The 57,671-nt window shown below is 40.0% G+C and carries 52 protein-coding genes, 1 pseudogene and 1 other annotated feature (2 of these 54 running past the window's edge); of the genes and pseudogenes, 6 read left to right on the top strand and 47 right to left on the bottom strand.

The genetic code is table 11. The features are described 5' to 3' along the window. The 15 genes from ACI3ES_RS01370 to ACI3ES_RS01300 all read right to left on the bottom strand — a co-directional run. Positions 1–847: the 5' portion of a peptidoglycan bridge formation glycyltransferase FemA/FemB family protein gene (locus ACI3ES_RS01370; protein ID WP_114667186.1), read on the bottom strand. It extends 191 nt beyond the left edge of the window; only the first 847 of its 1,038 coding nucleotides appear in the window; its start codon is at positions 845–847; the stop codon falls past the left edge of the window. Positions 848–852: 5 nt separating this feature from the next. Beyond that, positions 853–1,503, bottom strand: coding sequence for a redox-sensing transcriptional repressor Rex (locus ACI3ES_RS01365; RefSeq protein WP_004914549.1), 651 nt, complete (start codon positions 1,501–1,503; stop codon positions 853–855). 98 nt (positions 1,504–1,601) lie between these two features. Next, entirely contained in the window at positions 1,602–2,618 is a 1,017-nt protein-coding gene (tsaD, locus tag ACI3ES_RS01360; protein WP_004914554.1) for a tRNA (adenosine(37)-N6)-threonylcarbamoyltransferase complex transferase subunit TsaD, read from the bottom strand. Next, the gene (gene rimI, locus ACI3ES_RS01355) at positions 2,611–3,024 is read right to left on the bottom strand and encodes a ribosomal protein S18-alanine N-acetyltransferase (protein ID WP_114667185.1); all 414 of its coding nucleotides are present in this window, start codon (positions 3,022–3,024) and stop codon (positions 2,611–2,613) included. Before rimI (ACI3ES_RS01355) ends, tsaD begins: the two co-directional genes overlap by 8 nt. Next, on the bottom strand, positions 2,999–3,556 hold the full coding sequence (gene rimI / locus ACI3ES_RS01350) for a ribosomal protein S18-alanine N-acetyltransferase (protein ID WP_114667184.1): 558 nt from the start codon (positions 3,554–3,556) through the stop codon (positions 2,999–3,001). Before rimI (ACI3ES_RS01350) ends, rimI (ACI3ES_RS01355) begins: the two co-directional genes overlap by 26 nt. Beyond that, positions 3,540–4,250 carry a tRNA (adenosine(37)-N6)-threonylcarbamoyltransferase complex dimerization subunit type 1 TsaB gene (tsaB, locus tag ACI3ES_RS01345; protein ID WP_114667183.1) on the bottom strand — a complete coding sequence of 237 codons (711 nt, stop codon included), beginning with the start codon at positions 4,248–4,250 and terminating at the stop codon, positions 3,540–3,542. Before tsaB ends, rimI (ACI3ES_RS01350) begins: the two co-directional genes overlap by 17 nt. A 50-nt stretch (positions 4,251–4,300) precedes the next feature. Next, entirely contained in the window at positions 4,301–6,016 is a 1,716-nt protein-coding gene (ptsP, locus tag ACI3ES_RS01340; protein ID WP_114667182.1) for a phosphoenolpyruvate--protein phosphotransferase, read from the bottom strand. 2 nt (positions 6,017–6,018) lie between these two features. After that, positions 6,019–6,288 carry a phosphocarrier protein HPr gene (locus ACI3ES_RS01335; RefSeq protein WP_004914567.1) on the bottom strand — a complete coding sequence of 90 codons (270 nt, stop codon included), beginning with the start codon at positions 6,286–6,288 and terminating at the stop codon, positions 6,019–6,021. Positions 6,289–6,559: 271 nt separating this feature from the next. After that, a complete protein-coding gene (locus ACI3ES_RS01330) occupies positions 6,560–7,573 on the bottom strand; it encodes an L-threonylcarbamoyladenylate synthase (protein WP_114667181.1) in 1,014 nt (337 codons plus the stop codon). Further along, the gene (gene prmC / locus ACI3ES_RS01325) at positions 7,570–8,562 is read right to left on the bottom strand and encodes a peptide chain release factor N(5)-glutamine methyltransferase (RefSeq protein WP_142511356.1); all 993 of its coding nucleotides are present in this window, start codon (positions 8,560–8,562) and stop codon (positions 7,570–7,572) included. The genes ACI3ES_RS01330 and prmC overlap by 4 nt, the downstream gene beginning before the upstream one ends. Continuing rightward, positions 8,559–9,629 (bottom strand): peptide chain release factor 1, encoded by a 1,071-nt coding sequence (gene prfA / locus ACI3ES_RS01320; protein WP_114667179.1) that lies wholly within the window; start codon positions 9,627–9,629, stop codon positions 8,559–8,561. Before prfA ends, prmC begins: the two co-directional genes overlap by 4 nt. Positions 9,630–9,674: 45 nt before the next feature. After that, positions 9,675–10,274, bottom strand: coding sequence for a thymidine kinase (locus ACI3ES_RS01315; protein ID WP_004914579.1), 600 nt, complete (start codon positions 10,272–10,274; stop codon positions 9,675–9,677). Positions 10,275–10,361: 87 nt separating this feature from the next. Continuing rightward, positions 10,362–11,723, bottom strand: coding sequence for an MFS transporter (locus ACI3ES_RS01310; protein WP_142511357.1), 1,362 nt, complete (start codon positions 11,721–11,723; stop codon positions 10,362–10,364). A 39-nt stretch (positions 11,724–11,762) separates the two neighbouring features. Then, a complete protein-coding gene (locus tag ACI3ES_RS01305) occupies positions 11,763–12,686 on the bottom strand; it encodes a WxL domain-containing protein (RefSeq protein ID WP_114667177.1) in 924 nt (307 codons plus the stop codon). 218 nt (positions 12,687–12,904) lie between these two features. After that, positions 12,905–15,895, bottom strand: coding sequence for a hypothetical protein (locus tag ACI3ES_RS01300; RefSeq protein WP_114667176.1), 2,991 nt, complete (start codon positions 15,893–15,895; stop codon positions 12,905–12,907). Between the two features lie 188 nt (positions 15,896–16,083). Here ACI3ES_RS01300 and ACI3ES_RS01295 point away from each other — a divergent pair, with 188 nt between their 5' ends. Together ACI3ES_RS01295 and ACI3ES_RS01290 are read left to right on the top strand one after the other, a co-directional pair. Continuing rightward, positions 16,084–17,439 (top strand): Mur ligase family protein, encoded by a 1,356-nt coding sequence (locus ACI3ES_RS01295; RefSeq protein ID WP_114667175.1) that lies wholly within the window; start codon positions 16,084–16,086, stop codon positions 17,437–17,439. Further along, positions 17,439–18,170 (top strand): type 1 glutamine amidotransferase, encoded by a 732-nt coding sequence (locus ACI3ES_RS01290; protein ID WP_114667174.1) that lies wholly within the window; start codon positions 17,439–17,441, stop codon positions 18,168–18,170. The genes ACI3ES_RS01295 and ACI3ES_RS01290 overlap by 1 nt, the downstream gene beginning before the upstream one ends. 54 nt (positions 18,171–18,224) lie before the next feature. Here ACI3ES_RS01290 and ACI3ES_RS01285 read toward each other — a convergent pair whose 3' ends face one another. The 16 genes from ACI3ES_RS01285 to ACI3ES_RS01210 form a co-directional block, all read right to left on the bottom strand. Further along, positions 18,225–19,205, bottom strand: a complete 981-nt coding sequence (locus tag ACI3ES_RS01285) for a phosphatase PAP2 family protein (protein ID WP_114667173.1) — start codon at positions 19,203–19,205, stop codon at positions 18,225–18,227. A 90-nt stretch (positions 19,206–19,295) separates the two neighbouring features. Further along, entirely contained in the window at positions 19,296–20,708 is a 1,413-nt protein-coding gene (locus tag ACI3ES_RS01280) for a cell wall metabolism sensor histidine kinase WalK (RefSeq protein ID WP_142511360.1), read from the bottom strand. Continuing rightward, complete coding sequence (locus ACI3ES_RS01275) at positions 20,705–21,421, bottom strand: response regulator transcription factor (protein ID WP_114667172.1); 717 nt, start codon at positions 21,419–21,421, stop codon at positions 20,705–20,707. Before ACI3ES_RS01275 ends, ACI3ES_RS01280 begins: the two co-directional genes overlap by 4 nt. A gap of 98 nt (positions 21,422–21,519) precedes the next feature. Continuing rightward, positions 21,520–21,678, bottom strand: a complete 159-nt coding sequence (locus ACI3ES_RS01270) for a hypothetical protein (RefSeq protein ID WP_004914608.1) — start codon at positions 21,676–21,678, stop codon at positions 21,520–21,522. 92 nt (positions 21,679–21,770) lie between these two features. After that, entirely contained in the window at positions 21,771–23,615 is a 1,845-nt protein-coding gene (locus ACI3ES_RS01265; protein ID WP_080519308.1) for an APC family permease, read from the bottom strand. Between the two features lie 117 nt (positions 23,616–23,732). Continuing rightward, positions 23,733–24,872, bottom strand: coding sequence for a PTS transporter subunit IIC (locus ACI3ES_RS01260; protein ID WP_114667171.1), 1,140 nt, complete (start codon positions 24,870–24,872; stop codon positions 23,733–23,735). Positions 24,873–25,240: 368 nt separating this feature from the next. Next, entirely contained in the window at positions 25,241–26,368 is a 1,128-nt protein-coding gene (locus ACI3ES_RS01255) for a 5-methyltetrahydropteroyltriglutamate--homocysteine S-methyltransferase (protein ID WP_114667170.1), read from the bottom strand. A 546-nt stretch (positions 26,369–26,914) separates the two neighbouring features. After that, positions 26,915–27,391 carry an S-ribosylhomocysteine lyase gene (locus tag ACI3ES_RS01250; RefSeq protein WP_114667169.1) on the bottom strand — a complete coding sequence of 159 codons (477 nt, stop codon included), beginning with the start codon at positions 27,389–27,391 and terminating at the stop codon, positions 26,915–26,917. Further along, positions 27,391–28,251: a MetQ/NlpA family ABC transporter substrate-binding protein gene (locus ACI3ES_RS01245; protein ID WP_114667168.1), complete on the bottom strand. Its 861-nt coding sequence runs from the start codon at positions 28,249–28,251 to the stop codon at positions 27,391–27,393. The genes ACI3ES_RS01250 and ACI3ES_RS01245 overlap by 1 nt, the downstream gene beginning before the upstream one ends. A 22-nt stretch (positions 28,252–28,273) precedes the next feature. Then, entirely contained in the window at positions 28,274–29,395 is a 1,122-nt protein-coding gene (locus tag ACI3ES_RS01240; protein ID WP_114667167.1) for a vitamin B12 independent methionine synthase, read from the bottom strand. A 20-nt stretch (positions 29,396–29,415) separates the two neighbouring features. Continuing rightward, the gene (locus ACI3ES_RS01235; RefSeq protein ID WP_114667166.1) at positions 29,416–30,555 is read right to left on the bottom strand and encodes a PLP-dependent aspartate aminotransferase family protein; all 1,140 of its coding nucleotides are present in this window, start codon (positions 30,553–30,555) and stop codon (positions 29,416–29,418) included. Next, positions 30,552–31,658: a PLP-dependent aspartate aminotransferase family protein gene (locus ACI3ES_RS01230; RefSeq protein WP_114667165.1), complete on the bottom strand. Its 1,107-nt coding sequence runs from the start codon at positions 31,656–31,658 to the stop codon at positions 30,552–30,554. The genes ACI3ES_RS01235 and ACI3ES_RS01230 overlap by 4 nt, the downstream gene beginning before the upstream one ends. 7 nt (positions 31,659–31,665) lie before the next feature. Further along, positions 31,666–32,538, bottom strand: a complete 873-nt coding sequence (locus ACI3ES_RS01225; protein ID WP_407632000.1) for a homoserine O-succinyltransferase — start codon at positions 32,536–32,538, stop codon at positions 31,666–31,668. Positions 32,539–32,604: 66 nt separating this feature from the next. Continuing rightward, positions 32,605–32,902: a binding site (T-box leader), on the bottom strand. A 91-nt stretch (positions 32,903–32,993) separates the two neighbouring features. Further along, positions 32,994–33,710, bottom strand: coding sequence for an ABC transporter permease (locus ACI3ES_RS01220; RefSeq protein WP_142511362.1), 717 nt, complete (start codon positions 33,708–33,710; stop codon positions 32,994–32,996). Further along, positions 33,710–34,453, bottom strand: a complete 744-nt coding sequence (locus ACI3ES_RS01215; RefSeq protein ID WP_114667162.1) for a multidrug ABC transporter permease — start codon at positions 34,451–34,453, stop codon at positions 33,710–33,712. The genes ACI3ES_RS01220 and ACI3ES_RS01215 overlap by 1 nt, the downstream gene beginning before the upstream one ends. A gap of 1 nt (position 34,454) precedes the next feature. Continuing rightward, positions 34,455–35,216, bottom strand: coding sequence for an ABC transporter ATP-binding protein (locus ACI3ES_RS01210; RefSeq protein ID WP_114667161.1), 762 nt, complete (start codon positions 35,214–35,216; stop codon positions 34,455–34,457). Between the two features lie 378 nt (positions 35,217–35,594). On the opposite strand from ACI3ES_RS01210, the gene ACI3ES_RS01205 reads away from it, so the two are divergent. Then, a complete protein-coding gene (locus ACI3ES_RS01205) occupies positions 35,595–35,921 on the top strand; it encodes a thioredoxin family protein (RefSeq protein WP_004909917.1) in 327 nt (108 codons plus the stop codon). A gap of 90 nt (positions 35,922–36,011) precedes the next feature. Here the strand turns inward: ACI3ES_RS01205 and ACI3ES_RS01200 are convergent, their stop codons facing one another. From ACI3ES_RS01200 to ACI3ES_RS01190, 3 genes are all read right to left on the bottom strand, one after another. Then, positions 36,012–36,872, bottom strand: coding sequence for a S1C family serine protease (locus tag ACI3ES_RS01200; RefSeq protein ID WP_004909918.1), 861 nt, complete (start codon positions 36,870–36,872; stop codon positions 36,012–36,014). A 93-nt stretch (positions 36,873–36,965) separates the two neighbouring features. After that, complete coding sequence (locus ACI3ES_RS01195) at positions 36,966–38,261, bottom strand: cell wall metabolism sensor histidine kinase WalK (RefSeq protein ID WP_080519490.1); 1,296 nt, start codon at positions 38,259–38,261, stop codon at positions 36,966–36,968. After that, a complete protein-coding gene (locus tag ACI3ES_RS01190; protein WP_004909924.1) occupies positions 38,254–38,943 on the bottom strand; it encodes a response regulator transcription factor in 690 nt (229 codons plus the stop codon). The genes ACI3ES_RS01195 and ACI3ES_RS01190 overlap by 8 nt, the downstream gene beginning before the upstream one ends. A gap of 257 nt (positions 38,944–39,200) precedes the next feature. Between ACI3ES_RS01190 and ACI3ES_RS01185 the strand changes: the two genes are divergently transcribed. Then, positions 39,201–39,788 carry a TetR/AcrR family transcriptional regulator gene (locus tag ACI3ES_RS01185; protein ID WP_114667627.1) on the top strand — a complete coding sequence of 196 codons (588 nt, stop codon included), beginning with the start codon at positions 39,201–39,203 and terminating at the stop codon, positions 39,786–39,788. A gap of 11 nt (positions 39,789–39,799) precedes the next feature. On the opposite strand, the gene ACI3ES_RS01180 is transcribed toward ACI3ES_RS01185, so the two are convergent. From ACI3ES_RS01180 to ACI3ES_RS01145, 8 genes are all read right to left on the bottom strand, one after another. Next, the gene (locus ACI3ES_RS01180; protein WP_004909928.1) at positions 39,800–40,165 is read right to left on the bottom strand and encodes a type II toxin-antitoxin system PemK/MazF family toxin; all 366 of its coding nucleotides are present in this window, start codon (positions 40,163–40,165) and stop codon (positions 39,800–39,802) included. 46 nt (positions 40,166–40,211) lie between these two features. Then, the gene (gene alr / locus ACI3ES_RS01175) at positions 40,212–41,333 is read right to left on the bottom strand and encodes an alanine racemase (protein ID WP_114667628.1); all 1,122 of its coding nucleotides are present in this window, start codon (positions 41,331–41,333) and stop codon (positions 40,212–40,214) included. Beyond that, positions 41,330–41,740 (bottom strand): holo-ACP synthase, encoded by a 411-nt coding sequence (gene acpS, locus ACI3ES_RS01170; RefSeq protein WP_114667629.1) that lies wholly within the window; start codon positions 41,738–41,740, stop codon positions 41,330–41,332. The genes alr and acpS overlap by 4 nt, the downstream gene beginning before the upstream one ends. A 71-nt stretch (positions 41,741–41,811) precedes the next feature. Next, the gene (gene dltD, locus ACI3ES_RS01165) at positions 41,812–43,098 is read right to left on the bottom strand and encodes a D-alanyl-lipoteichoic acid biosynthesis protein DltD (protein WP_004909937.1); all 1,287 of its coding nucleotides are present in this window, start codon (positions 43,096–43,098) and stop codon (positions 41,812–41,814) included. 4 nt (positions 43,099–43,102) lie between these two features. Further along, positions 43,103–43,339, bottom strand: a complete 237-nt coding sequence (gene dltC / locus ACI3ES_RS01160) for a D-alanine--poly(phosphoribitol) ligase subunit DltC (RefSeq protein ID WP_004909939.1) — start codon at positions 43,337–43,339, stop codon at positions 43,103–43,105. 37 nt (positions 43,340–43,376) lie between these two features. Continuing rightward, positions 43,377–44,591, bottom strand: coding sequence for a D-alanyl-lipoteichoic acid biosynthesis protein DltB (gene dltB, locus ACI3ES_RS01155; RefSeq protein ID WP_114667630.1), 1,215 nt, complete (start codon positions 44,589–44,591; stop codon positions 43,377–43,379). Continuing rightward, positions 44,584–46,113, bottom strand: coding sequence for a D-alanine--poly(phosphoribitol) ligase subunit DltA (gene dltA, locus ACI3ES_RS01150; RefSeq protein ID WP_114667637.1), 1,530 nt, complete (start codon positions 46,111–46,113; stop codon positions 44,584–44,586). The genes dltB and dltA overlap by 8 nt, the downstream gene beginning before the upstream one ends. Before the next feature lie 15 nt (positions 46,114–46,128). Next, the gene (locus tag ACI3ES_RS01145) at positions 46,129–46,269 is read right to left on the bottom strand and encodes a teichoic acid D-Ala incorporation-associated protein DltX (protein WP_031940993.1); all 141 of its coding nucleotides are present in this window, start codon (positions 46,267–46,269) and stop codon (positions 46,129–46,131) included. A 133-nt stretch (positions 46,270–46,402) separates the two neighbouring features. On the opposite strand from ACI3ES_RS01145, the gene ACI3ES_RS01140 reads away from it, so the two are divergent. Next, a complete protein-coding gene (locus tag ACI3ES_RS01140) occupies positions 46,403–47,611 on the top strand; it encodes a PTS transporter subunit EIIC (RefSeq protein ID WP_114667631.1) in 1,209 nt (402 codons plus the stop codon). After that, on the top strand, positions 47,601–48,434 hold the full coding sequence (locus ACI3ES_RS01135; protein WP_114667632.1) for an alpha/beta hydrolase: 834 nt from the start codon (positions 47,601–47,603) through the stop codon (positions 48,432–48,434). The genes ACI3ES_RS01140 and ACI3ES_RS01135 overlap by 11 nt, the downstream gene beginning before the upstream one ends. Before the next feature lie 64 nt (positions 48,435–48,498). Here the strand turns inward: ACI3ES_RS01135 and ACI3ES_RS01130 are convergent. The 5 genes and pseudogenes from ACI3ES_RS01130 to ACI3ES_RS01110 all read right to left on the bottom strand — a co-directional run. After that, positions 48,499–49,047, bottom strand: a pseudogene (locus ACI3ES_RS01130) (sigma-70 family RNA polymerase sigma factor). Between the two features lie 82 nt (positions 49,048–49,129). Continuing rightward, a complete protein-coding gene (gene rlmB, locus ACI3ES_RS01125; RefSeq protein WP_114667633.1) occupies positions 49,130–49,879 on the bottom strand; it encodes a 23S rRNA (guanosine(2251)-2'-O)-methyltransferase RlmB in 750 nt (249 codons plus the stop codon). After that, positions 49,876–50,283, bottom strand: coding sequence for a Mini-ribonuclease 3 (locus tag ACI3ES_RS01120; RefSeq protein WP_114667634.1), 408 nt, complete (start codon positions 50,281–50,283; stop codon positions 49,876–49,878). Before ACI3ES_RS01120 ends, rlmB begins: the two co-directional genes overlap by 4 nt. A gap of 219 nt (positions 50,284–50,502) precedes the next feature. Then, positions 50,503–54,165, bottom strand: a complete 3,663-nt coding sequence (rpoC, locus tag ACI3ES_RS01115) for a DNA-directed RNA polymerase subunit beta' (protein ID WP_142511419.1) — start codon at positions 54,163–54,165, stop codon at positions 50,503–50,505. 19 nt (positions 54,166–54,184) lie between these two features. Continuing rightward, positions 54,185–57,671 carry the 3' portion of a DNA-directed RNA polymerase subunit beta gene (locus ACI3ES_RS01110; RefSeq protein ID WP_114667636.1) on the bottom strand. Its footprint extends 128 nt past the window's final position, so the window shows 3,487 of its 3,615 coding nt (coding positions 129–3,615); its start codon lies beyond the right edge, outside the window — the gene reads right to left on this strand; the stop codon is at positions 54,185–54,187.

The following is a 57,671-nucleotide window of genomic DNA, read 5'->3' as shown; positions in this document are numbered from 1 at the left end:
GCATCTCATATTGAATGGCAGCCGGTGCGTTATGTTTACCAAATTCGCGATAAGAGCCAGCATACATATACCAAATCTCATCACCATAAGCAAATCCTAAGCCACCAGCAATCACTTGCCCTTCAAAATGAGCCAAGTAGACTCGGAACAAGCCTGTCCCTGCCCATAATTTTTGCATACGAAGGAAATAATCTAATGGTCTGTGTGTGATGCCATGATTTTTTGCCATTGCCACGTAGGTATCAAATAGTGCTCGAATATCCTCTTCACTATCACCAAATGTAATTGTCACACCATCACGAAATGCACGTCGAATATCATTACGAAGTTTAGGCTTGAAGTGCAACATCAATTCATCTTCATTGGTAATAGGCGTAGCACCTTCACCGCGACCATCATAGTATAAGACGACATTCTTACGTGGCTGAATATTACCATGCATGTGTGTAACTTGAGTATTACGTGTCTGGAAGCCTGCATCAAGATATTTTTGATTCAACTCATCCGAATACTGTACTTCAGGATCCATTCTCAACAAGAAGACATTATCTGGTAATGCTGCTAAAGCTTCCTTAATCAAATCCTTAATTAAATCAACATCTTCAATATCGGCGACAGGTCCACGGCCAGCATAAGCTAAAATTTTTCCGGGAACAGCCTCAACTGTTAATACTGACATAACCGCATCAATTTGACCATCTGTTTCATGATAAACATAAACGTGGTTCCAGTTTGCTTTCAATTCACCCCATAGTGGATCCTGTGTGACTTGTCCTCTTGGATTTTCACGCACAAACTTTTGATATGCTGAGACTTTTTCTTGATCATCTAAATTTAAAATTGTCATTTAACTTATAATCCTGTCGTAATTGAACCGTAATTTTCAATGAAATACACCAACGTTTGCAATTCATTGGTTAAGTCAACGTTTTGAACACGTACGTTGGCAGGTACCGTGACACGCAAAGGCGTAAAATTCAAAATTCCCTTAACACCGGCACTCACTAATTGATCTGTAATATCTTGAGCAACACCTTGTGGCACAGTCAAGATCGCAATGTTAATACGTTGCGCACTAATCTGTTCCTTCAATTCACTCATTTTATAAATTGGTACACCAGCTAAAATAGTGCCTGTTCGCTTTTCATCGGCATCAAAAGCAGCTGAAATACGCATATTTGACGATTGATGGAAGTTAAAGTTAAGCAAGGCTTGTCCCAAATTTCCAGCACCGATTAGTGCGACGTTAATCAAACTATCTTGGTCCAAAACATTGGCAAAGAAATCCAATAGCGCTTTAACTTCGTAGCCATAACCTCTTTTACCTAGAGCGCCAAAATAAGAAAAATCACGACGAATTGTCGCCGCATCGAACTTAATAGCATCACTTAATTCTGATGATGAAATACGATCTGTACCAGCATCATGTAAGAAAGTTAGATAACGAAAATAAATTGGTAACCGCTTAGCGGTTGCGCGTGGTATTTTTGGTTGTTGCGTCATAATATATCTCCAGTAATTTCACTTGTGAACTTTTGCATAGTAATTGTACCATATATTTAAGGGTTTTGCGAAAAGATAGTGAAACATTCACAATGATGTTACGATTGTAATAGTTCAAAATCCAATCCCGGATCCGTATTAAGGTCCAAATCCGCATAGATATTTTGTTTATAATTCCAGTAACCAGCAGCACCAATCATCGCAGCATTATCGCCAGTATACGCCACTGGAACTGGAATAAATACTGTATCATTGAAATCATTTAAAAGTGTTGTTAATGCTTCACGCAGCTGTGAATTAGCAGCAACACCACCAGCTAAAACAAAGCTCTTAACTGGATAATGACGCAATGCACGCTCCGTACGACCGATTAACGCATCCACAACAGCATTTTGAAAACTCGTTGCCAAATCATCTTGGTTAATCGTTTCTTGCTTTTGTTCGGCATGGTGAACATAATTAATGACCGCACTCTTTAATCCTGAAAAACTAAAATCATAGTTGTCTTCATGGGCCATAGCCGTTGGAAATTTAATAGTTGCTTTACCACGATGTGCCATTTCATCAATGGTTTTACCAGCTGGATAAGGGAGTTTTAATAACCGTCCGACTTTGTCAAAGCTTTCACCAGCGGCGTCATCTCTCGTTTCACCTAATACTTCAAATTTATTTTCAGTTTTCATTAGGACTAATTCAGTATGACCACCAGATACCATCAGAGCCATAGCTGGATATATGATTGGTTGATTAAAATTGGCAGCAGAAATGTGTCCCGCTAGATGATTAACAGGTATGATTGGCAGGTCATGCGCCAAGGCAAATGTCTTAGCACCCATCAATCCGACCAGTAGTGAACCAACTAATCCGGGCCCATAGGTCACCGCAACCGCATCTAATTCAGATGGGGTGACCTGAGCTTGTTTCAAGGCATCATCAAGTACTCTAGTAATCCACTCAATGTGATGTCGACTTGCTACTTCAGGTACAATACCACCAAACCGTTGATGGGAATTGATTTGCGTTGCAACACTATTGCTTAAAACAATATGTCCATCTTCCACTACTGCTACACTGGTTTCATCAGCACTCGATTCAAATGCAATTATTTTAGTCAATTTTTCGCTCCATCATAATGGCATCATCACCATTTTTGTAATATTTTTCTCGACGATAATAAGGTTGAAAACCAACTTTGCGGTACAGTGTCTGTGCTGCCGTATTGGTATTAGCTACTTCTAATAGTACACGCTTCGTGTTAGGCAACGCAAAAACCGCCATCAGTAATGCTTGTCCAATACCTTGATGCTGAAATTTCGGCGAAACACCTAAACTACCCACTTCAACCTCATCTAAAATTTGTGTTGCACCAAGAAAACCACCTGTCGTCACAAAATAAATAGAACGTGGACTACGAAGTTCATGCTCAAATACTTCTTTTGGCCAAGGTGACGGTGCAAAAGACTCATTTGCTAATTGCCAAATGTCATCAAGATCTTCAATTGTTGCCCGTCTGATTATCAAAATTTAGTGTCATTGAGACCGCATCTTCGTGGTCACCAAGATAATAACCTTTCTTAATTTCCGTTTGCTCATAACCCAATTTACGATATAATGTCTGCGCATTGGTGTTAGAGCGACGTGCTTCTAATGTCATCGTTGACATATGCATGTTGTGTGCAAATTCATGAATTGACTCGAGCAGCATCGTACCAATACCGTGTTTCTGCCAGACTGGTACAACAGCGATATTAGTAATGTGCATATCGCCAATGTCTGAACGATACGCTGCGCCCGCAAAAGCAATAATTTGCCCACGACGCTCTACGACTAAATATAAACGAACATGTGGCCGAGATAATTCACTCATAAAATCACGCAATAGCCACGGTGCAACGCCCTCATAAACCGCTTCTTCTATTTTGATTAAGATGTCAATGTCTTTTAGTGTCGCTCGGCGCAAAGCAAAAGATATACCATTAATTTCGACCTGTCTTGCCTCAAATTTTGGTAAATTAAACGGTAAATGCTGTTGTCGTTTAAACTTCAAAAACATAATTTTCTGGTTTATCCTCACCGGGATGGGCTGCGAGCCAATTCAATTCGGCTTGCGTTTTCCGTAAATAATTGGGATTGAAATCAGCAATATGAGACGTTGGTGTTGCGGCGATACCTAATTTGATAATGCTTTTACCCTCAGGTAAACTATCTTCTGGCGTCAATACTGACGCACGATCACCAAATTGTTCGTGGATTTGGTCAAGAAATGGCGTCGTATCACCCATGAATAAAATATTATCTGACTGCGTCTTCAAGAAAGCAAATAGGTTGCTGATTGGCTGATGAGACTCTGGAAAAATTGACTTTTCTTCTTGATAGACACCAGCAAAAACATTTTGATTACGTGCGTTAAAAAGAGGCACAACGAGACCATCAAACGAAATTTGTGATGCTAAAATAGCTAGACTAGAAACACCAACTAATTCGGTATTTAAGGTGTCTGCCAAAACTTTCGCCACAGTCACACCAATTCGTAATCCTGTAAATGAACCTGGTCCTTGTGCCACAACAATGCGATCAATATTTTGCAACTGCCATTTTTGACTTGCCAAAGCAGACTTAATAGCTGGCAATAACTGAATCGAATGATTTCGCGCTATATTGGTCGTAAAGACCTGTTTAATTTGTTCATCTTCTGCCAAACTCACTGTCAGTGGTTGGTTACTTGTATCAAATGCTAAAATCTTCATAAGTTTAATTTTATCACAAAAAAGCTGCCATAAGGCAGCCGTTCAAAACATTATTGTGTGACTTCTTTAACGAGTGCAATCACTTCGTCATTGGTTTCAGCATCTAACGCTTGCTTAGCCAATTCAGCCATCTTTGTTGTATCTAATTTTTTCATCAACGAACGCGTCTGCAAAACTGACGGTGCGCTCATAGAGAATTCATCCAAGCCCATACCCATCAAAATAGGAACAGCGATTGGATCGCCAGCCATCTCACCACACATCGCAACAAACTTACCTTCGTTGTGAGCAGCAGCAATAACGTTATTAATCAAACGCAAAATTGATGGATTATAAGGTTGGTAAAGGTAGGCAACCCGATCATTACCACGATCAGCAGCCATTGTATAGCCAATCAAATCATTGGTACCAATGGAGAAAAAGTCAACTTCTTTAGCAAACTTATCCGCTAACATGGCGGCTGCCGGGATTTCAATCATGATACCAAGCTTAATGTCACCAACTTTAACACCGGATTCTTCAAGCTTAGTTCGTTCTTCAATATAGATTTTCTTGGCGGCACGGAATTCACCAAGTGTCGCAATCATTGGAAACATAATCCACAAGTTACCAAAGGCTGACGCTCTTAGTAACGCACGTAATTGTGTTCTAAATATTTCAGTTTGATCCAATGAAATGCGGATGGCACGATAGCCTAAGAAAGGATTTTCTTCTTCTGGCAATTGCCAATAGCTCAAATGCTTGTCACCGCCAATATCCATTGTTCTAACAGTAACCGGCTTGTCACCCATTTTTTCAACAACAGCTTTATAGGCTTCAAACTGTTCATCTTCAGTTGGCAAATGGTCTGATTCCATATAAAGGAATTCAGTACGATAAAGCCCAATACCCTCAGAACCATTATCTAAGACCGCAGCCATATCCTTTGGTGAACCAATATTAGCACCGACGACAAACTCTTTACCATCCGCGGAAACAGATTGTTCATCTTTAAGCTTTGCCCACTCAGCGCGTTGTGCGAGATAGTCATCAGCCTTTTTTTGATACGTTGCTAATGTGTCGTCGTCTGGATTGGCAATCACATCCCCAGTCAAACCATCAACAATGACTAAGTCGCCAGCAGAAATTTCCTTTGTTGCAACATCAGAACCAACAACAGCAGGAATCTCTAATGTACGCGCCATGATTGAAGCATGCGCTGTACGACCACCTAAATCAGTTAAAATACCCTTAACAAATTGGCGATCTAACTGTGCTGTGTCAGATGGTGTCAAATCCTTTGAGACTAGCACCACTTCTTCATCAATCAGCGCAGGATTAGGTAGTGAAACATGCAATAAATGCGACATAATTCGCTTTGTCACATCACGAATATCTGCTGCACGTTCTTGCATGTACTCATTGTCTGTCATTGCTTCGAACATGCCAATATACATATCCGTCACTTCTTTAACAGCAGCTTCAGCGTTCACCTTATCATCAGCAATCTTTTGCTTGATTGCGCCAGACATTTCAGGATCAGCCAACACCATCAAATGCGCTTCAAAAACTTGCGCTTCAGAAGCACCAAGGTTTTTTTCAGCTTTTGATTTAATTAAAGTTACATCTTCACTAGAAGCCTTCAAAGCATCGTCGACACGTGCTTGTTCAGCCGTCACATCATTAATTGTTTTTTTGTCAAAAGACAAATCAGGATCAACTAACAAGTAGGCTTTGGCAATTGCCACACCATTACTTGCCGCGATTCCTTTGAAGTTCTTAGTCATTGTTATTCTGCGAGTCCTTCTGTGCCCATTGCTTCTACGATAGCTGCCATAGCAGCTTCTTCATCATCACCTTCAGTTTTGATTGTAACATCAGCACCTTGGCCAACACCCAATGACATTACACCCATGATTGACTTCAAGTTAACATCCTTACCTTGATATGACAAAGTAACATCAGAAGCAAACTTTGAAGCTGCTTGTACCAACAAAGTTGCTGGACGTGCGTGAATACCAGTTTCTGCTACGATATGAAAATCTTTTGATTGTGCCATGATTAATTTCTCCTTTTTAGCTGTTAATCAGCTTCTGAATATAGTTTATCAAAGCGCTTACAAAATATCAAGTAAAAAAAAGCACAAATCGCCGTTGTATCAAGCCATGACGCTGAAAACGCCTATCTAACAACGTTTTAAATGTAAACGTTTACATTTTGTTCACAATTTATTTTCTGTAAATTAAAAATATTGGTGTCATCTTGACACTGAACTTGACAACAATACTATCAATTATAAAAAAGAAAAACGTCTTTACGACGTTTTTCTTTTACACATTAAACTCTTGATTTCCTGCCGCTTTACCCAGCCGATTGTTAAATGCCTTACCAATGCCAATTGGTGACATTTTTTCAACATAGATAGTGGCAACTGTGGCTTCATCGTCATAATAACGTAAACCAGCAAATAGTTGTTCTGTGGCTGTTTCTAATGACTCGCCAAGTGACCACGTTTTTTCTTGGGAAATTGCCATTGCTGCAATCGTTGCATCTTGTGCCATCACAACATCATTTTTTTGCAACACTTCTTTTAAGGTCAGTGCATCTAATCGGTCAAACATCACTACATTTTTATCTGGGGCATAGTGACGATATTTCATACCTGGTGCTTTTGGTGTGACATCGCTAGCAACTGATTTTGTGCTGGTTGCGTCAACAACTCTCACACCTAAAACTGCTTCTAATTGTTGTTGTGTCACCGCACCAGGACGAAGAATTGTGGGTGTCGTTGCTGACATATCAATAACTGTCGATTCAACACCCACAGTTGTTGGACCATCATCCACAATTCCTGCGATTTTGCCCTGCATATCATGCCATACATGTTGCGCCGTTGTAGGTGATGGCTTGCCAGAAATATTAGCGCTTGGTCCGACAATTGGTACACCAGCCACGCGGATTAATTGACGCGCAGCTTCATTATCTGGTAGTCGAAAGGCGACTGTTTGCAAACCGCCGGTGACGATCATCTCAACACGTCCAGGCTTGATAGGCAAAATAATGGTCAGAGAACCCGGCCAAAATGCTGCCATCAAAGTCTTAGCAGCTTCAGAAATCACCACAAACTCATCTAATTGTGATTCATCAGCAACAGTCATAATCAAAGGGTTATCACTCGGACGTCCCTTTGCCGTAAATACCTTTTGTACTGCTGCCTCGTTTGTTGCATCAGCACCCAAACCATAGACCGTCTCTGTTGGAAATGCGACAACCTCACCTTGTTGTAATAATGCACTTGCTTCAGCTAATGACTGCTTATCTGTTTTAAAAATTGTTGTTTTCATTTCTCCACTCGAATCATGCGGTCAAGTCCCGCAAAGTCTTGCCGCAATGTTATTTTGGCGTTGGGTAACGCCGCTTTCATCAAATTAACTACCGCTGGTCCTTGTTGATAACCGATTTCGAAATACGCGCGTCCGTGTTCTGTTAAATGTTCATCTAACCCAGCAGCTATTCGTTCATAAATGTCCAAACCATCATGATCCGCAAATAACGCTGTATGTGGCTCAAATGTCAACACACTCGCATCCATCTCGTGCTTATCTTGGGTCGCAATATAAGGCGGATTACTGACAATAATGTCAAACACTAGTCCATCTAATTGACTGTACACATCACTTTTGGCAAAGTGTAAAAATGACAATTCGAAGCGCTGCGCATTAGCTTGCGCAACAGTCAGTGCACCGTCAGAAATATCTGTTGCAAAGCCACGCACACGCTGATTTTCCAACATTAATGTTTCAATAATAGCACCGCTACCAGTACCAATATCTAACACAGAGACCGGTTGAACGCCCGATCCAGCATCTTTTAGAATCCAATCGACTAACTCTTCGGTTTCCGGTCTGGGAACCAACACCCGTTCATCCACTAAAAACTCACGACCAAAGAAAGGGGCATGACCCAAAATGTATTGTGGCGGCCTATTCTTTACCAATTCAGAGACCCACTTGGGCCAAACAGTCGCTAACGCTGCCGGCATTTGTCGACTCATGTTAGCGCGCAACATGCCATAGTTAATATTAAACGCACCACTTAACAAAAAGTCCAGATTATCTTTCGCATCTTGTTCAGACATTCCAGCTTGGCGCAATTCAATTAACGCCCACTTTTTGGCCTCAATTAATGAAATTTTGACATGACTTAAGTCAGTTGGCTTTTTAATATCATCCCATTCAAACCATTTTGGTGCATTTAGCTTGTCCGATTGATTGTTGGCTTGTGGCTTGGATGAACCAAATTGTGGTGGCGTATCAAAATGCTTATCTGTCATTTGTTTAATTCCGCCAGTTTAGCCGTCTGATCAGCAATAACAAGGGCGTCAATAACTTCACCCAAATCACCGTTCATGATTCGGTCGAGTTTATTCAATGTTAACCCAATGCGGTGATCAGTAACACGATTTTGCGGGTAATTATAAGTGCGAATCCGTTCAGAGCGATCTCCCGTTCCCACTGCAGATTTACGTTTCTCAGCATATTCTGCTTCATTTTGTTGCGCATAAAAATCATAGACACGACTCGCTAACAACTTTCGCGCTTTATCTCGGTTTTTAATTTGTGTGCGTTCTTCTTGCATTTTAACCATAATACCCGTAGGTTTATGGATTAAACGCACTGCTGTTGAAACTTTATTGACGTTTTGACCACCGGCACCACCTGAACGGAAGAACTCTTCTTCCAAATCGGATTCGTTTAGCTCAAAATCAATATCTTCAAATTCGGGCATCACACCAACCGTTGCCGTTGAGGTATGGACACGTCCTTGTGTTTCTGTTGCAGGTACACGTTGCACACGATGCGCACCACTTTCAAACTTTAACTTTGAGTAGACGCTGTCGCCTGTAATCATTACCGCAACTTCCTTGTAACCACCAACTTCTGTTGTGGACTCATCAATAATACTCAACGACCAATTTTGTCGTTCAGCATAGCGACGATACATATCTAACAAATCGGCTGCAAACAAAGATGATTCGTCGCCACCAGCAGCACCACGAATTTCCATAATAATATTTTTGTCATCATTGGGATCTTTAGGCAGCATCAAAACCTTGAGTTTATCTTCTAGTTCTTCTTGTTCTGGCTTGAGACTATTCAAATCTTCTTTGGCTAGTGGCGCCATTTCAGGATCATCTAGTAAATCCTGTGCATCTTGAATATCTTGTATGACTTGCTGATAACGATGATAGACCTCAACTGTTTCACGGATACTACCCGCTTCTTTTGATAGTGCCATATAGTGCTGTCCGTCATTCATTACCTCGGGATCGGCGAGTTGTTCATTTAATTCGTCATAACGATCAACGACGGTTTGTAATTGTTGAAATATTGGATTCATATTTTCCTCCGTTATTATGTACGAGAATAATTAGTTCTCATCAAATTAATGCGATAGTAGTTGGTCAATTTTGTCTTGATCGGGGTGATACCAGTGAAAGCGGCAAGTTGGAATATACGCTTCATCACCACCGATAAACACTTGCGCCCCTTCACGTTGCGGTTTGCCATCAACAATTCGCAGTTGTGTCGTCGCTTTTTTGCCACAAAAAGAGCAAATTGTTTTCATTTCTTCTAATTTGTCAGCCATTTCGATCAAACGCTTGGAACCAGCAAACAATTGATTGAACGCGTCTTGTTTCAGTCCAAAGGCCATGACCGGTATATGTAGCGTGTCAACCGCATAAGCCAATTGGTCGACTTGTTCTGGCTGCAAAAACTGTGCTTCATCTACCAATACTGCGGCTAAATTATCATCTTTGGCCGCTTTAATCACTTCGTACAAATTTTCTGTTTCGTGTACGGCCATGGCGTCGCGCGACATCCCAATACGACTAGCAATTTTGCCAACACCGTCACGTGTATCAACACTTGGTGTCATTAATAACACCTTGCGTCCCTGCGATTCATAATTGTGCGCCACTTTCAAAATTTCAATTGACTTGCCCGAGCTCATTGCGCCATATTCAAAAAATAATTGTGCCAAACCACTACCTCTTCTCAAACCAAACTATTTCAATTATACCAAATTACACCAACAAAAAAGCACGACAATGTCGTACTTTTTCACACATTATATCAAGTGTTCATGTGCTGCTTTTTGTATAGCTTGCTTTTGCCAAATCATGATCAGAATTAATAATACAAATGCCAAACCTGCCGCCGAGTAAAGCACTGTATTACTAGCCGTCCATCCAAAATGAGCCACTAAAATACCAATTAGTGCCGTCGCCGCCACTTCACCAACTAAATATTGGAAAAATCCCATAAATCCTGTTGATGACCCAACAGCAAACTTTGGAACTGCTTCGTTAACCATTAAACCAACCAAAGTCAACGGTGCATATATCAAAGTACTCATCAAGATTAATACAACGACAATTACCGCATGGTTAGTTGCGGTGAAATAGACCGTCAAGCAACCAATTAGCGCCAAGACTGAAACGATACATACCAACGCACGTTTGCCCTTCAAGAAATCTGACACTGCACCTAAAATAATCACACCCGGTACGGCTGCTAATTCAAAGATACCAACCAACCACTTTGCCCATGAGGCATCAAAACCTTTAAATTGGTGTAAGTAACTTGGTATCCAAGACATCACACCGTACCGCACTAAGTAAAGTGACATTGACGTCAACGTAATTGCCCAGACAATTTTATTATTTAAAATATAGTGTCGGAAAACAAACCAAATTGATTGTTGCGTGGTGTCGCCTTCAACTGTCTCACCGTCTTGTAGGACAGTCACTTCACCTGTATATTCAGCAATCGAAGGCAGTCCAACGGTTGCTGGCCGATCGGCGCCTAAAATCGCAATTAAAATCGCAATCACGGCAGAAACAGCTGATGCTGTGTAAAAGATAGCAGCTATTGAGTGTGAAAACATCAAAATCGAAAACTCAACAATTGCCACACAAGCAAAGGCACCCGCATTATGGGCGGAAGACCAAACAGCATAAACCGTCCCACGCCATTTTTTACCCCACCATAATTGAATGAGTTTTTGTGCAGCAGGTGCACCCATTCCCTGTGTCACAGAAATCAAAATCATCAGAAACATCATGACATAAAGATTTCGAGTTGAACCTAGGAATAAATTCAAAATTGCTGAGCCCATTAATCCTGCTGCTAAATAATAACGTGGATTCGATTTGTCACTCAACGCACCCATAAACAACTTGGAAATACCATATCCTACACCGAAACAGGCTAATACTAAACCAATATCTGCGGTCGTAAAATGATAAGCTTTCATAATATCATTTTGCTCAGTGGTAAAAATCAAGCGAATAATATAGTAGCCTATATAACCCACCACAGCTGAAAATAGTACGCCTGCTTGGCGCCACTTATAGGTGGCTGCAATTTTTTCTTGTGGTACTTTTTGGGTGGCATCTGGTGCCGCCATTAAAAACTTAAATGGATTCATCTCTTTTCTCGCATTCGTTATTTATAAGTCACTACCGCTTCAAGTACCTGTTGGTGTGTCTCCCATTGTCCACGTATATTCAGCTTGATATGACTTCGCTTTAAGCGTGATATTCTTTGGAATTTCTAGGTAAAAACCGTTATTAACACGATCACCTTGTGAAAACAATGAACTACCAACAATATTGCCTGCCGTTGCCCAGTTACCACTATCAGGATTATCAGTCTGCCCTTTGAGTGACCCATACTCATAGGTGATCGTACCAAAAGTAGCTGCTGACATACCACTAGCCATGGTTGTAACACTATCATTTAGCGTGGTCGCGGGACCAGCCCCAAAATCACCATGCCAACTTGATTTAAATTGTGTTGCATGACCAGTATCCCCAGCAGCCACCATATTACCCGAAATCGTATAGTCAAATCCTGCATCTGCTTTAAGCAAAATACCCGGTTGAATATCAGAAGATGTCTGATCGTCATCACCTATATAAGTACCTGTAAACGGTTGTGACATTCTAATTGAAACATTCAGTTGTGAGGCGGCCACTTTCCCTGCGCGTTGATCAACCAATTGCACAAACGGACGTAAATACTTAGTTTGATATCCTGTGCCTGTCGCAATTTGATTTGCATTGACCAGTGGCTTAACATGGTATGAACTACCTGTGTCAGTAGCAATGCTTTCGTTTCGAAGATCAACCGCATTGATTTCTCCAAAATTGTAAACCGGCAAGTGAGAGATACCGAAGCCTTCCCCACCAACTAATGTCATCTCTGAATCGTTGACTGTGGCGCCCATATCACCCCGATCTGGATTGGTATTTGTTGTGGATAGCGTGTTGTTGTTTTCAACATCAAATGTAAAACCGTTTGAAATCGAACCATAGTCATCGGCATAAACACTTATCGGGGCCAACATTATGGCCGCTAAACACGTCATTAAGATTTTAGCCTTTATCATGTTTTCTCCTATTACACTACTTGTTTTCTTTCACTAGTCAGTGAGTTGTTAAAAACGCAACGCTATACACATTTATGATTTTTTTGATTGTACCCCCCGCTTACTTCAATTTTGAATCAGACGTTTTAGCCATGGCGTCGCCTGTTTTAGAATACTTTAAAATTGTGATCATTTTGCGAGGAATTATCGACGAAATTCGGAATATTCTAACCATCACATTAATCAATGTCCGGCACGTCACCAAGTTGCCATAATAGCACTGGTCCATCGTCATCATCATAATTGAACTTAGCCGGTGAATAATCAGTACGCCAACTGTTCAGCGTTAAATACCATCCGTGTCCATTTGTTGTTTGATTCCACAGCGTGTCTAAACGCACGCTAGATTGCCCATTATTGCCTTGGGGAGCCGTGGCAACTATTAGGCTGTCACCAGCACTTGACAAGATTGAAGTGTTGTCTTGTTCATCAACGTATGCTAGTTGTAGCCCAGTATCTGCAAAAACGCCTGTGGACTCTAATTGCGCAGTCATTTGCCATGGTTTATTGTGATTCACAGAGCCATCATCTACGGTTAAATAACCATAATTTCGACTCAAATCAAGTGGCGACACATTAAACATGCCATTTTTACCCCTTTTTAATGGGTCAAAGCGCATCATTTCAATCGTGTCACTGATAAATGGCATTGCGGCATCTGGAGCAATATTGCGATACGTTACTGCCTCAGCCGTATAATCATGATAAACATGAGTAATACGTGTTGATTCAATTAACTCGCCATCACGCTGCGTTTTAACCCAAAATTCAATTCCCATATTAGCCGTAATTGGGTTGTCAGGATGGTCATTATTGTACGCCGCCATATCAAAGGTCCAATTCTTACCTTCACCATTTTCAGAGTTGGCTGCTTTAGTCAATGTCACCAACGGTGCATACTGTTCCGCGCTGTCTTCGGCGTTGAGTATCACCTCGTCAGCAGCAATTGCTGTTTTAAAAGTAATGTCTGACATACCAACAATAACCATTGAAGCTAAATCATATACTGGAGGGGCATAGGTTGGCGTTTTGCGCACATTAGTTTCATAAGTCTGACCACCAGCGCTCACACTGATAGCATTATTACCTATTTGGTACTTAACGTGACTTGTGGCTACCCCCTCAGGAACAGAATCATCCATACTTTTCTTACTTTCAAAAACAAAGATACCATTATTATCAGTTACCACAGTATCATCAACTACCCCCGGTGAATTGGGTGACTGCCACGTGACAGTAATGCCGTCGTTTTCATTTTCTGTTGCGAAATTAGCCATTCCACTACACTCACTATCTGGTGTGGTAAATACAGGGACTAATTTTGATGTCGCTGATATTTGGCCACGAATGAAGTGATCAGCATCACTAACAGCGTTAGCCTGATCGGCTGCGTTGGGTATTCCCGCTCGTTTTGCTTCAGTATCGGCATCAGTTAACGGTGCATAGTCCAAAAAGTTCATTTTATGTGATGTGATTTCAAGGACATGGTGTTGTCCTCTGACCATCAAATTTTGTTCAACAGATTCGGTTGCCCCAGTTAATTGGTAATCACCATTTTTCGTTGTACCGTTATTACTCTGTGAAATTTGCTTGATATCGATGTTACCCCAATTACTAGCATCAGCAGGTGGGTTATTCGTCAAATAACTGCCACTGTTGAAACTGGAAATATTCTGATAAAAACTCAAATTAGAATCAGTAATATCGGCTTTGAAATTGGCATTAAACGCGCCACTAGAAGCACTACGGCAATATCCGGCCCAAGTACCAGTGTTCGAACTTGATCCTGCATCTGCTATCAAAACATATCTAGGAGAATCAATATTTAATTCAATCCCACGGCAATTACGCGTTTGGGCATAAGAAACAAAAGTTTGCCCATAGCCCGTAGCTGTTTTCAGATAAAAAGTTGCATTTTTTCTAATGTTGATTCGACCTAAATGCTTATCACCAAAAGCTTGAATAACACCTAATGCTGACCTTTGCCCAGAACCTGGAGCAGCTGTTTTGGTTCCCTGGATTGCTAATATGCCTCCAGAGTTTACATTAATATTAATGGTTTTTTCAGGCGCATTGGGACCACGACTCGACTTGAACACAAAGGCGGCATCTTTGGCAGACATGACGAGTTGTCCTTTTATCGTGATTGCTGTAAATTCACCAGCAATCACACCTGTTTGAGCCGCCAACAGATTGGCTTCACCACAGCTATCATTTAATCGCGACAAATATACTTTTGCGCCTTGGTCAATGTCAACATCACCAGCAGAAGCATTGGTGTTATCAAAATACTCATTACTGGGTGTTCCAATGTTGGCTAAATTTGCATAAGTACTCCAAGTTGCTGCTATAAAAGATAAATTAGCATTTTGAAGACTTCGTGAATATAAATCTAAATTGTCGTGAATACCTTTATAACGAACAGTCGATTCAGCATGAATACTTAAACCGACAAGTTGTGTACCACGAGTTGTCATTGATAAATGATTCTGAAGTGTAATCCGCATGCCTGGCACAACAAAGGCCGACATAGCATTCCCAGCAAGCTGGGTCTCATTGTTGTCTAATTCACATATCACATTGGATAGTGTTAATATTCCGACTTCATTGCTATTACTCTCCGATGTATTACGATAAAGAATGCTGTTTTTGACATCGGATAATCTCTGAGTGTTTGGCAAACTATTATCACCACTAGTTGATTTAAAATTAATATCGTGAATACTAATATTAGGACTAACATTACCTGTGCCATCAACTTGCAAGCCATAAATAGTGTCATTAACAAATGTTATCGTCTTGTTGGTCGGGTATGTTGAATTGCTCGTAATCTCGATATCGTTTTGACGTGGCTGGGTCGCCGTACTTTGTGTATAATCAAAACTTTCTGTCACAATAATTTTTTGCGTATCAGGATTGTTCCAAGCCGCTACAAAACTTTCAGAATCAGACACTTCTACAATACCCGCTGCTTTTTGCAGGGGTACTTTTTCAGAATTTGTTGACTGATGTTCTGACGCTTTTGATTTTGTTTTATTTTCCGACTCAAAAGCTACTGATGGCACCGTAGCAGCTTGTGGATTCTCGATAGTGTCTGCCCGAACAGACATCAGCGGTAGCAAACTATTCACAATCAGTACCGTCATCAAAAATAATTGCCTAATTTTCACAGCGCTCCTCCTTAGCTTCTAACCTTACTTCTATTTTACAGGGTGAATATGCCAAAAGTTCGGGGGGGTGTGAAGAAAAATCAAACAGTTTGTGAAGAAGTTGTGTCCAACGGCATCGACCCCTTTCACAAACCACGTCATCACCGCTTGGGATATGTTAAAATGATATTTATGAAAGTGGGGATATTATGACACTTAAAAATTCATTAGCCAAAGCAACAGCAAAATCAGCATATTGGCTGTTACATGATGTTTTGCATCGTGGGGGTACAAGTTTGCCCGGCAAGCTCGCCGTGGCAATCGACCCAGATATTTTAAAAAGTATTCAACAAGACTTTGATTTGGTGATTGTAACTGGTACAAACGGGAAAACCCTGACAACAGCACTTATCACTCGTGTTTTAGAAGCTGGCGGTCATCAAGTGATTACCAATCCATCTGGTTCTAACATGATTCAAGGCATCACGGGTACACTGGTAACAAGTCGTGTGACATCAAACAATGGCAAGAAACCAATCGCAGTGTTAGAAGTTGATGAAGCCAATGTCGAAAAAGTCTCAAGCGCTATTAAGCCGAGAATGTTTGTATTGACTAACATTTTCCGTGATCAAATGGACCGTTATGGTGAAATTTATACGACCTACGACAAAATTGTCGCAGGTATCAGAAATGCCCCACAAGCGGTTGTTCTGTCAAACGGAGATTCACCCATTTTCACGCGTGGTGATTTCCCAAATGAGCGTCTTTACTTCGGATTTAACCACGTGTCGCCTGAAGATTATCAACCAAGTAAAGCACCCACTAACACTGATGGCATTCTGTCACCAACTGATGATTCAGTGCTACACTACGATTTCATCACTTATGCTAATTTAGGCAAATATTTCAGCGTAACCGATCAATTTGCACGACCTAACTTGCGCTATCAAGTCACCGCCGTCACCAAATTAACACCAAAATATTCTGAATTTAGTATTGACAATACCCCTTTACGAATTGAAATTGGTGGCTTGTATAATATCTATAATGCGCTGGCTGCATTTGCCGTTGGTCGAGAATTTGAAGTGCCAGCCAATGCTATCAAAGCAGCTTTTGAATCCAATGCACAAATTTTTGGTCGCCAAGAAGCTATTAATGTTGACGGCAAGGACGTCACAATTGTCCTAATCAAAAATCCAGTTGGCACTAACTCAGTCATTGATATGATGCTGACTGAAAATGATGATTTTTCCCTATTGGCACTACTTAACGCAAACTATGCTGATGGTATTGACACAAGTTGGATTTGGGATGCTGAGTTTGAAAAATTGCATGCATCACATTTACAAGCTATCGCAACTGGTGGTGAGCGTTACCGAGGCATGCAAGTTCGTCTCAAAATGGCTGGATTTGCTGACCAAAGTGTCTACGAGGATTTGACAAAAGTTGTTGATGCTATCAAGTCACTACCGACACAAAAGGTTTACATTGCAGCAACTTATACTGCAATGTTACAATTACGCGAACAATTGCGTAGTGCTGGTTATATTAAAGGAGGATTCTAATGGCTGATTATTCGATTGCCGTAGCCCATCTTTATGGCGACTTAATGAATACCTACGGCGACTATGGCAACATTATCGCATTGACCTATTACGCCAAACAAATTGGTGTCGATGTTGATTATCAATTGGTGTCATTAGGGGATGATTTTGACGCTGATCAATATGATTTTGTTCTCTTCGGTGGTGGACAAGATTACGAAGAAACCATTGTTGCTCATGATTTACAAGACAAAGCAACTGAAGTGAAGCAATACATTGAAAATGACGGACCGTTATTGGCCGTTTGTGGTGGTTTCCAATTACTAGGTCACTATATGATGATGGCTGACGGTACAAAAGTTGACGGTATTGGTGTCATGGATCACTACACAACCAATATGCACGATCCAAAACTAACCGTACGCAATAATGAGCGTTTAACAGGTAATATTGTCATTAAAAATAACGAAACCGGCGAAGAATATCATGGCTTCGAAAACCACCAAGGCCGCACTTTCTTAGGTGAAAGTGAACGCGCTTTAGGAACAATTGTCTCTGGTAATGGTAATAATGGTATGGATCAAACAGAAGGTGTGATTTATCGTAACGTTTACGGTTCCTACTTCCACGGGCCAATTTTTACCCGTAATGGTAACTTGGCAAAACGTGTTTTAACCACTGCGTTAACGCGTAAATATCCAAGCATTGATTGGCAATCAAAACTCAATGCGATTCCAACCGAAACATTTTAAAACACACAAAAAGCGGCAATCATTGATTACCGCTTTTTGTGTGCTTTAAACTTGTTATTTTGTCGGTTCAACAAAGTGTGCAGCTAACAGGCGACTTGCCATGAAAATAATCAAGCCAACAATGATACTTGAAACTGTTACATCGCTCAACCAGTGGGCGCCAATGCGCACACGGCTCATTGCGGTCAAAATCCCCATCGCAATCCCAAATATTGTCATTTTCTTTTGGGCACTAATGTTACCACGAGGAACAAAGAAAACCAAATATAAGAACAACCACCCAGACATGGTATGACCTGAAGGAAATGAGTTATGACCGTTAATACCATTTAAATGATACCATGGGGTAAATTCACTCATCGTATTGCCAGCAACTGTCGTCATTTCATAAGGTCGAAAGCGCCCCCATAATGACTTCATTTCACCAATCGTGGTTTGCGCGATGAAAACAACAGCGATACCGACCAAAGCTGCTGTTATCAAATAGCGTATGTCTGCATCACTCTTACTTTGTAACCAGTTATAAAATAATACTGAGAGCACAGCTGTTAAGATGACTGCGAGGCCCCAGCGCAAAACTTCAGGATAATTCTTTACCGCAGCGGTGTTGTTTGCAACGCCCATTGGAATACCCTTAGACAAATTATTTAGCATTGAATAGGTATAACTCAACATATCTTGCAAAATAGCTAACATTTGATTAAACGCAAATGCTAGTGCACCAATTGTCATCACATAACGCAAAACGTCATCTTGTATGCGTCGCCAGATGGTCCACGCAATAATTTCAAATGCAGCAAACAAAACAATATTTGCCCCTTGATCGGCATAGTTTTGGAAAATATTACCAAAAATTGAATTTTGGTTCATAACTAAATTAGTGACATTTTTATCAAAAAAAGTCGCTACCAAAAGGCTTACCACCCCGAGACCCAATAAAACTGTGACTACTTTTTTCTCACTTGACGTCGTTTGAAAATCCGTATCTGTCGTGTCAAATGCCTTAATGTTGGCATCGTTGCCTGTTAATTGCATGGTTCAATCTCCTCATATCTGATAGTTTCAGTATAAAGGGTTGATGTTATATTTTCGTCAATATCGTGTAAATATCCACTTGGTGCAAGATTAATTGGCTGTTTGTTGGTCTGGAATTGTAACTGTGATTGTTGTACCAACTTTTGGCGTCGAATCGATCGCAATATCACCATCATGCAATGTAATAATTTGTTTCACAATAGCCATACCAATGCCTGACTCGCCTTTAGTTGACATACGTGATGGATCTGCTTTGTAATAACGTTCAAAAACGTTATCAACTTGTTCAGCTGTCATGCCAATGCCAGTATCTGCCACCTTAAAAATTGTCGCATTATGTTGGCGATCCACTGAAACTTTAATCTGTCCTTTTTGTGTAAATTGAATGGCATTATTAATCAAATTAAAAAGTACCTGTGTGAGTCGATCCTGATCCCCAAAAACCGTGGCTTGTTGGTCACCCAAAACTGCAATAGTTGTCTCTTCATGTGCTGCCTTACTGGCTAATTGGTTGCTTAAATCACTAATCATTTTATAAGCATCAATTTTTTGTTTCCGTAATACAATCTTATTAGCCCTTAACTTTTCATAGTCAAGATTTTCTTCCACTAAACGAATGAGACGCTGGGTTTCTTTTTGCATCAGTGCGTAAGCGCGTGACTTCTCCTCTTCTGGAAAAACATCATAAGCTAGTCCTTCTAACAGACCAGACATAGTGGTTAGCGGTGTCCGCATTTCATGTGAGGCATTAGCCATAAACTGCTTGCGTCGTTCCTCTTGCTCAATAATTTCATCACTTTGGGCACGCAATGCTAATGATAAATTATTGATATCCCTAGCTAAATGTCCGAGTTCGTCTTTACCAGTTCGTGTTAGCTTTAGTTCATAGTTACCTTCAGTCATTTGCTCTGTTGCTTGTTGCATATCAGTAATCACGTGTGACCATCGCCATGAAATAACGGCTGCTAATGACATCGCTAGCGTTCCACCTATCACCATGGCAGCAACCATTTCTTCTAACAACATGGTTGATTGCGCACTGCGTCCTACAATTTGACGTGAAACACGGACAACGCCAAGCTTTTCCCCGCCATACATCCAGCCACGATACACTGATAACTGTTCACCCGTGCGTGTTCGCTTAATCCGCGCGTCACCAGAAAAAGTTTCTTGCCAAAGTGTTTCACTAATCTTTTTGGGCCCAGTACTACCATACACACGTTTGTGGGTTTTATTATCATAAATGGATACTTCAACACCTTGGTCAGACATGACTTTTCTAGCGGTTTTAAATGCACTAGGATCAACGTTTAATTTTTTTTCATTATCCTCTTCAGTATCAACGACCAACGAAAAAAAAGTCGTCGCATAATTATTAAGATTACTGTATGTTTGCTCATAAACAGAGTGAAACATAAACTGCGCAAATAAAAAACCAACAATGACAATCATCGTCATAAGTATGGCGAGAAAAGCAAGCATTTGTTGGTGCATAATTTTCATTCTGGTTCAACTCCTGAGTCATCGAACTTATAGCCGACTCCCCAAACGGTCTGAATGACTTGAGGACCGGCCTTTTCAATTTTTTGGCGTAACTTTTTCACATGGGCATCGACGGTACGTTCATCCCCAAAGTATTCATAATCCCAAACCATTTGCAACAGTTGAGATCTCGAAAAAACTTGTCGTGGCTTAAGAGCCAATGTTTTGAGCAATTCAAATTCTTTGGGGGTCAACGCATTAACTGGCTTACCATCCAAGAATGCCTCACGTGTATTCGAATTAAGTTGGAAATGTTCTGTCGTAACATCAAATTTTTCGTGAGCTGGTTGTGTATTGATAGCAGCCTTTTCCGCACGACGGGCAATTGCTTTAATACGGGCAATTAATGTAATCGGACTAAATGGTTTGGTCACATAATCATCTGCGCCCATTTCAAGTCCCAACACCTGATCTGATTCACTATCTCTGGCAGTCAGCATGATTAATGGTACGTTGTCGTTCATTTCACGTATTTTTGAAGCCACCTGCATGCCACCCAATCCCGGCAAATTGAGGTCCAATGTAATTAAATCAAATGCGAAGGGATCTTCAGCAAATAAGGCAACCGCTTGATTACCATCATAGCTGTACGTTGCTTGCCATCCTTCCTTTTTGAAAAACATGCTCATCATCTCGGATACAGATTTATTGTCTTCAATCATTAATATTTTCATCGAAATTATCCTTAATTATTATCTTATATCTAAGATTATACGTCATGATACCATTTTATGCACGTACATTCACACATGAACACCTATTTTTGTAATAATTATGATTTTTTTTGGTCAGTTTCTTCATGCTTTTGTGTTTTTACTTTTTTAACTTCACGATGATACCATCGCATAATCATGACTAAACCAACGGTTGAGATGGTCATTGCAATGACAACCCAAATAAAAAATAGTGTCCACTTTGTTTCCATTGACATGTTTATTGCCTCCTATTAATGGTAAAAATTGTGTCTAAATTGCACATTTATGTACGTGATGTATCAGTGTATAGACACTGATACATACCACATTACTCAGTTAAATGATAATAATATGTTGAAACAGAAATATCTTCTCGCGAAGCAAATGCTGTTCGTAAACGCAGAGAATTTTGGTTATGCAAAACGTTTTGCCAAGGTTTCTTAGGCACAAATTGTGGCACCAAAACAGTGACTGAATGATTGCGCTTTTTGGCTTGCTTTGCCACTGCATCAACGAAGCTCAACGCCGGTTTGACGATGGAACGATATGACGAATGAATATCAACATATCTTACATCTGGAAAGTCCAGCTTAAATTGCGTTGAAGTTTCTAACTCTTTTTTAGGATTAACATCAAAACTGACGTGCATGGCAACAACATAATCACCAATTGACTGTGCATAATCAATCGCCTCAGTCGTCACCTTAGTGATGTTTGAAACCAATACAATTACAGTTGCGCCATCGTAATGATGACGAACGGCATTATCATTTTTGGCATACTGTAACCGAAGCTGTTTGCCAATACTCAAATAATGATGTTTTATTTTGAGAAAAGTAAACATCACCAACGGCATAATCAGCAAGTATGGCCAAACATGCTCAATTCTAGTTGCAAACAATGTTATCACCAAAACAGCCGAAATAAAAGCACCAACGAAGTTAATGACTGCTTTCAAAACCCAACTTTTAGGTTTTTTATGCCACCAGTGAATAATCATGCCTGATTGTGACAACGTAAACGGCACAAAGACACCAACAGCATATAGTGGAATCAAGGCATCTGTCGAACCATGAAAAATAAGCAATAAGATGATTGCCCCAAAAGACAACGACAAAATACCATTTGAATATCCCAAACGATCACCTTTATCCATATAAAGATGTGGCAGATATTTATCACGTGCCAAGTTCAACGCCAACATTGGGAAAGCTGAAAATCCAGTATTAGCCGCAACAGCTAAAATCATCGCTGTTGCTAACTGAACAATATAGAAGCCGATATTTTGTCCGCCAAAAGTCGTCATTGCAATCTGTGACAACACCGTTGAATGTGCATTAGGGCGAATGCCGTACCAATAACTTAGAAAAGTAATACCACCAAAGAATGCCGCCAGAATCAATGCCATTAAGGCTAATGTTGACGCAGCGTGCTTCTCTTTTGGCGCCTTAAAATTAGGCACAGCATTGGAAATTGCTTCAACTCCGGTCAAAGAAGATGAACCGCTTGAAAAAGCGCGCATGAACAAGACAAATGATAAGCCACTAAAGCTAGTCCCAATTTTAGCAGCAGCATGATAAGGCAACTGACCAGTAACTGCTTGAAAAACACCCCAAGCAATCATAATCGCCAAAACTGTTATAAAAAAATAGACTGGAATCATTAAGAAATTAGCACTCTCGCGAAGACCTCGCAGATTCATACCAGTTAAAAGTAAGACAACGATAATCGACAATGGCACCGTAAATGGTAAAATCGCTGGCACGGCAGCCGTAATTGCATCTGCTGCCGCCGAAGCTGAAACGGCCACCGTTAGCATATAGTCAACTAACAGTGAACCACCAGCTACTAAACCTGCTTTGGACCCCCAATTTTCACTCGCAACGGCATACGCACCGCCACCCGATGGGTAAGCGTGAATGATTTGACGATAACTCATCACAATAGCCGCTAACAAGACCAAAACAAGTAATGCGATTGGCACCTGAAGCCACAATGCAACTGCGCCCGCAGCCAATAAGGCTGTTGTAATTGACTCTGTTCCATAAGCAACTGATGATAAAGCATCTGATGAAAGTAATGCCAAGGCTTTGGTCTTGGACAAAGATTGTCCACCCTCGTCCAACGTTTTCAATGGCTTGCCAATCAAGATGCGTTTGATATTTTGAAACATATCATAATCTCTCAATACATTTATTTATTACTCAACATATTCTACGCTATTTTTATATATTAAAAAAGCCGTCAATATGACGACTTTGTAACAAAAGACGAACGTAATTAATTACTGTTAAACAACTTCAAGGTGCAAATCATTTTGCTTAGTGTGTCCTGTTTTACGTAAGAAATAATAAAATGCTAATGACGCAACAACTGGTACAACAATGCCAAAGACTGCCACTAAAAACAATCCACGTGGATCGCTTGACGCTAAGGCGATGGGTGCGATAAAGCCATTCAAGCCTAAACCAGCAATGGCAAATGGTACTTTCAATCCAAAGACACCAACAGCTACCATCGCAGAAACGCCAGCAATCAAAGCTGGACCAAACATCAATAACGGACTCTTAAGCAAGTTTGGAAATTGCACTTTTGGTGTGACAATTGTTTGTGCAAAATTGGCACCCAAATCATTTTGCTTCCAACCCATTGCAGTATAAACAACAAATCCTGCAGTAGTACCGATCAAAGCAGCACCACCCGACAGTGGATCAAGCATGACAGCAATTGCCAATGCCGCCGAAGAAGCGGGTGTCATCAAAAATAGGAACCAAACAACTGATACGACAAACGCACCCAAGAATGGATTGATTTTCATTGTTGAAGCAAGTGATTCTGATACCCAGTTCAAGAATGGCGTTGTCACAGATGCAGTAGCCAAGCCAAAGAATGTGCCCGCCAATACTGCACCAAATGGTACTAACATCATGTCCAAAGGTGTTTTACCTGTCAACCAGTTACCGACAAGCACTGCCATTAAAGCAGCCAACACCGCAGAAATAGGTTGTCCAGAAGTCATTACTAGTGAACCAGCGGCCTGATCGGCAGCCCATCCCGTAGCTGTATGGGTAGCAGGTGCAACTGCCGACGTAAAGTAAACTGCGTTAGATCCAACAGTGGCTGCAATTAAAGCAGCACCAGTTGTGAGCAAATTTGAACGCATCGCAATTGCGATACCTACACCCAAAGCAGGTGCCAACATTTTTTGACCCATCAATCCAGCCTGTACTAATGGTGTGAAATGGAATGCGTTACCAAGCGATGCCATTAATAATCCCATACCCAACACAGCAAGGATTGCATGTGAAATGCCTTGTGAGACGTCATAGACGACTTCTCGAGTCGTTCGTGGCGTGGCTTTGCGGTCACTTAATTTTTCAGTTTTGTCAGTCGCATTTGATGATTGCGTTTTTGATAGTGTTGCGTCCATAATAATTCCCCTTCGGGCCCGTTGCCCTTGCTCCATTTTTTACTCATAAGCTGCGCATCTTATGAAAAAACTCTAAGAAAAAAGGAGCGCTAGATATACTAGCGCTCCTTTAAGTTATACGACTCTAGTCGACAACTTCACGCCAGCCTTTTTATCAAAGGCCAGCATCACAAAGTGAACCAACCTTGAAGTCAAATAATAATGACGACAATGTTGATTTGAATGCTTTGTGTGAAGTTGTTTACACTGAGACGTTGCATGTAACATTTTTCCTTTAAGTTAATAAAATCATTATGACACCATTGTTTTAAAATGTCAATAGTCTAATTTAAAAAAAGATAAATTTAATTTTTTAGGCAATAAACTACTTATCCCCAAACTTCATCTAAAATTTCTTTTACCAATTGTAGCTTAGCCCATTGTTGTGCATCAGTCAAAATGTTGCCTTCTTCGGTTGAGGCAAAACCACACTGCGTTGATAACCAAAGGCGATCCAATGGCAAATATTTGGTTGCCTCGTGTATTCTAGCAATGATTGTCGCCTTGTCTTCAAGTTCACCTGTTTTGGTGGTGATTAGCCCCAATACGACTTGCTTATCACCAGACACTTTTGCCAACGGTTCAAAACCACCAGCACGTTCAGAATCATATTCTAAGAAATAATTAGTGACGTTTTCTTGACCAAATAATTGATCTGCTACATCATCGTAACCACCACTTGTTGCCCAGTCAGAGTGATAATTACCACGACAAACGTGTGTATTAATGGTTAAATCGTCAGGTAAATCAGCAATCGCTCCATTGTTCAAATCAAGATATAACTTTTTCAAATCATTGATATCAAAACCAGTTGCAGCATAAACATCCTTAAACTTTGGATCAACTAGTAATCCCCAAGTACAGTCGTCAAGTTGAATGGTGCGCGCCCCAGCATCGTACAAAGCTAATATTTCTTCATGATAAACACGTTTAATATCATCAAACAAAGCTTCATCACTATCATAATACTTAGCAATACGTTCCACGTTCACACCACGGCTCAACTCACCATAGAATTGTGATGATGAGGGAATCGTGATTTTAGCTGCCACACCAGCTTCATCTGCCAAAGCTTTTACAAATTTAAAATGTTGAATAAATGGATGCGTCTCTGCATTAAATCCTAACTTACCAGTCAAACGAGCTGAATCATCACGTGTTTCTTCATGTGCAAAGAAATAACCCTCACCGTAGTTAAAACGTTCGACACCTTCAAATCCCCAAAAATTATCCAAGTGCCAATACGAACGACGGAACTCACCATCTGTGACGACGTCTAAACCTGCCTCAACTTCTTTGTTCACAAGTTCTGTGATTGCTGAATTTTCGACACCTTCGAGTTCTTCAGCAGTTATATTTCCAGCGGCGAATGATTGTCGCGCCTGCTTTAATGCTTCTGGTCGTAGAAATGAACCAACATGTTGGAATCCAATTTTTTGTAATGTTTGTGTTGTCATTATTATTCTCCTGTTGTTATCATGCAATATTTTTCAACTTCAAATTGTCAATTATTTACCCACTCATTTGGGCACCACTTCCTCGTAAAAATACGGCCGTTGCAACTTTGTCTGCATATAAATACTGTATTTTTTGGTATCTAATCGTCATCGCAACTTCCTTTCTAAATACGCTAGTCATCTAACCATCAATTCTGCAACCACCAAAAAACCGCAGTCTAAAATAATAGACTGCGGGACGACTTATCGTGTTACCACCCGGTGTTTATGTGCTGCTCACGCGAGCACACCTCAACATCAATCATTAATTGCTGAAATACAATTAAGAATTGGCGCGGCTATAACGGGCGCACCCGGACACTGCTTGCGTTCATACCTAATGACCACTCACATTATCAATCACTCCAAGACCATATTCGAATTTTCTCACAATTCACTCTCACCAAACGCGAACTCTCTTTATGTGATAGAATACTACTTATCTTTTCTACGTTAGAAATAATATATCTTATTTTAATTAGTTTGTCAACTTATTTTCATTTAATTCTAAACAACTTTGCGTTCAAAAGCATCACTTGAAATGCCTTGTGCCAAAATAATTTTAGCCCATTCTTTAGCAGAATGAAGGCTATGATCTTTAAAGTTACCACAGCTTTCAATTTCAGCAGCTGGTATTTCGGTTACTTCGTCACTGGCAATTTTTTCCAAAACTTTTTTGAATACCTTAGCTAATGTTTCAGAATCATAGTTCACCCATGAAATAACATGGAAGCCGGTACGGCAACCAAATGGTGAAATATCAATAATGCCATCAATTTCATCACGTACTAGACCTGCAAAAAGATGCTCTAAAGTATGTAATCCACCGGTTTCAATGGCTGTTTCGTTAGGTTGCGTGAGGCGCAAATCATAGTTAGTAATACTGCCACCATTGGGACCGGCTTGTGTTTCAATCACACGCACATAAGGCGCTTTAACTTTTGTATGATCTAAGGTAAAACTTTCAACAACTGTTTCTGACATTATTTCACTCCTTTAAAATACGATAGTGGTTTGACCACTTCTGTTTTTGTACCGTGATACTTGTCGGTGATGTATTTTTGCGACGCCTTATCACGGTATAATGTTAACAACTTTTGATACGTTTTATTGTCTTTATTTTTAGCTGCTGTTGCCAAAATATTGACGTTAGCGCGGGTGTGATTATTGATATGTTCGTAATAAATCGCATCTTTCAAAACATTTAATCCTGCAGCTTGTGAAACCGAATTAGATATCAATACAGCATCAACGCCATTGTCATGTAGTAGCCGCCCACCAGTTGTATCATCAATTTCTTTAAATTTAAAATGGTGCGGGTTAGCCGTTACTTTTTCCAAACCATCTAGAGCCCCAAAGTCAGATGCAATCTTAATCAAACCAGCATCAGCTAATAATTTTAGACCGCGCGCCTCATCTGCTTGATCCTTGGCAATCGCAATCGTTGCCCCATCCGGAATATCTTTTACCGATTTATATTTACTAGAATAAATACCCAATGGTTCCAGATAAGTTGTCCCAATGGCTACTAATTTTCCATCTTTAGTATCCTGATTAAATGCTTGAAAGTAGCTATATGACTGAAAAGCGTTAACATCTACTTGCCCCTCAGCGGTTGCTTTGTTAAGCGTCAAGCCATCTGTAAATTCTTTGACTTTGATGTTTAATTTTAAGCGTTTGGCAGCGTCGCTTTTTGCTAAATGGCGCCAAATATCGGCGTCACTGGTGACAGAACCAATTGTAATGGTGTTAGTTGATGCTTTTTTTGAGGCGTTTGCATATGTCACACCACCCACAATAATGACCAAAACGGCCAAGATCACAAACCAAGTTTTTTTGCCCATACCATCTCCTTATTTAGTCTAATTAAGCTAATTCAGCATCCGCAATACGCTTAACCAAGTCAAGTTTGCGCCACTGATCAGGAATTGTCAAAATATTTCCTTCTTCGGTGGACGAAAAACCACATTGTGTTGACAATGCTAATTGTTTTTTGGGCACAAAGGTTGCGGCTTCATTAATTCGCGCCACCACATCATCAACATTTTCTAGATCCGCAGATTTAGACGTCAACAAACCCAGCACAATTTCCACATTGTCTCGTCCATTATAAATTGTCGTCAGTGGTTCAAAATCACCGGAACGATCGTTATCATATTCCAAGAAAAAAGCGTCATAGTTTAGTTGACCCAAATATTTAGCAACTGGTTCATAGCCGCCCTCAAACAAATAAGTTGATTTAAAGTTACCGCGACAAATGTGCGTCGACAATTTAAGGTCCTCTGGCAACCCAGCTAATGCCTTGTTGATCACATAGACATCATCTTCAGCTGTCTTCACAAATTGTGCATGTTGCTCAGGGTTTTCTGCACTCGCATTAAGTTGTGCGATTAAATACGCCCAAGTTGTATCATCGAGTTGAATATAACGTGCACCCAAATCATAAAAATGTTGCAATGTGTCATGATAGGCTTGTGCCAAATCATCTAAAAAGGCTTCCCATGTATCATAATACTTTGACCATAAATCAGAACGGTGATCACGATTGATGATTAAACTAGGTGATGGAATCGTTTGTTTAGGTTCCACACCGTCTGGCACGATTGATTTCAAATATTGAAAATCTTTAAAGAATGGATGATCCAAATTAGCATGAACCTTACCATTAATACGTACGTTAGTAGACCGCGTTTTTTCACCATGAAATTTGTAAGAATCTTCTTGATCATAAAATTCAAAACCACCCAATTGACCTAAGAAATCCAAATGCCACCATGAACGATTAAATTCACCGTCAGTCACTGCCAATAGACCAGCTTCTACTTGCTTAGCCACTAACTTTTTGATTTCTGTCTGTTGTACCTCGCGCAATGCATCAGCTGTGATTTCACCATCAGCGTACTGTTCACGTGCCTCTTTCAAGTTATTAGGACGTAAATACGAACCCACTTGGTCAAAATGATAGTTTAATTTTCCTGCAGTTGTCATGTTTTCTCTCCTTCTTATGTTCAAATTGTTGCTAATCCAGCGTCTAAATCACTAATTAAATCAGCCGTATCCTCTAATCCCACTGATAATCTCAGTAATCCAGGACTTATACCAGTCTTTATCAATTCTGTTTGATTGAGTTCAGCGTGGCTCATTTTAGGTGGATAACTGATGATACTTTCCACAGCTCCCAAGCTGACTGAGAATGCGGGTATTTTAAGTGCGGAAACGAGTCGTCTGGCATTGGCTTCACTACCAACATCAAAACTCAACACAGCGCCACCATTTTTTGCTTGTGCTAAGTGAACATCGTGCCCGGGATGTGTTGCCAGGCCGGGATATAGTACGTTCACGATTTTAGGATGTTGTGCTAAATGTTCAGCAATTTCTTGTGCTGAATGAGCAGCGTGAGACATTCGAACACCCAATGTTTTGATGCCTCGTAACAATAACCATGTATCCAAAACACCAAGGGTTGCACCAACAGCATTTTGAATAAAGTAAATTTTATCAGCTAATTGTTGGTCATTGACCACGACTGCTCCTGCCAAAATATCTGAATGTCCCGCCAAAAATTTGGTTGCTGAGTGGACGACGATATCTACGCCTAAATCTAATGGCTTTTGCAGAAATGGTGACATAAATGTATTATCAGCAATTGTGATTAACCCGTGTGCTTTAGCAATGGCTACTACTGCTTTAATATCCGTAATATGCAAAATGGGATTGGATGGCGTTTCAATATACAGCGCTTTGGTTTCTGGCGTAATAGCTGCTTCAATAGCCGATTCATCAGCAAAATCGACAAAGTCATGTGTAATCCCCCAACGCGGTAAAATCTCTTCCAACACGCGGAATGTCCCACCGTATACATGCTGACTTACAACTAAATGATCCCCAGCCGATAAGGTAAATAACACACTGCTGATTGCTGCCATCCCAGTGCTAAACAAATAACCATATTGACCATGCTCTAGTGTTGCAATAGCTTGTTCGCCTGCCTCGCGCGTTGGATTGCCGGATCGTGCGTAGTCATATTCACCAAACTGATCAAATGATGGTTGATCAAATGTAGAACTTAACTGAATAGGCGTGTTAATCGCGCCAGATATAGGATCGTGCACAGTTGCCGCTTGAATAATATCTGTCCATTCGCTCATTGCCTTGCCCCCTGTATTGCATTTACCAAATCATCTAAAATATCATGTTTTTCCTCAAGACCTGCGCTGACACGCACAAGATGATCCGTAATTCCGAGTTTTTCTCGTTGCTCTGCTGTCATATCATGATGTGTTTGAACAGATGGTATTGTAATCAACGTTTCAGGCCCACCTAGACTTTCAGCAAATGAACAAATATTTAGCCCTTTCAAAAAACGATCAACATCATACTCTTTTGACAAATAAAAGCTCACCATACCGCCTAAGCCTGCATACAAAACACGTTCTACCCCTGAAACATTAGCTAATTTTTCAGCTAGGAAATGGCCATTTTCATTATGCCTTGCCATTCTCAAATGTAAGGTCTTCAAGCTTCTTAACAATAACCAAGCACTAAACGAATCTAACACCTGCCCACGTGTGACTAATGTATCTTCAATTTTTTGGGCCAAATCATCTCGTCCAGCAACGACAACACCAGCTAAAATATCATTGTGCCCACCTAAATACTTTGTAGCAGAATGAACGACAATATCAGCGCCGAGTAGTATCGGGTTTTGGAAAATAGGCGTTAGAAATGTGTTGTCTACCGCGACTAATATATCCGGACGCACCGCTTTGACCGTTTCACATAACCAATGAATATCAATGACTTTCATAGTCGGATTGGAAGGCGTCTCAATCCAGATTAGTTTAGTCTCTGGTTTAATGAGTTTCAAAATATCTTCCCCATCTGCCCAGACGTCATAGGTCACACCACTCTGGTCAACTAAACTATCAAAGTAACGGTATGTCCCCCCATACAAATCATCTGACGTAATAAAATGATCACCATTTCTAATTAAAGCAGCAAACACTAAGTCAATTGCTGCCATGCCGGAACTTGTAGCAAATGCTTGCCGGCCATGCTCTAACTCGGCTAATTGTTCTTCCAAAATGCTTCTGGTTGGTGTATTCATTCGGGCGTAGTCAAATCCTGTTGATTCTCCTAAACCCGGATGCCGATAAGCCGTTGAAAAATACAGTGGACTAACAACTGCTCCTGTTTTAATATCGTCGGTGCCATTACCACCTTGTGCTAATAAAGTGTCTATATTTGTCATAAGTTTCTCAATTCAATGCTGATATTAGGTTAATTGCTGTTATTTTGTGCGTGTTTGCCACAATCAGTTGACCCCAATTTTTAAAAAATTGGTTTGCCGTTTGTTGCCAACTGTTGACTGGATAGCCATCTACAAAATAATTTTCCGGTGCAAGTGTCGTGTTATCAATTACTAAGTCACGTTCATACTCATCAGCCAACGTTGTTGTATCATATTCCAGATGACCGGTAATATACGTCGAGTTCACCCCTTCATCTCGGAGAATAAACGCACCCAATTCGTCATCGTCAGCTACTTTTAGACGTCGTGGTACGCCTAATGCCGGTACAGTAAAGTATCGCGATTGCGGCATTTTCAGCACTTCTAACCCAAAAGATAATTTACTTCGCGTTACATGGCGAGGTCGATAAACCCCTGACACTTTGTTTTTAATCGCTCTGACTGGAAAATTTCTTTCAGCATAACCTGCCGCATAAGTCGCCCAACAAGCAAACAAACTTTCCGTAACACTCGTTTTTCGCCACTGCAACAAATGCTGAAATTCTTCCCAATAGTCTATTTGCTCAAACTTGATTTGATCAACAGGCGCGCCAGTTACGATCAACCCATCATATTGTTGGTGCCAAATATCCTCTAATGTCAAATAATTATCAGCAACTTCAATTGCACTATGACGCAAATTATGAGTGGCTGGTACCGTAAACGTAACACGTACGTTGATCGATAGTAAGTTTAACAGCCGGACAAATTGTTTTTCTGTTTGTAAGCGATTGGGCATCAGATTAACTAATAGAATCGTTATTGTTGGTTGTAGTAATTTGTATGACCCAATCATCGTCTGCTGCTGTTTTAATAAACCATTTTCTAAAATAACACTCATAACTACCTCCTTAATTTGACAATTTAGCAAAATAACACAAAAAAACCGCAATCTATTAATAATAGATTGCGGGACGTTAAAAACGTGTTACCACCCGGTGTTCATGTAGGTTCTCGCACCCACACCTCCAAACGTACGCCGCTAATCTTTCGTCGAGAACATCTGTGAAAGTCTTTGGTAATACGTTGTCTGGTAACGGGTGACACCCGATTTCAACTTACTGCGTTGCACATATGAGTGGACGCTTGCTCGTATCCGTGAAAACTCCAAGACCATTTTCCCAGAATCAACCTTATCTGCTTTCACCAACGACAGACTCTCTTTTTAAGGCATTTTATGGTACTTATCTCTTCAACGTTTATGTTGCTTTTAACTATAACTTTATATCCACAGAATGTCAACAGTTTTGTCATAATTAAATTTAAAAATCTCACAATAACCACATAAAAATTATATCACTGAATCATGGCATACCGTTTAACGCGTTTAATTTGATAGTGATACATGATGATTCCTAACAGTAACCATATTCCTGCGACAACACTATCAAGGAATAGACTCCCTGATCCAGTTAGAAACCATTGCATTGTCTGTGAAAATGGTAAGCACTGCGTGAGAAAGGCTAACCATTTAGGATAAAGTGATACTGGTACAATAACACCACTGAGTAAAATAAGAACAGTCCCTAAAATGTTTGCCGTCAAATAAGGATCGTCGTGCTGCCACGACACTATAACCGAAACAAAAGCAATGATACTACCATAAAGCAGGAGCAGTGGTAGCACCAGAACAGCTCGACTCAGCCATGACACATCTCGTGTCACAATTGTCACTAAAAATAGGGTAATGATTACCTGCCCTAACGCAACAATCCAGACTACACTAAATTTACTAGTCCAATATTTTACTGAATAAGGTGATACTACCGCCATCTCCAAGGCAACTCCGCGAACCTGATCGTTAACAAAAAGCGATGATAAACTGCCTAGTAGTGTGCCAACAGCTGTCATTAAACTGATGGCCACCACTGACTTAATAGCCGAGATTGAACTAAATTGGGCACGCAATAATCCAACCATTAGGATTTCGAGAACAGGTGCAATCACAAAACTAACAACAAACGTTCGCCAATTTCTGAAATAAGGTAATGAAAGCAAGTCTATTTTTAACATTAGACCACCACCATATCACCAGTAACACGTAGTCGTTGTAAAGATATTTTCAACAGAAAATGTGCCAAAAATAGCCATACTAGACTGAGTATCAACATTTGTAACACATCAAAACCAGTAACCAATTGAGGTTGTAAAATCAGTTTCACAGGCGTTGCCATAGGTAAAAACAACCGTAACACTTCAACTACCATTTGATAGCGTTGTGGAACAGTGTAGATACCAGCCCCAATCAAAATCGGTACCAATAAAAGGCTTTCATACAACATGGCATTTGGTGTTAATACAAATAAGCCAGCTACCACAAAATCTAGTAATATGACACTTAACCATAGCGTTATAACACCCAACCCTAGCATCCAACTAATACCTGTGGTATTAATGCCCAATACCAAACTCACAAGCCAAGCAACAGGAAATGCTAACAAACCAAAACACGCTGCTGGGATTATCAGAGTCGCCAAACTCACCGCTTCTCCTTTGCTGGTATCAAGAACGTAAGCCAGAGTACCTTGCGCACGTTGGTATGGTATAACACCTGCTGCAGATGTACCAGCCGCCCAAGTACCAATAATACCTGCTCGCAACCAAATCGTTTGGTTGCCCAAATCATGAACAGCGTTTGCAGCGACATATTGCATCAATACGTAGCCAATCGTAGTCACAAAAACAATCGTACGAAAATAGCTGTTTTGAGCAAACAACTTCAAATGAAACCAAGTCAGCGTCATAAAGTCAATCATGTTAACGCCTCAATTCTGGCGCAAGCGCCAAGTAGGACTCTTCAAGCGTTGCTGGCCGATCAACTTTGGTAACACCTGATAAGGCAACCACACTTGCCACCGTCCCATCATGAAGAATTTTACCTCCGCCGATTAGCAAAACACGATCTGCTAAATCCTCAACCTCAGTCATTGTATGACTTGTCAGCAAAATTGTTTTACCTTGATCTGCTAATCCGCGTACCAAGCGCCGTATTTCATGAGAGATTTCCACATCCAACCCGCTGGTTGGTTCGTCAAGCAAAATAACATTCGTGGCCTTCAATAAAGCACGAGCGATGTGCATTCTCTGTCGCATGCCACGCGAAAATTGTGCTAACTTTTTGTCACTAACATTGGCGAGCTCAACATTTCGTAGTGCTTGATATATGCGACTACGTCTTTCGCGACGCGGAATGCCAAACAATGTTGCAAAAAAGTTCAAATTATCATAGGCTGTCGCCCGTGCATAAAAGCCTAATTCACCACCAAAAACCGTAGCAATATTGGTAGCCATCAATTTTTGATGGGTTAATATGTTCACACCATCCACCAATACATCACCACTTGTTGGTTTCAGATAACCAGAAATCATTTTAACAGTAGTCGTTTTGCCAGCACCATTTGGCCCTAGTAACGCCACTATTTGACCTGATTCGATCTTAAAAGAAACATCATCAACGGCCACAAATTCACTTACCTCGTTAAATGTCCTTCTTAAGTGACGTACCTCAATTGTTGTCATGACGTACCTCCACCAAGCAAGAAACATGATATTGTTTTATTCTATTCAATTTTTTATCCTTGTACTCTAAATAAGTAGGTCAACGTATCGAACAACCTACATGCAATCTAGTGCACAATTTTGAAAGTTATGCTTGCATAAATTGTGCACACTCAACATCAAAATTATTATTCATAGCAATCATTGCGCTACCTCCAAACACGGGTTAGGCGATGACAAATATCATCGCAGCCAATTTAAAAACGTTTTTATATCAAATGATATCACGTTTTTATTATACAGTTATGAGATTACATGTCAATAAAATTATAATCATCCACCTTATTCATCCCCGAAAAATGTGCTATAATGCTGACAAGTATTAGAAAGGATAACAACATGTACGAACAATTACATCACACAGATGAAGAACTCAATCAAACCATCGCACAATCCGGTCGCCACATCTTATTCTTATCGGCCGACTGGTGTGGTGATTGCAAAGCAATTAAACCCTTTGTTCAAAATATCAAAGATACGGTTACAACTACTGCAGATTGGATTGATGCAGACCGTGATGATAACATTGACTTTGCTACGAGTCATAATATGCGAGGCATCCCATCTTTTGTTTTATTTGAAAATGGAAAAGAAATTTCTCGTGTCGGTCATGGTGAACGCTTAACGCCAAAACAAGTACTGGATTGGTATCAAAGTACAATATAAAAACCACTGTCTCGTTTTGAATTGAACCTGATAACTTGGACAATTTATTGTCACCAAGTTATCAGGTTCAATTAAGTTTGACAGTGGTTTTTACTTTTCTGTTTTAGTAATAAAGGACTGAACAATATCAGCAGGAATAGCAAATCCCATTCCTTCAACACTTGTACCATCAGTCGATGAAACAATTTTTGAGGAAGTAATGCCGATAACCTGTCCTTTCAGATTAATTAACGGTCCCCCAGAGTTACCAGGGTTAATAGCCGTATCAGTTTGAATTGCCGTCGTAGCAGATGAACCTGTTTCTTCTGCTGTCAGTTCTCGACGTGGTGCTGAGACGATGCCACTAGTTAATGAAGTAGCATAATCCGATCCTAAAGGTGACCCAATCGCTAATACTTGTTGCCCTGCTAGTAGTGATTTAGAATTACCAAATGATGCGGATACTTTGATGTCAGTCGCTTTGGCCTTTAACAACGCTAAATCTTTTGTTGTATCAGTGCCGACAATAGTTGCCTCAACTTTTTTCCCACTAGCCGTAATTAACTGCAATTTATCCGAATCAGCGACAACGTGATTGTTTGTAATAATGTAAGCATACCCATCAGCAATCTTATAAACAACACCAGATCCTTCAGAAGCTGTTTCAAGCTCTGAACTACTGCTTTGTTCTTCTTGATTAAAGAATGATGACCACCCATCACTCAGCGTTGCTGCTTTTTGCAAGTTTTGCACCGTAACAACAGCATTTTTCACCTTATTGTAAGCTGTCGTTGCCGTATCACTACTTGTGTAAGCGGTAGTCGCCACCGTTGTAGTTCCGGCTGAATTCGAAGTTTTTGACTGTTTAGTTGTTTGTTGAAACCATGAGTTTGATTGCATACCTGAATATACCGTCAAACTGGCGACTAATGCTGAAACGATTGCAACGACAAAAAGAGAATATTTTTTCATATTTTTTCCTCCATTTTGGTTCCCTGTCGCTCAAAAAATTGTCAGTGAACATATTTGTTACGTTTATCATATTTAATCAACATAAATTATAGATTAAAGTGGTAAAGCAATCCTAAAAATAGTACCTTGTGGGATATTATCCAACACTGTTATTTTACCACCATGAGCCTGCACAACCCATTCGGCAATGGATAAGCCTAAACCAGTGCCACCTGTTTCACGATTACCAGTTTTATCTTCACGATAAAAGCGATCGAAAACATGCTTCTTGGCTTCATCACTGATGCCACGACCTGTATCAGCAACACTTAATATGAATTTTTTCTTTTCGATACCGGCCGTGACAGCAACCGTTGCCCCTTCATCCGAATACTTTAATGCGTTATCAAGCAGCAATACCAACAATTGATGAATTCGTTTTTGATCAATCAAAACATCTTGACCGACATCAACATCCAAAGTGACCGTTTTACCATCAAACTGCGCCATTTCTTCGTAGGGTGCAATGATATTGCTGAGAAATTCCGACACATTCGTTGGCTTTTTCTCAATTTTCGTCATATTTGAACCTGATTTTGCCAATGTTAACATATTATTGGTTAATGATGTCAATCGACGAACTTCTGACAGTGACAAAATAATGGCATTTGATTGATCTCGCACAGTTGCCTCAGGCTTCATCAGCATGTTTTCCAGCTTACCTTGTATGACCGCCATTGGTGTCCGCAACTCATGTGCCGCATTATTGACAAAATCTTGTTGTTGCTGCCAAGATTTCAATATCGGTCGCATATTGAAACGTGAAATAATATAGGAAACCAACACTGCTAGTAAGCCAAACAATCCAAAGGACCAAAACAGAACTTTTTTGAAGTGAGCCAAATTAATCATCGTATCCGTCACATTTACCATGATTAAACCATTAGCGGCGGTTGTACCATAAATTTTCACCGCATTTTTTTTGAACTTAACACCAACCACACGATAATAGTTACCAGCGATTTTACGCGTCTCAGCTTTATCCACCATCAGTGATGATTTAAATTTAACAGTTTTTTGCAGAAATTTCGGCAAAACCATTTGCTGCGGGTCAGTGGTTGTATCATCAATAATCAACTTACCCTTTTTATCAAACAGCCATATATTAGCTCGTGTATTGGAATTTTCAATAGGTTGTGATTTTTTAACATCATTTTCAGATGTAGATAACAAACCTTGACCGTCGTACATATTGATACTCTGGTTAATTGCATTATCAGCACTTTGAAAAACCGTTCGTGTATACGATAGAAAAATAACACCGGCCAAAATTGAAAAGATAACAAAAAAGCTGGCGAGGAGCCAAATAAATCCGCGGACTTGCTGCTTTTTGTTAATAATACTAGGCATCGCTTACCTCTAAAATAAATCCAATATTTCGCAGCGTTTTAATTAAGTCATTTTGACCAACTGCCTCTAGTTTACGACGTAAATTATTCAAATAAATATTAACAACATTGATTGTGGTATCAGAGTCAATACCCCAAACGCGATCAAATATTTGATCACGCGTCACGATGATGTTTTTATTTTGGGCTAAATAAGTTAGTATATCAAATTCTTTACCAACCAATTTAACTTGTTGCCCATGAACCTGAACACCCCGATTTTCCAAATTAATTAGCACGTCACCAACTGTAATTGTATTATCTTCAGAGTAAACACCTGATCGACGCAACAAAGCTTTCACTCTGACTAGTAATTCCTCACGGTGGAAAGGCTTGGTCAAATAATCGTCAGCACCAACGTTAAACCCTTCTATCTTATCATCCAACGAACTTTTGGCTGTCAAAATAAGAACTGGTGTTTCAATGTTGTGGTGCCTTAGGTTTTTAATGACCTCAAGACCATTTTCACCAGGTAACATTAAATCAGAAATAATAAGATCGTACGGCACTTCTTGTGCCTCGAATTCACCATCCAATCCATCTGTAACCGCGTGAACATCAGCAAAATCCTGCAAAAAACCGACAACATTATCAGCCAAATTGACATCATCTTCAATTAATAATATTTTGATTGCTTTAGACATTTTCATATCTCCATTGTACCTGTTTTATGTCACCATTGTACGAATTCAAAGTTAAAAGGAAGTTAAATGACATAATATGTCATTTTACCATAATTCCAATATTTTCCGTTGTGTTCAAACTCCTATATAAGTGAATATACACCAAAAATAAGGTATTTATCGTTTTAAAAGCTGGACACAATCTGATAATGTGTCCATTTTAAATGAAAAAATAACTCATATAATATGATTAATGGTGTCTCAGGAGATAGAATACAATGTCGAAAAATGCAAGTCGTGAAGCAACTCAAGACAAAATTCTTGAAACTGTTATTGACATACTTCGCGAAGTCCCATTATCAAAAATCACAGTTGCCGAAATTTCTAGACGTGCCAACATCAATCGTAAAACATTTTACAAATACTTTGATACGCCTACGCAAGTTCTCCTTGTCCGGCTAGAAGATAAGATTTTATCTGAAATTTTGTATGATTTAACTCAGCAAACTTGTGATCCGGTTGGTCATACACTTGACGTCACTAATCATAAACAAACAAAAATTGTGCTCAACGTCTTAATTCGTTATCGTGAAGCAATCACTGCTGCCTATCAAAACGCGGGTGGCCTAGATTTTGAATTATTTGATGATTTCCTTGCACGTCTCCGTCGTGATTGGCTACCATTTAAAAATTGCCACACTACCGAACAAAAATTTGTTGCCAACATTCTAAGCCAAATGTTAATTAAACTAATGGTCGACTGGCTAACAGCAGACGTTCTTTTACCAGTACCGCAGCTTTTACACCGCGCTGATATTTTATTCAAAACGTCGATATCAGATTTAAATCAACCTCAAAACCGATAAAATCGGTTTTTTTATTTCAATCCAACACTAATTCTCAGAGCGTGGGCAACCTGTTGCATTTCCTTAGAGTTAGCCTGAATATGAGCGATTTTGTCTCGTAGTCGTCGTTTGTCAATTGTCCTAACTTGTTCCGCTAGTATGACTGAATCTTTTTTCATTCCACCCAAATGTGCAGGGAGTAAAACATGCGTCGGTAACTTTGGCTTAGTAATCTGTGATGTAATCGCCGCTATAATTGTTGTTGGTGAATTTGCATTACCAACATCATTTTGAATAATCAAAACCGGTCGAACACCCGATTGTTCAGATCCAAGTCCCTGTTTGAGATCGGCGTAAAAAACATCGCCTCGCATTACTGTTTGTTGCTCTATTGTCATAATATTCTCGCTTTAATATGTACACGCCATTTGGCGCTTTGTTTTATTAGTATTGTCTAGGCAATCTTAACCCTAACGTTGTTAAAATCTCATGTGGAATAGAATTTGCATAATTTGCAACATCTTCTACCGTAATTTGCTGATCACCATCTTGTCCAATCAATGTAACTACTGTACCGACAGGATACATTTTATCTAATGTTATCACAATTTGATCCATTGTGACACGTCCAATCACATGTTCAATATGCCCGTCAACTAATACTTTCATTCCTGACATGCGGCGTAAATAGCCATCGGCATAACCAATTGGTAGCGTAGCCACCCATTGTGGTTTTTCTGCTGTATATGTTGCGCCATAGCTTACAGATTCGCCAGTTTCTAAGCAGTGCACCGAACCGATTTTTGATTTTAGCGAGAGCACAGGTGACAACTTAAAAGGCATTGTCAATTCAGGTGTTCCGGGATTGTATCCGTATAACACTGATCCAACGCGAATTGTATTGGTATCAATTTCATTGTGATGCCAAATTGCTGAACCCGAATTAGCCAAGTGCCAATAGGTCTCGGGAATATTAGCAGCCTCTACCCAGTGATAAAAGTTTTTCACTTGCTTTTTGTAGTAAGCCACATTATTGTCGTCTGCGGTTGCAAAATGCGTGAATACCCCTGACAAAACGAGCTGTTCAGAAGATTGAATCATATCATAGAGCGATTTAACTGACGATGCAGAATGTGCACCCATTCTCCCCATACCAGTATCAACTGCTAGTTGAACAGGTAACTGTTGACCTTGCTTAATTTGCGTCATAGCTTCTTCTAACCAAGCAATCGTCCCGACAGCAGGCGCTAGTTGATATGCCACCATTATTGGTGTCTGCTTAACATCTTGAACGCCTAGTAATGTGATGGTTACATTTTCTTGTGGAAATTGTTCACGTAAGGTAACACCTTCCCCCACTGTTGCAACGGCGAAGTCTGTTACACCAATATCTAATAGTGCTTGTGCAACAGCGTGCACACCATGCCCGTATGCATTAGCTTTTACCACCGCTATTAAACGTTTTGCCCCCGCGTGATTCATCACTTTTTTCGCATTTTCTTGTATGGCCTTCAAATCAATCTCAAGCCATGTGGGCCTCAAATTTAAAATTTCATCATTTGTCATGATAGAACACCTCTTTTTGGCAATAATTTTGCACTTATTTTTTCCCAAATTGTCAAGCGCTCAATAATAACGATTGTGTTAACTTGATCACCACTATGCGTTATTGCAACATAAGTATGGTAGGGAAAATTTTTAACAATCATAACTGGCCGTCCATTAATCTCATTTAGGATTTCAATGTCTTGCCAATGGACTTTTTCACCAATACCATAACCAGTTGCTTTTGAAAAAGCCTCTTTAGCCGAAAACCTGCCTGCAATAAATTCAGCAAAATGTTTGCCATTTCGCTGTTTAGCCGCTTCTTGCTCTGCTGGCGTCAATATCGACAGCATGAAGTTTGATTGTCGGTCCACAATTTGTCTCACGCGACTAATTGATTCCGTATCGTTTCCAATTCCTATTATCATGTCTCTATTGTAGCAAAAGGTCAAGCAATGACAACATTAATTTGTCTCGCTTAACCTTTTGCGTTCCTGTTTTATTTAAAATTAGCCAAGTTATTAGTCGTTGGCATCAGATTTTGCCATTTTTTCGATAAATAATTATTGTTTATCTTGTATTTAGGTGCTTGATAGCCTTTGTCAAAGAAAGGTTTGAGTGCCTGATCGGTTGCAAGCCAACCACGCCAGCCCATATGAATGGTATCCTGCATGAAATATTTTTTTCCACCATCGTGTGAAAAGTCAGCAATGTGGTTAAAGCCTTGCGACTTTAATTGCTTTTTAACTTTGTTAACACTCTGATAGTACATTTTAGTATTTAATCCAGTATATTTTGACCATTTTTGATTCACAGGCTGAATAATGAACAAGACATCTGTGTGTTCTTTAGCGAACTCTTGCAAAACTGCTTGAAAATCACCATATTCTTCTGACTGACGGTAATCAAAATTTGTCTGAGATTGCGCTAAACGCTTCAATCTTGGCTTAACACGCTGTTTAAAGAAACTATTTTTAATACCAAATGGATTATTATCTGTTTGCTTTTTAGCAAGCTTATCCGCCTGTTTAATCAAAAGGCTTTGATTATCAGCATTTGGCAATCTTTTTAACGATGGCTTAACTTTTTTGTTCCAGTTATTGGTCAACGTTATATTAGAGAACAATTGATCTTCACGAACTAACATACGATTGCGAATTATCAACATATTCTGATCAGTTTCTGAAAGTGGTTGATTATTCTTAATTTTAGTGATCAGGTGGGCATAAAAATCACTATCGCTCACTTGCTTTTGTTGCAATAATCGCCGCGCAATAAACCGATCAGTGGGTGTTATTTTAGTAATATTACGCAACCAATTGACCGTTTGTAAAGGTGAGTAAAATTCCGGAAATGCCCATTTTGTATTGCGCTTAGTGAACCATTGCTGGGAGATCACAAAGACCGCCTGCTTTTTATGCAATGCCGGTGTCATTTCCTGCATCCCCAAATAATGCGTTAATGACTCTGTTCCTGCTTGCCCAAGTAAAAATGGTCGATAATTCCGGTCATATTTCTCTGCTAACATGCTGGGATGCATGGTATCTAGGCGCAATAATTCACTTGACCCAAAGAATGGCACATAATGTGTATTTGGATCATTAAATGCATGCATTTTGACAGTTTCACCCTTAAACACATTTTTCGAGAACGAAACTGATGCCTCTTGAATATCTTTATTTGAGATTTGACTTAATGAAAATGGTACTAATAACAGCACAGTAACCATGACAAATGCCAAAATTACCGGACCAAAAATCCACCACAGCCCCCGCTTTTTATTCATCGTATTAACCCATCAAAGATTCTACTTTAGCAATCACCTTATTAGGCGTGTTCCAATCATTACGATCAAATTCTGAAACTGGCGCTTGAATATCAAACTTAGTTTCCAAATCAAGTAACAATTCAACAGTTGCCATTGAGTCTAACAACCCGCTTTCAAAAAAATCATCATCCATTTGATCTGAAATATCTTCACCAATAATAGTGTTTAAAATTTCTACAACTTCTGCTTTTACATCCATGTTATTTCTCCTGTAAATTATTTTATGTTACTCAAGATTAATGGTGTTGATGGAACCACAAAGTGTCCAAGAAACCACTAAAGAGTAAGAAACTCAACATCACGACGTGGAACGTCAAAACAATGGCAAACGCTTCTGTAAACTTATTATGCGGCACATGGTGCTTTTTTTTGTAACGCAGCCATGCATCGTTGACTACTAGGCCTACCCCATGGAATAAACCATAGGCGATGTAATACCAAGTTAGTCCGTGCCAAAACCCCATTATCAACATATTGGCAATATAAGCAACATTGGAAGTCGTCACTCTGCTCTTAAACCATTTGTTCTTCATCATCATGAAGACTAGTCTCATGAAGACAAAATCACGGAACCAAAATGACAATGTCATATGCCAACGATTCCAAAATTCTTTCAAGTTTTTTGACAAGAATGGCAAATTAAAGTTCATCGGTACTTCAATGCCCATGACATAGCCAGTTGCAACTGCAAACAGTGAGTAACCAGCAAAGTCGAAGAACAAATCCAATCCATACGCATACATAACACCAATTAACCACCAAGACCATCCACCATTTGCATGAGCTGATAATATGGCCATATGTTTAAATTGTGGTAATAGCAACGTACCAAAAATGTAGGATAAAACAAACTTGTACAAAAATCCTAGGAAGAAAAAGTGAACTGCTTTGCTAAGCATGTCTAAGTATTTTTCTCGCGCAGGTACACTATTAATATCTTTCACAAAGCGACGATATCGGTCGATTGGTCCAGATGAGATTGTTGGCATGAAAAGCATGAAACGTAGGAATAGCCAAGGATTAAATTCCTTAATAGTCCCATCACGCGTTTCCATAATCATAGCAACCGATCGGAATGTTAGATATGAGATTCCCATAAACCCTAGCAACGTCGTAACATGTGTCCAATGTGCAGCAGGAGCAATTTTTACGAGTGCCAGTGGTACAATCGCCAAGACTGTTGTGCCATAAAATACCCAGCTATTGTTGGCTTTTTTACGATATATCGTGTAAGCCCAGACCAATAACCATTGCCAGATCATATAACCAATTAAAGCAAAACCTTCATGATATTTATGACCATCAAACATCAAAAAGATAAATACAACTGAAACTAGTACTTCATACCAAGCAAAACGCTTACCAAAGTACAAGCCGATGGCTAAAGGTAGTAATGCTAGTAACAAAATAATAAAATACTTTGGATCAGCATAAGGTTGTAAATTAAGCATCCCCATTCACCTCGGCAATCAATCCCTTTAAATCAATTTTACCGTTAGGTGTTAGCGGCATCGCCTCTCGATAGATAAAACGACTAGGTACCATGTAAGGCATCATGATTTCTTTCAATTCGTCTTTAATGGCAGTAGTTAATTGCATGGGCTTTTCAAATGAGTTGTCAACGGCAACAATGACAGCCAACAATTGTTTCACTTTTCCCTCGGCATCATAGCGCGGCACTGCAGCCGCTTGCGCAACAAAGTGACTTTGTTGCAACTGTTGTGCAACTTCTTCTAGTTCAATTCTGAAGCCGTGCAACTTTATTTGAAAGTCACTGCGACCACGATAATGCAATAATCCTGAGGCATCCATCGTTGCCAAATCGCCGGTTTTATAAGCCTGCTGACCATCAATTTGTGTGAAAGCTTGTGCTGTTTTTTCAGGATTATTAAGATATCCCTTTGAAACAGATGGCCCACAAATCACAATTTCACCAGTTTCACCGACTGGGACGTCTTGCCCATCGTGGTCTTGAATTTTAATTGTTGTATCAGCCTTAACGTAGCCAATTGGCATCTTATCATTTGCAGCAATAACCGCCTCAGTAATTGGCAAACCAGAAACCGCTACCGTCGCTTCTGTTGGACCATAGGTGTTATATACTGTTGCATTTGGAAAACGTGATAGTAACTTTTGAGCAGTTGTACTCGTCAGCACTTCACCACAGAAAAGAAAATGCGTCAACTGTGGTAAATTTTCTTGTGTAAAATTAGGATCCAACAAAGCGACATCAGCAAACGACGGCGTCGAAACCCAAATGTTGAGATCCAATGTTGGCAATGTTGCAAATAATGTTTTGAAATCATCTGCCGTTTCTTTTGACAGCGCTTTTAGTGTGCTGCTAGACAACAGTGCCGGCGCCCAATCCATAACCGATAAGTCAAATGAATAAGGTGGCTGTGACAAAACTTGGCTGTTTTCTGGCCAATGGAAGTCATCACCCAACATCCAATCTGCAAAACTAATTAAGTTACGATGTGAAATCTGAACACCTTTGGGTTTTCCCGTTGTACCTGATGTAAAGATGATATAGAAATTTTCGTCAGCCGCAACTGAATGTGTTATTTGATACGGTGTTTCTTCGTCAAAAATGTGGCTCAATTCTTTTGGATCAATAACTGGTACTGACGTAATCGTAATCGGTAACATATCGACTGCAATCACAAGTGCTGGTTTTCCAATCTCTAATATATCGGTTAGACGCTCATCCGCAGAACTCTTGTCAACTGGAATATAAGCATGTCCTGATTTGACACTGCCCAAAAAGCTAGCAAGCATCTCAAATTGTTGTCCACCATAAACCATAATTGGTGCCCCAGTTGGTAGATTAAGACTATCAATATAAGCAGCTAGACTATCTGACGCTGACTTCAGTTGAGCATATGTATGTGTGCGTCCTAATTCATCATACGCAATCAAGTCACCAGTCTTTTGCGCAATTGCATCAATTTGATTAATAACGTTATTAATCATGTTAAATTCCCCCATTTAAAACTCGTTATAGATAAAGTGTCCCTCACCAACACCTGAATAACCATAAAGGTATAATAATACCAGAATGATTATGAAATAAAAGAGCGTACGACCAATGAAATTAACTATTGGACGCTGAAAAAACTGTTTTATCATTCAAAATACCCCCATCTGAATGGATTAATGTATAATCGAAGTAACAAAAAAATACAGCCACAACGACATAATGGAATTAATTATAACACATATGTTTCAAAATGTTAATATTGTGTTTCAATACTGGAGCGACATGAGTAAAAAAATAATCAATATCACTGCCAAATTAGATAGATTCGTCCTCAAAAATAGGATGGTTAGTGCCGCTCTGCTGGCCATGCAACAGACACTTCCTCTACTAGCCATTTGTGTCTACGCACAGCTTATCTCGCAACTCATCTTGTCGCCAAATGCGTTATTCGTAACATTATTTAATTGGCGATTAAGAATACCTGCTACTTTCCAACTACAAGAAATGCTGTCACTATTAGAAGTATTTGTTCTCATGATTCTCGCAGCTACCTTTACTAAACAGTATTTGTCAATTCGTAAAGTGACAAATACTGTTTTACCCACTCTCACTAATTTTTTAGGCACTTATTTTTTATTTTTAGGTAAAGGTCAAACCCCAACCTATGATACTTCGCAATATTTGTTAGTCATATTGCTATCTTTCATCAGTTGTGAAAGTTTCTATTTTTATCAAAAATTCATCAGTCGTGATAATCCGCAACCTTTCGCTATCAGGTTTTTAATTTGGGCAGGCTTTGTTTTGTTAATTGATGTATCATTACATTTTGCTATTCAACGTAGCGTTGTTCGGTCCGCGTTGAGTACATTGTTGTCTAATAATTTTTTTACAACCTTTATTGGTCTTGTGATCGTTAGTATTGTAGCACCACTACTATGGTGGCTAGGAATTGGGTTACCGCATGAATTAATTAATAATCCTAGTACCATTAATGCTGTCATTAAAAATTTGGATACAATCTTAACAAACACAAATGCTACACTGCCTTATCCAACTAACCTTTATAGTGTTTATACAGCATTTTCGTTATTTGGTGGTGTTGGCAGTACATTAGCGATTAGCTTTATTCTGTTATTTTCCGTCCGTAAAAAGCGGCAGCACTTGGGTATGTTGTCGCTTCTTCCTAGCTTATTTAACAGTAATCAACTCCTATACTTTGGTTTACCGATATTTTTAAGGCCACTACTGCTGGTTCCAATGATTATGACAAGTTTACTTGGCACATTGATAGGTTATACAGCCATTGTGACACATCTCATTAAGCCAGCGAGACTTTCAACGCCAAACACGACGCCAAGTTCACTTATTGGTTTCTTGGGTAGCAACGACAGCTGGTCCTTGCTTATCACCACTATCATTTTTGCACTGTCCGTAATCATTTACAGACCATTCATTGCCATAGAAACGTCCGAGGTCAGCTATGAGAAATAAACTAATTATCATATCGAGTCTTGTACTCATGGTTATCATTGGTTTTTTTGGACACGATTGGGTAACCCATACGAATAATAATCAAGCTAAAATTCAAAACTCACGAATGGCACCAATTATTTTTATTCCCGGATCTAGTGCCACAATTAATCGTTTTGATAATTTACTGAATAAATTAAATACTCCTAAATCAACACACAGTATTTTAAAGGTGCAAGTCAACACCGATGGGAAATTAGTTTATTCAGGCCATATTAGAGCTAATGATGAACAGCCATTTATCGTCATCGGTTTTCAAAACAATCAAGATGGCTATGATAACATCAAAAAACAATATCGCTGGTTAAATACGGCGATGGCAGATTTGCAAGAACGTTATCATTTTAGGAACTTTCAAGCAATTGGTCATTCAAACGGTGGCTTGATTTGGACTGGATTTTTGGAAAACTATTATAGCTCTGACAGTTTTAACATGACAACGCTCATGACGTTAGGCACGCCTTATAATTTTTCTGAAGTGACACTCGCTCGTCGAACGGTAATGTTGACTGACTACATTAACAAAAGTAAAAAACTCCCCAAAGGATTGTCGGTTTATTCAATCGCCGGAACAGAAGACTACACGGATGATGGTATTGTTCCGGTGCAAAGTGTCATCGCTGGGAAATATATCTTTCAAAAACATGTTAAAGCTTATACTCAAATCACTGTTTCTGGTAGTGATGCCCAGCATTCCAGCTTACCAGAAAATACTGAGGTCGCTTCACTAATTCAAGAGTATTTGTTAGCTAACACAGACACTACTGGTCGCCCAACACCTTAAAAATTATGATATCAAAAAAATCCTTGTATAGGTTGATTAAGCAACCTATACAAGGATTTTTTCGTTATTTTACACCAGCTTCTATCATCTTTTTGAGACGATATTGCATTTGCTCAAAGCATCGTTTATCATGCTTATCAATATCATATTTCAAAGCGCCTATCATTTGTAAGACTGCACGTTTGAATGAAGTTGATTTTGCTAAACTTAATTGGCTAATAGACTCTCGTAAACCAACAATAACTTCTGGGTTATACGTATTTGTAGCAATATCTATGGGTTTTTCATCATCATCGACCCAAATCATTTGTTGACAAAACTGTGCTTTTTCGGTGTTATGATGTCGTAACAAATCAATGGCGCGATTTGAAAGCGCGGTAATAAAGTAAGTCGAAAATTTTGCGCGTGGGCAGCTTACTTCGTATTTTTTCACGCAACGCATTAATATTTCTAATCACTCAGAATACCAATCGTCTTTTTTAATATGCCCACTTATTTTTCGCTTATGAACGCTAAAAATAGCAGGTCTTAAATGTTTTATTAGCACATTGTACGCACAATCATGTCCTTTTTGCGCTGCAATCACTGTGGCTAACAACCTATCTTTCGTCAATATCATGCTCCCGTATGTCAGCATACATGAACAGAATATCAGATGATTATTATCGTATTATTCTGTTTATTTGGTATGCGTATTATAACGGATGACGTGAATTATATCCTTGATATATCAATAAACTAGCTGCAACACTGGCATTCAGGCTTTGAACATGACCAATCATTGGAATTGTCAACATGCCATCGACCTTTTTCTTCAAAAGCGGTGATATGCCTTTCCCCTCGTTACCAATGATTAAAGCAGTAGCACCTTTGGCGTCCCAATGACGATAATCTTCACCAGACATGTCAGTGCCAAATATCCAGACCCCACGCTTTTTAAGTGATTCGACGACTGTTGCCAAATTAGTCACACGAGCAACTGGCACGTGTTCAATAGCACCCGTGGATGTTTTGGCCACTGTCGCGGTCAATTGAACCGCGCGACGTTTAGGAATGATAATACCGTGAACACCAGCAGCGTCGGCGGTTCTTAAAATCGATCCCAAATTATGCGGATCCTCAATGCCATCTAAAATCAAGAAGAATGGCGCCTCATTTTTTTGATTAGCTTGATCAAATAAATCATCAACTGAAGCATACTCAAAAGCAGCAACACTGAGCACAACACCTTGATGGTTCCCCCCATCAGTTAATTCATCTAACTTTGACTTAGGTGCTTGCTGTACGACCAATCCCCTTTTTTTGGCAAGTTGCAACACTTCATTGCGAATTTTATCTTGCAATCCAGTCTGCACCCAAACCTTGTTGATTTCTTGTTTGCTTTTTAGTGCTTCAACACTGGCATGATGACCATAAATAAATTCACCTGCTTCATCACGTTTCATTTTGTTATTCTCCCAGTCTCAATTTCGTCAAAAATCCAAGCCATTAACGTTTGCAGTCGTTCTTGACTATTAGACAAATATAAATAGCCAAATAATGCTTCAATACCCGTCGAAATTCGATACGTGACAACATCAGTATTTTTAGCTTTCGTGTGTGATTTAGCGTTTCGGCCACGTTTGAAGTAGACTAACTCGTCCTCGGAAAGGATTTGTTCGTCTGACATTCGTTGAAAAATTGCAGCGTGAGCTTTTGCCGACACATAGTGCTTACTTCTTTTTTGGAGGTCATTTACCTTTGTCAAACCCATAGCTAACAAATGCTGTCGCACTTCTAATTCATAAATTGCATCACCAATATAAGCCAATGCCAATCCATTCATTTGTTCGTAGTTTAAATTATGCATAATTTAATTATACGCAATTTATGATAGATTGTGTATAACTTTTCCAACATTGTTCTGCAGAACATTAATTAGTTTACCTCAAAAAGCATAAAACACATACCTATTTGGCATAATCGGCATCATTTTTGGCATAACGTGCAAATATACCTGTATATTTTTTCCTTTGAATCAAAAAAACCACTCATTAGAGAAATGAGTGGCTTTTATCAATATCATAATTTAATCTTCAAATGCCTTAGCGACATCATCTAATTTTGGAATGTCGGGTGTATCTTCAGTTTCAAGTTCAGGTTGTGCGATAACATCACCAACAACCTTACTCTTAATCTTACGATATTCCGCCATACCCGTTCCGGCAGGAATAATCTTTCCAATAATAACGTTTTCTTTCAAACCAACTAGTGGATCATTTTTGCCACGAATAGCAGCATCAGTCAAGACACGTGTTGTTTCTTGGAATGACGCAGCTGACAAGAAGGAATTTGTTTCCAGAGCAGCCTTCGTAATACCAAGCAACACTGGACGAGCCGTAGCTGGCACAAGACCTTCAAACAATGCTGGTTCATTAGCACGCTGGAAATCAGCAATATCCATCAATGTACCTGGCAATAAGTCTGTTTCACCCGGATCCATCACACGTACTTTACGCAACATTTGACGAATCATAACTTCAATATGCTTATCAGAAACTTCAATACCTTGTAAACGATAAACTTTTTGAATTTCTGTCAGCATGTATGACTCTGTCGTCAATGTGTCTGTAACAGCTAGTAATTCTTTAGGATCAATTGGTCCTTCGTTGATAGCATCACCACGTTGGATGTCATCACCTTCTGCAAAACGCATGCGCGCAGTGAGTGGTAAGGTGTACGTACGCGTATCTGTTTCACCTTCAATAGTGACAGCCTTCGTACGCTCTGCTGGATTTTCTTCAATTGCAGTCACAACACCAGTCACTTCAGAAATTTCTGCACGTCCCTTAGGAATACGTGCTTCAACAATTTCTTGGACACGAGGCAAACCTTGCGTAATATCATTACCACCGGCAACACCACCAGTGTGGAAGTTACGCATTGTCAATTGCGTACCTGGTTCACCAATTGATTGCGCAGCAACGGTTCCCACAGCTTCACCAACTTCAACTTCTTCACCAGATGCTAAGTTACGACCATAGTCGAGTACTGAAACACCGTGTTCTGTTGTTGACGTAAAGACAGAACGAATTGTCACTTCTTCGATACCGGCATTGACAATCGCTTTGGCAACATCTTCATCAATCATTTCGTTACGAGAAACAATCTTTTCACCAGTTTCTGGATCAAACACTGACTTCATCGCATAACGTCCCAAAATACGGTCGTAAAGTGGTTCAACAACTGACGTGCCATCCATAATTGCTTTAACTGCAACACCACGATCAGAATCATTATCGAATTCACGAACAATAACATCTTGCGCAACATCGACTAGTCGACGCGTCAAGTAACCTGAGTTGGCTGTCTTCAAGGCTGTATCTGACATTCCCTTACGGGCACCGTGAGTCGAAATAAACATTTCCATCACTGTCAAACCTTCTCGGAAGTTGGCTGTAACTGGCAATTCAATAATTTTACCACCAGGTCCAGCCATCAGGCCACGCATACCAGCTAATTGAACGAAGTTTGAAATGTTACCACGAGCACCTGAGTCCTGCATCATGAAAATTGGATTAGTTGGTTCAAATGACTCAATCAACTTATCTTGAATGATGTCTTTAGCCTTTGTCCAAATTTCAGTAACTCGTTGGTAGCGCTCAGCATCGGTAATCAAGCCTCGACGGAATTGCTTCGTTACAGTAGCAACTTGATTATGCGCATCTTCAAGAATAGCAGGCTTTTCTTTCAAGTCTGTCACATCAGTCATGGCAACTGTCAAACCAGATTCTGTTGATTTTTCATAACCCAAGTCTTTCATACGGTCCAACAATAGTGACGTCTCAGTCACCTTGTAGCGCTTGTAGACTTCAGCAATAATGTCTGACAAGAATCCCTTCTTGAAAGCACCAATTATTGGTGTATCAGCTAAATGATCGTGAATGTCTTCCCCAGCATCAATAAAGAAACGATCATCAACGCCCTTAAAGTTATCCTCAGATGGTTCGTTAATATAAGGAAAATCAGTCGGCAAAATCTCATTAAAAATTAGTTTTCCAACAGATGTCACCATAATTTTAGAACGTTGTTTATCTGAAAATGGCTTTTCAATTGGGAATGATGAAGTTTGGATACCAACCCGAGTGTGATAATGAACCACTTTACTTGCAAAAGCAATTCGTGCTTCATCAACACTTGAGAAAATCATGCCTTCGCCTTCACGACCAGCTTCCTCAGTGGTTAGATAATAGTTACCAATAACCATGTCCTGTGATGGTGCAACAATTGGCTTCCCATCTTTTGGCGCCAAAATGTGTCCAGCAGCAAGCATTAACAAACGTGCTTCGGCTTGTGCTTCATCAGACAATGGGACGTGAATCGCCATCTGATCGCCATCAAAGTCGGCATTATAGGCTTCAGTAACCAACGGATGCAAACGCATCGCTTTACCTGAAACTAACACTGGCTCAAAAGCTTGGATTCCAAGACGGTGTAACGTAGGTGCGCGGTTTAACAAAACAGGATGTTCTTTAATAACATCTTCCAAAACATCCATCACATCGCCATCAGCTTTATCAATCTTACGCTTAGCAGATTTGACGTTACCAGCCAACTTACGTGTTGTTAATTCTTTCATGATAAATGGACGGAACAACTCGATTGCCATTGGTACGGGCAATCCCATTTGGTTCATTTTCAAGAAAGGTCCAACATCAATAACTGAACGACCAGAATAATCGACACGCTTACCAAGCAAGTTTTGACGGAAACGACCTTGCTTACCTTTTAGCATGTGTGAAAGTGATTTCAATGGACGGTTACCAGGACCAGCCACTGGACGACCACGACGACCATTATCAATCAAGGCATCGACAGCTTCTTGCAACATACGCTTTTCGTTTTGAACAATAATACCCGGGGCATTTAAGTCCAACAAACGCTTTAAACGATTGTTACGATTAATCACACGACGATACAAATCATTCAAATCGGAAGTCGCAAAACGACCACCTTCCAATTGAACCATTGGACGCAAGTCTGGTGGGATAACGGGCACAACGTCCATTACCATCCATTCAGGCTTATTGTCAGATTGTAAGAACGCTTCAACAATGTCCAAACGACGTACAGCACGCACGCGTTTTTGACCAGTAGCTTCTTGCAATTCACGCTTCAACTCATCGGCTTCGCCAGCTAAATCAACATTAGCCAACAATTCTTTAATTGCTTCCGCACCCATACCAGCTTTAAAACCGGCACCATATTCTTTTTTCAATTGACGGTATTCACGTTCCGTCACCATTTGCTTCTTCTCAACTGGTGCATCACCAGGTTCAATGACAACGTATGACGCAAAGTAGATAATTTCTTCAAGTGAACGAGGTGACATGTCTAAGACAAGCCCCATTCGTGAAGGAATACCCTTGAAATACCAAATATGTGTAACAGGTGCAGCCAATTCGATGTGGCCCATACGTTCGCGACGTACTTTTGATGATGTTACTTCAACACCACAACGGTCACAGACGATACCTTTATATCGGATTCGCTTGTATTTACCACAGGCACATTCATAATCTTTTGTAGGTCCGAAAATGCGTTCATCGAACAAACCGTCTTTTTCAGGCTTTAGTGTTCGATAATTAATCGTTTCTGGCTTCTTTACTTCACCATAAGACCATGAACGAATCTTATCTGGTGATGCCAAACCGATTTGCATACTTTCGAACTTGTTAACATCGATTGCCATCTATTTGCTGTTACCTTTCTTAATTATTGCCGTCTGATGCAGCTGTATCTTGTGCTTCAACCTTAGAAAAGGCTGCTGCAACTTCTTCGTCTTCTTTATTTAACAAATCTGGATTTGTACGAGCCAATTTTTCAAGTGCATCAACCGGCAAAATTGAATCATCTTCATCCATTTGACGCAATTCTACTTCATCGCCTGATCCATCTAAGACCTGCATGTCTAGACCAAGTGCTTGCAATTCTTTTACCAAGACACGGAATGATTCTGGCACACCAGGGCGTGGAATTGGTTCACCCTTGATGATTGACTCATAAACTTTAACACGTCCAGCAACATCATCCGACTTATATGTCAAGATTTCTTGCAAGGTATAGGCAGCACCATAAGCTTCCAATGCCCAAACTTCCATTTCACCGAAACGCTGTCCACCAAATTGCGCTTTACCACCCAAAGGCTGTTGCGTAACAAGTGAGTATGGTCCAATAGAACGCGCGTGGATCTTATCGTCGACCATGTGGGCTAACTTCATATAGTGCATGACACCAACACCGACACGTTTGTCAAATGCTTCACCCGTACGGCCATCATAAACAACTGATTTACCATCTTGTGGCAAGCCGGCTTCACGTAATGCGGCTTCAATTTCATCATCGCTAGCACCATCAAAGACAGGTGATGCAACGTGAATACCAAGTTGTTTTGCAGCAAATCCTAAGTGGAGTTCCAAAACTTGTCCAATGTTCATACGTGAAGGCACACCCATTGGTGAAAGCAAAATATCAATTGGTGTTCCATCTGGCATGTACGGCATGTCTTCCTCAGGAACAACCACAGAAACAGTTCCCTTGTTTCCATGACGACCAGCCATTTTATCACCAACTTGAATCTTACGCTTCTGAGCAATATAGACACGTACCATCATATTAACGCCTGGTGCTAATTCATCACCATTCTCTGGTGTATAAATACGTACGTTTTGAACAACACCACCGCCACCGTGAGGGACACGTAATGACGTATCACGCACTTCACGTGCTTTTTCACCGAAGATAGCATGAAGCAAGCGTTCTTCAGCAGATAATTCTGTCACACCCTTTGGTGTCACTTTACCAACCAAAATATCACCATCATGAACTTCAGCGCCGACACGAATAATACCATCAGCATCCAAATCCTTCAACTGATCTTCACCCGTATTAGGAATTTCGCGTGTCATTTCTTCCGGTCCAAGTTTTGTGTCACGCGCTTCTGAGTCATATTCTTCAATATGAATTGATGTATAAACATCTTCACGAACCAAACGTTCGTTCAAAACGATAGCATCTTCGAAGTTATAACCTTGCCAAGTCATGAAAGCAATCAGTGGATTTTGACCCAAGGCTAATTCACCTTGTTCCATAGAAGGACCATCAGCCAAAACTTCATCTGCTTCAACGTGCTCACCAGCATGAACAATTGGCTTTTGGTTATAGTTTTTACCACCATTTGAACGACGGAACTTCATCAATTCGTACGTATCAAGTTGTCCATCTTCACGACGAACACGAATTTGGCGTCCATCAACGTATTCAACCTCACCTGCTGCACGTGAAATCATAGCAACACCGGAATCGTGTGCCGCCTTATATTCGATACCTGTACCAACAAGTGGTGCATGTGGATCAAGCAATGGCACGGCTTGACGTTGCATGTTGGCACCCATTAAGGCACGGTTAGAATCATCATTTTCCAAGAATGGAATCGCAGCTGTTCCAACGGAAACAACTTGTTTAGGCGAAACGTCCATGTAGTCAATGCGATCAATTGGCGTTTCAATGTTTTCTTCACCAAAACGCGCCATAACAGTATTATGCACAAAGCTACCATCTTCATTCAGTGGTGAGTTGGCTTGTGCAACAATATAATTATCTTCTTCATCGGCCGTCAAATAGTCAATTTTGTCGGTAACTTTGTGGGTTGTCCAATCAACACGACGGTATGGTGTTTCAACAAAACCATACTTGTTAATACGACCATAAGTAGCCAATGAGTTAATCAAACCAATGTTGGGACCTTCAGGTGTTTCAATTGGGTCAATTCGGCCATAGTGCGTGTAATGAACATCTCGCACTTCAACACCGGCACGATCACGTGTCAAACCACCTGGTCCAAGAGCTGACAAACGACGCTTATGGTTCATTTCACCTAATGGGTTAGTTTGATCCATAAACTGTGACAACTGGGAAGAACCAAAGAATTCCTTAACAGCAGCAACAACAGGACGAATATTAATTAATTGTTGTGGCGTCACTGTGTTAGCGTCTTGTATTGACATGCGTTCGCGAACAACACGTTCCATACGTGTCAAACCAATACGGAATTGGTTTTGTAGCAATTCCCCAACTGATCGAATACGACGGTTTCCAAGATGGTCAATATCATCGACCGATCCAACGCCTTCTTGTAAATTCAAGAAGTAGTTCATACCAGCCAAAATGTCGGCTGGGCGAACTGTCCGGTCGTGTTCGTCAATATGACCATTTCCAATCAATAATAGCGTCTTGTCAGGATTTTCAGGCGCTTCAATTTTGATTTTTTGTAATGTTACAGGTTCTTCAAGAACCGCATCACCTGAAGGTGTATAAGTTGTTGTCTTGAAATCATCACGATCCAAAAATGGTGATAATTTAGACATTACAGACTTGTCAACTAATGTTCCTTTTTCGGCAATAATTTCACCTGAATCAGGATCAGCCAATGTTTCTGCTAATGTTTGGTTTAGTAAACGTGTCTTCAGAGACAACTTTTTGTTGATTTTGTATCGTCCAACAGAGGCTAAGTCATAACGTTTTGGATCAAAGAAACGCGCAACCAACAATGCACGTGATGAATCAGCTGTTTTAGGTTCACCTGGACGCAAACGTTCATAGATGTCTTTCAAAGATTCCTCAACACGTGAATCAGACATATCTTTGTGAACATCCTTTTCCAAAGTCATGTTCAAAGCGTCATACTGGTCTGAAAAAATATCAATAATATCAGAATCTGATCCAAATCCCAACGCACGAACTAACTCGGTCATGAGTAACTTACGTGTACGATCAATACGAACGTTTGCAATACCTTTTGCATCAGTTTCGTATTCTAACCATGCGCCACGGTTAGGAATAACAGTTGTACCGTAATGTGGACGACCGTTTTTATCTGTTTCTTGATTGTAATAGATGCCTGGTGAACGTACCAATTGAGAAACAATAACACGTTCAGCACCATTGATAATGAACGTACCTTGTTCTGTCATCAATGGAAAATCACCAAAGAAAACATCTTGAGACTTGATTTCACCAGTTTCGTGGTTAGTCAAACGCAAAGTTACGTGTAATGGTGCTGAGTAGTTAGCATCATGTTCACGCGCTTCATCAATGTTATATTTGGGTTCCATCAACTGGTAATCAACATATTCCAATGACAATGTTCCTTGGAAATCATCAATTGGCATGATGTCTCCAAACATTTCTTTGATACCA

It is taken from the genome of Leuconostoc falkenbergense, assembly GCF_045801155.1.
GTDB lineage: Bacteria > Bacillota > Bacilli > Lactobacillales > Lactobacillaceae > Leuconostoc > Leuconostoc falkenbergense.
The sequence above is the reverse complement of the archived record's forward strand: the minus strand, read 5'-3'. Positions and strand labels throughout refer to the sequence as shown.

Bases quoted from the DNA above. Each gene is read 5' to 3' on its own strand.
- ACI3ES_RS01220 (WP_142511362.1), bottom strand. From the start codon at position 33,710: ATGTTAAAAATAGACTTGCTTTCATTACCTTATTTCAGAAATTGGCGA.
- ACI3ES_RS01120 (WP_114667634.1), bottom strand. From the start codon at position 50,283: ATGCATAATTTAAACTACGAACAAATGAATGGATTGGCATTGGCTTAT.
- ACI3ES_RS01250 (WP_114667169.1), bottom strand. From the start codon at position 27,391: ATGTCAGAAACAGTTGTTGAAAGTTTTACCTTAGATCATACAAAAGTT.
- rlmB (WP_114667633.1), bottom strand. From the start codon at position 49,879: ATGAAACGTGATGAAGCAGGTGAATTTATTTATGGTCATCATGCCAGT.
- ACI3ES_RS01135 (WP_114667632.1), top strand. From the start codon at position 47,601: ATGAGAAATAAACTAATTATCATATCGAGTCTTGTACTCATGGTTATC.
- ACI3ES_RS01255 (WP_114667170.1), bottom strand. From the start codon at position 26,368: ATGACAACACAAACATTACAAAAAATTGGATTCCAACATGTTGGTTCA.
- tsaB (WP_114667183.1), bottom strand. From the start codon at position 4,250: ATGAAGATTTTAGCATTTGATACAAGTAACCAACCACTGACAGTGAGT.
- ACI3ES_RS01260 (WP_114667171.1), bottom strand. From the start codon at position 24,872: ATGGACGCAACACTATCAAAAACGCAATCATCAAATGCGACTGACAAA.
- ACI3ES_RS01265 (WP_080519308.1), bottom strand. From the start codon at position 23,615: ATGTTTCAAAATATCAAACGCATCTTGATTGGCAAGCCATTGAAAACG.
- dltD (WP_004909937.1), bottom strand. From the start codon at position 43,098: ATGAATAAAAAGCGGGGGCTGTGGTGGATTTTTGGTCCGGTAATTTTG.
- ACI3ES_RS01205 (WP_004909917.1), top strand. From the start codon at position 35,595: ATGTACGAACAATTACATCACACAGATGAAGAACTCAATCAAACCATC.
- ACI3ES_RS01245 (WP_114667168.1), bottom strand. From the start codon at position 28,251: ATGGGCAAAAAAACTTGGTTTGTGATCTTGGCCGTTTTGGTCATTATT.
- rpoC (WP_142511419.1), bottom strand. From the start codon at position 54,165: ATGGCAATCGATGTTAACAAGTTCGAAAGTATGCAAATCGGTTTGGCA.
- ACI3ES_RS01365 (WP_004914549.1), bottom strand. From the start codon at position 1,503: ATGACGCAACAACCAAAAATACCACGCGCAACCGCTAAGCGGTTACCA.
- ACI3ES_RS01240 (WP_114667167.1), bottom strand. From the start codon at position 29,395: ATGACAACTGCAGGAAAATTAAACTATCATTTTGACCAAGTGGGTTCG.
- ACI3ES_RS01330 (WP_114667181.1), bottom strand. From the start codon at position 7,573: ATGAAAACAACAATTTTTAAAACAGATAAGCAGTCATTAGCTGAAGCA.
- ACI3ES_RS01270 (WP_004914608.1), bottom strand. From the start codon at position 21,678: ATGTCAATGGAAACAAAGTGGACACTATTTTTTATTTGGGTTGTCATT.
- dltC (WP_004909939.1), bottom strand. From the start codon at position 43,339: ATGGATGTAAAAGCAGAAGTTGTAGAAATTTTAAACACTATTATTGGT.
- ACI3ES_RS01310 (WP_142511357.1), bottom strand. From the start codon at position 11,723: ATGAATCCATTTAAGTTTTTAATGGCGGCACCAGATGCCACCCAAAAA.
- ACI3ES_RS01280 (WP_142511360.1), bottom strand. From the start codon at position 20,708: ATGAAAATTATGCACCAACAAATGCTTGCTTTTCTCGCCATACTTATG.
- ACI3ES_RS01335 (WP_004914567.1), bottom strand. From the start codon at position 6,288: ATGGCACAATCAAAAGATTTTCATATCGTAGCAGAAACTGGTATTCAC.
- ACI3ES_RS01230 (WP_114667165.1), bottom strand. From the start codon at position 31,658: ATGACAAATATAGACACTTTATTAGCACAAGGTGGTAATGGCACCGAC.
- ACI3ES_RS01290 (WP_114667174.1), top strand. From the start codon at position 17,439: ATGGCTGATTATTCGATTGCCGTAGCCCATCTTTATGGCGACTTAATG.
- rimI (WP_114667184.1), bottom strand. From the start codon at position 3,556: ATGTTTTTGAAGTTTAAACGACAACAGCATTTACCGTTTAATTTACCA.
- prmC (WP_142511356.1), bottom strand. From the start codon at position 8,562: ATGACAGATAAGCATTTTGATACGCCACCACAATTTGGTTCATCCAAG.
- prfA (WP_114667179.1), bottom strand. From the start codon at position 9,629: ATGAATCCAATATTTCAACAATTACAAACCGTCGTTGATCGTTATGAC.
- ACI3ES_RS01215 (WP_114667162.1), bottom strand. From the start codon at position 34,453: ATGATTGACTTTATGACGCTGACTTGGTTTCATTTGAAGTTGTTTGCT.
- ACI3ES_RS01140 (WP_114667631.1), top strand. From the start codon at position 46,403: ATGAGTAAAAAAATAATCAATATCACTGCCAAATTAGATAGATTCGTC.
- ACI3ES_RS01210 (WP_114667161.1), bottom strand. From the start codon at position 35,216: ATGACAACAATTGAGGTACGTCACTTAAGAAGGACATTTAACGAGGTA.
- ACI3ES_RS01180 (WP_004909928.1), bottom strand. From the start codon at position 40,165: ATGACAATAGAGCAACAAACAGTAATGCGAGGCGATGTTTTTTACGCC.
- dltB (WP_114667630.1), bottom strand. From the start codon at position 44,591: ATGCTTAATTTACAACCTTATGCTGATCCAAAGTATTTTATTATTTTG.
- ACI3ES_RS01190 (WP_004909924.1), bottom strand. From the start codon at position 38,943: ATGTCTAAAGCAATCAAAATATTATTAATTGAAGATGATGTCAATTTG.
- ACI3ES_RS01185 (WP_114667627.1), top strand. From the start codon at position 39,201: ATGTCGAAAAATGCAAGTCGTGAAGCAACTCAAGACAAAATTCTTGAA.
- ACI3ES_RS01195 (WP_080519490.1), bottom strand. From the start codon at position 38,261: ATGCCTAGTATTATTAACAAAAAGCAGCAAGTCCGCGGATTTATTTGG.
- ACI3ES_RS01305 (WP_114667177.1), bottom strand. From the start codon at position 12,686: ATGATAAAGGCTAAAATCTTAATGACGTGTTTAGCGGCCATAATGTTG.
- dltA (WP_114667637.1), bottom strand. From the start codon at position 46,113: ATGATTAATAACGTTATTAATCAAATTGATGCAATTGCGCAAAAGACT.
- ACI3ES_RS01285 (WP_114667173.1), bottom strand. From the start codon at position 19,205: ATGCAATTAACAGGCAACGATGCCAACATTAAGGCATTTGACACGACA.
- ptsP (WP_114667182.1), bottom strand. From the start codon at position 6,016: ATGACTAAGAACTTCAAAGGAATCGCGGCAAGTAATGGTGTGGCAATT.
- ACI3ES_RS01235 (WP_114667166.1), bottom strand. From the start codon at position 30,555: ATGAGCGAATGGACAGATATTATTCAAGCGGCAACTGTGCACGATCCT.
- alr (WP_114667628.1), bottom strand. From the start codon at position 41,333: ATGACAAATGATGAAATTTTAAATTTGAGGCCCACATGGCTTGAGATT.
- ACI3ES_RS01145 (WP_031940993.1), bottom strand. From the start codon at position 46,269: ATGATAAAACAGTTTTTTCAGCGTCCAATAGTTAATTTCATTGGTCGT.
- ACI3ES_RS01225 (WP_407632000.1), bottom strand. From the start codon at position 32,538: ATGAGTGTTATTTTAGAAAATGGTTTATTAAAACAGCAGCAGACGATG.
- acpS (WP_114667629.1), bottom strand. From the start codon at position 41,740: ATGATAATAGGAATTGGAAACGATACGGAATCAATTAGTCGCGTGAGA.
- ACI3ES_RS01275 (WP_114667172.1), bottom strand. From the start codon at position 21,421: ATGAAAATATTAATGATTGAAGACAATAAATCTGTATCCGAGATGATG.
- ACI3ES_RS01200 (WP_004909918.1), bottom strand. From the start codon at position 36,872: ATGAAAAAATATTCTCTTTTTGTCGTTGCAATCGTTTCAGCATTAGTC.
- ACI3ES_RS01295 (WP_114667175.1), top strand. From the start codon at position 16,084: ATGACACTTAAAAATTCATTAGCCAAAGCAACAGCAAAATCAGCATAT.